Below are 57,671 nucleotides of genomic sequence, written 5' to 3'. Positions count from 1 at the left end.
CGGTAACGGACCCCGCCCGGCGCAGCCTTTCCCCCCGGGCCAATTGGATACGCGCTCGGTCGAAAGGCCATTCGCCCGTATCCGCACCGGCAAGGACCTGCTGGAAGAGCTGCTCAGCTGTTGCATCGTCCTCGGCCGCCACCGCTCGAGCGCCGGCGGCGAGCAGAGCCAGCCGCGGCGAGAGGTTCTCCACGTCGGACGCGAGGACAGCCCGCACGTGGGAGGCGGCCTCGGAGCGTCGGCCGGTGCTCATGGCCGCTTCCACCAGGTCGAAGAAGACCCACACGGCAGCCTGCGCGTACTGCGCCAGCCGGCCCGCCGGGCTGATCGATTCGGCGCACCGAAGTGCTTCTTCGAAGTCACCGGCCGCGATATGGGCCAGTGCACGGACATGGTCGGCGTACTGGACGATCGCATGGAGGCCGCGCGGCGAAGCCCAATCCGTCATCTGGTCGGCCAGCGCGTGGGCCGTGTCCACGTCACCCGAGGAAGCCGTGGCAAGGCCCTTGCTGTAATAGAAGTACCAGGAGAAAAAGCTGTAGCCGGAACTCTCGCACAACGCGAGTCCTTCGTCGGCCAGTTCGACCACCTCCTGCCACGTCCCCGAGTAGTAGGCGTCCAGTGCCAGATGAAAAAGCACCCCGAGGTGCCTGCGGGCCGGACCACCCTCTCTGCCCTGTCGTAGGACCCGCCGGGAGGCCTCCCTGAGCAGCGGCAGCCGATCTGTGTAGACGGCGCCGGTCCCGATCCGCACGATCTGGGCAGGGTCCGTCTCCCTGACCGCCGCATCGCAGATCTGTTCAAGCTGCCGCAGCGTCGGCTGTCCGGTGCGGGCCGGATCGCTGTACAACTGCCCGAGCACGGACAACAGGGCCGGCGGCTCCGGCCTCAGACGTGCTAGCAACTCGTGGAACGGGCTCCAGAAGTCCTCCCTCGCCCCGTAGATGCACAGCAGGAGAAGAAGATGCATCGCGTCCACGAGTTCGGCACTGTTCGCGTCGTAGCCGCGGCTGTCCTGCTCTATGGCGCCGACCAGAAGGCGGTGCGCGGTCGTGACGTCTCCGTCGCCGCTCAGTAGAAGGTGCACGGTGACCGCGGCCGCGTAGAGCGAGCCGGCCCGCTCCGGATCGGCCTGCCGAGCGTCTTCCAGCAGCTTCGACGCGCTGCGCAACGCTCCCGTCGCCTCGGCGCCGATATATGCGGCCTCGGCCAGTCGCCGAGCCCGGTCCGCGTCGTGAGGGCTCAGCTCGGCCGCACGGGTGAGCGCCGCGATGGCGGCGACCGCGTCCCCGCGATTGAGGATCCGGCGAGCTGCCTCCTCCAGAAGCTCCGACACGTGATCGTCGGGATCAAGCGTCGCCTGTCCCAAATGCCAAGCGCGCGATTCGAGTTGCCTGTCAAGCACCCGGGCGAGCGCATGGTGAGCCGAACGGCGTCTGCTGCTGGTGGTCGCCTCCACCACCGCCGACTGAATCAGTGGGTGACGGAACACCAGACGGTGACTGGCATGATCGACCCGGACCAGGTGGTCGCGCTCAGCCGGTATCAGATTCTCCAGATCTGCATGGCCCCCCATCTCACGCGCCGCGGCGCACAGCACCCCCACGTCTCCGCCGCCGTTCAGCGCGGCCAGCAGCAGCATGTCCTGAGTCTTCTCCGGCAGCTGCCGTACGCGCGAGACGAAGAGAGACTGCAGCCGTTGGCCGAGCGGAAGAACAGCCGGCAAGCCCTCAAGGGCTGCGGGAGAATGATCGCCCAAGGCGCGCGGAATCTCCAGAAGAGCCAACGGATTTCCCTGTGCAGTCGTCAGCACCCGCTGTTGGACATGGTGAGGAAGGAGCGGGAACCTGGTTTTCACCAGGTGCGTTGCCGATTCCGCATCCAATGGTGGAAGCTCATAAGACGGCAGACCGCCGCTTTCAAAGAAGCTGTCCGTCCCGGTCCGCAGAGCCGCGAGGAAACTTATCCCTGTCCCGGACAGCCGCCTTGAGATGAAGCCGAAGACCGCAGCACTCGCGCGGTCCACCCACGGCAGATCATCCACGATGACCAGCACCGGCTGCTGCTCCGCCGCTCTGCGCAGCACTTCCAAAGCCGCGTTGCAGACGACCAGACGTTCTGGAGGGGGGCCGGCGCCGAAGCCGAGGGCCGCGCTCAACGCCTGGCGGTGAAGTTCGTCCAGGGTCTGCACGGTGTCACGCAGGGGGAGGAACGCCTGGTTCAGAGCGGCGTAGCTGAGATCCGCCTCGAATTGCACGCCGGCGATCCGTAGCACCCGTACACCGTTGGCAGCTGCTGACCTCCCCACGGCCTGCAACAGGGCTGTCTTGCCCACGCCGGGATCACCGGACAGCAGCAAGGACCGGCCGGAACCACTGCGTGCGAAGAATCCCGATATCCGGGCGAGATCTGCATCTCGCCCCACAAGCTGCTCGATGATATCGCCCGCCAACGGTTCGGATGAACTCACGGGCTCTTCCTCGCATTTCTTGATGCAATCATGGATGGGCCGGGGAGTATGAAAGGATCCACAGTTCTTCCGGTCCAGCGGAAGTATAAGTGCCTTAACCTCGCATCCCGTTGGCCGTCCCATCTATCGGTACTCAACGTCACCCGCATCCGCCCGGAGGCCTCACCGGCTTCAGGCGCACGCACCCGTCGGAGCGCGAGGTGCTCCCGGATCCGCGCCGGGCGGGGGCGCGGCGCGGGCACGGGGAGGGCAATCCGTTGCGCGCGAGTTCTAGGCCAGTTGAGCTGTAGCGATCGTCTCGGAACCCGGCCGGACCTGCCCATCCGGGACGCGGTCTGGACGCAGGTTGGACACACGGATCGGAAAGGACTGACAAGGGCCGAGAAGGACTGAGGCGCCAAACCGCGTCTGACGTGGGAAAACGGCCAGGATGAGCACTGATCGACAAGGGCCGCCAAGATCCCCAAAGGACTCATAATCCGTCGGCCGTGGGTTCGAGTCCCACCCGCCCCGCCACTCGCTGTGCGAGGAGAAACCTTCTGACCTGCGGTTCTGCCGTCCCTGGTGTGTGGCTCCATCGGTCGTGTGGAGTCTTGTTGGAGTCCGACCGGCCTCAGGGGCCGAGCCAGGGGCCAACGATTGTCCATTGTGTAGCGTTTTGTGATGCGCGTGATGTCCGGCATGGGGTGTCCGGCACTGCAGACGGCACAGGGACTGAACGGCCACCCGTGCACGACGCCGACGCGTACGGGGAGCTCCGTACGCGTCGGCGTCCCTTGCGGTACCCGGCGATGCGTCAGCCGATCGCCAGCTTGTTCTTCCAGCCGATGCCGTCGCTGTTGCCTACGATTTCCGTACCCGAACCGCTTAGGGCCGTGCGGCTGCCGCTGTAGAAGCGCACGGTGCCGTCCACTCTGAGCGTCCAGATGTCGGGGATGCCGTCCCCGTTGGCGTCCGGTGTGCCGAAGAGCAGCCTGATGCTGGAACTGCCCCAGCCGGAGGCACCGTACTCGGTGTCCACCCCGCCCGAGGAGGCGGCGGCCGAGGCGAGCGAACCGACGTCGACCCCGCCGGTCGCGATGTCCTTGACGCCCTTGCGCAGCAACAGCCGTCCGCTGGCGTCCGAGCGGTAGGCGAAGTCGGTGACTCCGTCACCGAGACGGGGACTGTCCTAAAGATTGTGTATGCCCCGGTGTGACCCGTCTGGCATGAGGTGTCCCCTCTGCTGGGAGGGATCACTGATGGGCATCAAGGACGAGCGGCCCCGCGAGAGTTCGCACATCGTACGCATGGGGGCCGAGTTGGCGAGACTGACCGAGCTGGACCAGGAGTTGGCCGAGCAGTTGGTGAACCGGGCCCGCACCGAGGGGGTGAACCTGGTCGGGGAGAACGGCCTGCTGAAAGGACTGGTGAAGCTGGTCCTGGAGGGTGCGCTGGAGGCCGAGATGACCGAGCACCTCGGCCATGAGAAGGGCGATCGGGCCGGTGCCGGCTCGGGCAACTCACGCAACGGCACCTCCCGCAAGCGGGTGCTGACCGATGTCGGCCCGGTCGAGCTGGACGTTCCGCGCGATCGGGTGGGCAGTTTCAGCCCTCAGATCGTGCCCAAGCACGCGCGCCGTGTCGCGGGTTCGACGAGGCCATCCTGTCCCTCTACGCCAAGGGCCTGACCACCGGCGAGATCCAGGCACACCTGGCGGAGATCTACGACGTGGACGTCTCCCGCGACCTGATCTCGCGGGCCACCGACAAGGTCACCGAGGAGCTCGAAGCCTGGCGCCAGCGGCCGCTGGACCGTGTCTACGCCGTCTTCATGATCGACGAGATCGTCCTGAAGATCCGCGACGGTGCGGTCGCCAACCGGCCCGTCTACATCGCGGTGGGCATCAACCTCGAAGGCGAACGGGACGTGCTGGGCATGTGGGTGGGCTCCGGCGGCGAAGGCGCCAAGCAGTGGATGGCCTGGCTCGCGGAGCTGAAGAACCGTGGCGTCGAGGACGTGCTGATCGCCTGCTGCGACGGGCTCAAGGGCCTGCCCGACTCGATCAGCAGCATCTGGCCCCTGGCCGACATCCAGCTCTGCGTGGTCCACATGGTCCGCAACAGCCTCAAGTACGCCTCCACCAAGCACTGGTCACAGATCGCCAGGGAACTCCGCCAGGTCTACACGGCCGCCACCCCGGACGCCGCTGAGCAGCGGTTCGCCGAGTTCGAAGAGACGTGGGGCGGCCGATATCCGGCCCTGATCGCGGTCTGGCGCAGGAACTGGGAGCACTTCGTGATGTTCCTCCGCTTCCCGCCCGAGATCAGAAAGATCGTCTACACGACGAACATGATCGAGAGCCTCAACTCGCGCTTCCGCCAGGCCACCCGCAGGCGCGGGCATTTCCCGAACGACGAGGCGGCCCTCAAGGTGCTCCACCTCGTCATCCGCGACCGCAAGCCCAACCGGCGCAATCCCACCGGCCGGACCCACAACTGGAAGGAGGCCATCAACATCCTCGCCGGCTACTACGGCGACCGCGTCACCGACAACCAGTAGCACCGCCACACCACACAGAAGAAGCGTCAGCACCAGGGCTTACACAAACGCCACCGCGCAGGGCTTCGTCGCGGCCGGCCTCGGAGTCGGTCTGATGCCGCGGCTCGGGCTGCGCAACCAGCACCCCGGTGTCGTCGTACGCCCGGTCCGCAACCCGGAGCCGGTCCGGGTGATCTCGGCCGCCGTCCGGGAGACCGCCCTCGAACAGCCGGCCCTGCGCGGCCTGTTGGGCGCGCTGCGGGACGCGGCCGCCACCGCCGGCCCGGCCGACGAGCCTCGGTCGCCCTGACCGCGGCCGGTGCCCCGAGCACACCGGGCCGGAACCGGTTCCGTTCGGCTGCCCGCCGCGGGCGCCGCCGGGTCGGGTGAGGGAAACACGGCGATACGGGCGGACAGCCCGGTGCCGCGCCCGTCGCCGTTCAGTCCCCGGCCCGTATCAGCCCGCTCTCGTAGGCGAAGATCACTGCGTGGATGCGGTCGCGGAGGCCGAGTTTGGTCAGGACGCGGCCGAGGTGGGTCTTGACGGTCGTCTCCCCGACGAAGAGGCGCTCGGCGATCTCGCCGTTGGCCAGCCCCCGGGCGACCAGGGCGAGTACTTCCCGTTCCCGCTCGGTGAGCGCGGCCAGGCGGCCGCGCTGGGCGGACCCGGACGTGGGGGGTTGCCGGACGAAGCGTTCGACCAGGCGCCGGGTGAGGGAGGGTGCCACCATGACCTCGCCCCGCAGCACCGCCCGGACGGTCACCAGGATCTCCTCGGCGGGCGCGTCCTTGACGAGGAAGCCGTTCGCGCCGGCGCGCAGGGCGGTGTAGGCGTACTCGTCGAGGTCGAAGGTGGTGACGACGAGGATCCGGGGCCCGTGGGGCTGCGCGCAGAGGTGCTCGGTCGCGGCGAGCCCGTCCAGGCCGGGCATGCGTACGTCCATCAGGACGAGGTCCGGCTCCAGGGCGGCCACCCCCGCGATCGCCGCGCCGCCGTCGGCGGCCTCGCCCACCACGGTGAGGTCGGGCTGGCTGTCGACGACCATGCGCAGTCCCATCCGGATCAGTTCCTGGTCGTCGCAGATCAGCACCCGCGACGGCGACGGCGACGGGGCGGGAGCCGGGGGCGGGGTCGGGCCGGTCACGGGGTCGTCGCCGTGGTGGGCTCGGGTCCGGTGGGGCGCAGGAAGGCGGTGACCCGGTAGCCCCCGTCGGGTGTGGGTCCGGCGTCGACGCTCCCGCCGTACAGGGCGGTGCGTTCGCGCATGCCGGTGAGTCCGTGCCCGCGGGGGAGCGGCCGGGCGGGGTGCTCGGGGACGGCTTCCCCGCCGGCGCCGGCCGAGTTCTCCACCCGGACGCGGACCATCCGTCCGGGCCCCTGGGCACCGGTGTCGACCCGGACGCGGATCGTGGCGTCCGGCGGCGCGTGCTTGACGACGTTGGTGAGCGCCTCCTGCACGATGCGGTACGTCTGCACGGTGAGGTCCGCCGGCAGACCGCCGGGCTCGCCGCGCAGGTCCAGCCGGGCGCGCGTGCCCGTCGTGTTGAGGCGCCCGACCAGCCGTCGCAGATCGGCCACGAGGGACTCACCGTCGCCGGCCGAGTCGTCGCCGGGCCCGGGGGCGCCGGACGAGGCGTCCGCGTCGGGGGCGCGCAGCACCTCCAGCAGCCGGCGCAGTTCCTCCAGGGCGTCGCGGCCGGTCGCGCTGATGACGCCGAGGGTGCGGTCGACGACCGTGGGGTCGGTGTGCCGCATGAGCCTGCCGCCCTCGGCGTTCAGCACCATCACGCTCACGCTGTGGGCGAGGACGTCGTGGATCTCGCGGGCGATGCGGGCCCGCTCCTCGGCCACGGCGACCCGGGCCAGGGCCAGGCGTTCCGACTCGGCGAGCGCGGCCCGCCGTTCGAACTCGGCGACATAGGCGCGCCGGGCGCGGACGTACTCGCCGAACACCCAGGCCCCGGCCAGCAGGAGACCCACCGCGAGCGGGGTGAGCCAGGCACCGCGGGCGCCCGGGCCCCCGTAGTCCCGCTGCCAGGCGGGAATCCACAGCACCACGCAGCCGGCGGCACAGAGCACCGTCGCCGCGGCGGCCCGGCGCAGGCCGCGTACCGTGAGGGTGGCCAGGACCGCGGCCAGGGCGACGGCGCCGCGTCCCGGTTCCTGTCCCCACACCTGTCCGAGGTACTGCGCCCAGAACGCGGCCGTCACCAGGGCCGCGACGAGCACCGGCCGACGGCGCCGCCACAGCAGGGGCAGCACCAGGGCGGCGTACACGACCGCCTGTACCCGGACCGGCCGCCAGCCCGGCTGCGGGCGGATCACCGGGGGCACGGCGACCAGCACCACCAGCAGGACGTCCGTCAGCCACGGATGTGCGCTCCGCAGGCGGGGCAGGGTCTCGATGAGCCGGTGCACCGCCTCACGCTACGGCCGGGGTCCGCTGCCCGGCATCGTCCTGGCGGGCGTCATCGGGTCCTCCCGCAGTCGTACGGACACCGGCCGGGGATACGACGTGCGGCCACCCGGGGCGCTTCCAGCATGGCCGCCATGTCGATCACCACCGAGTTTCTCAGGCGGCCCCTCATGACCGGCGCCGTGGCACCCAGTTCACGACGGCTCGCGTACGCGATGACCCAGGGCATCGGTCTGGAACAGGCCCGGGTGGTCGCCGAACTCGGCCCGGGGACCGGGGTGTTCACGGACGCGATCCTCGCCCGGCTCGACTCCGGGGCGCGGCTGGTCGCCGTCGAGCTCAATCCGGTGCTCGCGGCCCGGCTGTCGGCCACCCGGCGCGACAGCCGGCTGACCGTGGTCCGGGGCACGGCCGCCGACCTGGCCGCCGTGGTCGGCGAGCCGGTCGACGCGGTGGTCTCCGGGCTGCCGTGGACGGTCATGCCCGAGGACCGGCGCGGGCACATCCTGGACGCCGTGACCGACGTCCTCGCGCCGGGTGGCCGGTTCACCACCTTCGCCTACCTGCACGCGGCCTGGACCCCGCCCGCCCGTCACTTCGCCGCCGAACTGGCCCGCCGTTTCCACCGGCTGGAACGCTCGGGGACCGTGTGGGCGAACCTGCCGCCCGCTTTCGTGCACCGGGCCGTCCGGCGGCCTTGACCGCGGCCGGACGCGCGAGAGCGAGGACCACGACCGGGCCGACCAGTGCGAGGGGGCGAGACCGTCCGCTCGGGACCCGTCTGACCGCGGCCCAGGCCGGCCGACGGTGTTCCTTCCGGTACTTGAGCGCCGGACGCATGCGATCGCCTCCCGCTACGACCAGCAGCATCAGCTCGGGTCGGCGCATCGCCGAGCGGCGGCTCGCATCGAGGGAACCGGCCGGAGGGGGCGCTCCGGGGCGGGGGCCGAGCGTTCGGTTCAGGTGTGGGGGGTGGTCTGCCGGGGTGAGATTCTCGCGGCCACGAGGTGTTGGATCAGGCGGAGTGCGCGTTCGGTGTCCCAGAGCCGGGGGGAGGCCAGCGGGCCGCTCTCGGCGCGCAGTTCGTCCGGTGGGAGATCCGCCGGGGCGGGCAGGATGCGCAGCACGTCGGTCAGGAACGTGCCGAAGTGCTCGCCGACCGGTTCGGCGGACGCCCGGCGCAGTTGGTCCAGCGCTGCCTCCACCGCGGTCAGCCGCGCGAGTACGGCGGCGTCGTCGACCAGTTCCCCGGCCGGGGGAGCGAAGTCCATGTACCGCATGATCCGTTCGGCGGCCACCGCGTCGGCCGGTGCGGGCCGCCACTCGTGGGCGTCCATGGCGGCGAAGGCGCGCTCCACGATCTCGGCGACGGCACGGGCGGTGGGCCGCGGGTGCAGGGCGAGCGGTCGGCCCGGCCAGTCGCCCGCGTACTCGGCGAACGAGGGGTCGCCCTCGATGTCGCTGTCCACCACGATGTAGTCGATGTCGATCCTCTCGCGAGCGCCGGAGTGCTCCCACAGCAGTTCCACGGGGTGGTGGGCGTGTTCGTCCAGGAACTTCCACCAGGCCGCTCGGGGGGCCGGGGCGTCGAGCAGCTCGAGCTGGATCCTGCACTGGTGACACACCACGTCGACGAATTCCGACATGTCTTCCTCCACCCTCTCCCGTCTCATCGCGTCGCCGGTGTCGTCGACGATGCGTACCGGGAGTCCGGCGGTCGGCCTCGCCCGCCCGCGGTGCGGCGTCCGGTCGTAGTGAACGAGCAGGAGCTGAGCCGCCGTCAGCGTCGATCTGGAAGGCTAGGAGCCTATGCCGTTCAGATAGTCGACCAGTAGACCGGTCGCCCATTCGGCGTCGTATAGCGCGCCGGGGACGATTCCCTCCGCCTCCCTCGGCATGCGCTCGGCGGACAGGTCGTCCAGCGGCGCGAGCAGGTCGGCCACCGTGTGCAGGAGTTCCGCGAGCACCCCGGTGCCGAGGGCATCGGCCGTATCGTGGATCTCGTCGCGGTCCTGCCGTACCTTCTCCAGCCTGGCGGTCACCTGCTCGGGACCGGTCGCCTCGCCGGGTGGCGCGGGAAACGTGAGCACTTCGCGCAGGCGCCGGATCGCGGCCGACTCGGAGGCGTCCGGGCTCCAGAGCCGCGGGGACAGACGGGCGGAGGCCTCCTCGACCGCACGGTGTACGGCCTCGGCGAGCGGGCGCGGAGCGCTCATCAGCGGCAGCGCAGGCCAGCCCGCGGCGTACTCCGCCAACGTGGGACACCAGACGTCGCGGCCACCGATCTCGACGAATTCGGGACCGACCTCGTCCCATTCGACGGCCGATTCACGAAGCACACGAGTTCAGCCGTGTCGGACAGTGGGGTACTCCAGACGTTCCCGTGCGCGATCGGGACTTCATTGTCGGGGCAGGCGGGCCGCCGCGGTGAGGCCGCCCAGGCCCGCGACGGCCAGGGCGGTCATCGCGGCGGCGTAGGCGCCCCTGTCGAGGCCGGCGACCAGGATGGTGCCGGCGATGGCCGTGCCGAACGACGAGCCGAGGTTCGACACGCTTCGGGACAGCCCCGAGATCTCTCCCTGCTGCTCCTCGGGGAAGCTCGACTGCACGACGTTGACCGACGGGGTCAGCATGACACCCAGGCCGAGCCCGATGAGGAGCAGGCCGGGCACGAACGCCCAGGCGGTGGCGAAGGTGCCGGCCAGGGCGATCAGGACGATCACCCCGGCGACGGAGACGGCGAAGCCCGCCATCACGAGCGTTCGCTGGGCATGGCGGCGGGCCAGGCGTTCGGCCGACAGGGACGTGGCCAGCAGGCCGAGGGTGGCCGCCGTGAAGACGACACCGGTCTGGATGGCGTCGTAACCGCGGACCACCTGCAGATAGGCCGCCACCGTGAACGACGTGCCCATGAGCAGCAGCCACTGGAGGTTCTGGGTGACCAGCCCGAGGTTCGAGGTGCGGTTCCTGAACAGCCGAGGGGACAGCAGGGGCTCTCGGCCCGACGCTTCCGCGGCGCGGGCGGAACGGAAGAACCACCACAGCACCAGGGCGCCGGACACCAGCAGGGCGACCATGAGCCAGACGTTGTTGTCCGCGGCCAGGATGCCCGTGACCACGAGGACCAGGCCGACGGCGGAGAGCACCGCCCCCTTGGTGTCGAAGGAACGGCCGGGATCCGGCGGCAGCGGATCCTCGATACGGCGGCCGAGCAGGACGATCACCGCGATCACCAGCGCCTGGAAGACGAACGCGGCGCGCCAGCTGACGAAGGTGGTGATGAGCCCGCCGATCAGCGGCCCCGCGGCCGCGCCGATCCCGCCCAGCGCCATGACCACCCCGAACGCCCGGGCCCGGGAGGTGACGTCGGGATACAGGAGGGTGGTGAGGATGTAGACGGGTGGGATGAGCAGCGCGGTGCCGACGCCCTCGAGGATCGAGTTGCCGAGGATCAGGACGCCGAGTCCGGGGGCGGCCGCGCTCAGCAGGGCACCTACCGCGTAGACGAGCAGGCCGGCCAGGAAGCAGGGTTTGCGGCCGTACCGGTCGGTGAGCTTGCCGCCGGGGATCATCAGGGCCGCCATCACCAGCAGGAAGACCGTGATCGCCACCTGGACGCCCTGGACGGTGGTGCCCAGGTCCCTGCTGATGTCGTTGATCATCACGTTCATGTTGGAGCCGGCGAAGCTGCAGATGAACTGGGCCAGGGCGAGCGCGGCCAGGACGCGTCCCGGACCCGCGGGCTGGCCCGTGCCGGCGGTCTCAGCCACGTGGGACGTTCCCACCGGGGTCCTCCTCGGGCGCTGTGAGGCCGTAGACCGCCGTCGGACGCCGACGGTCGCGGTGGCGCGGTCCGGTGCCCGCCTTCTGCAGTTCCTCGTCGAGCGCCATGGCCGCGGTGATCAGGGAGAGGTGGGTGAACGCCTGCGGGAAGTTGCCCAGTTGCTCGCCCGAGGGTCCGATCTCCTCGGCGAACAGGCCGACGTGGTTGGCGTAGGTGAGCATCTTGTCGAAGGCGTGGCGGGCCTGCTCCACCCGGCCGCTGCGGGCGAGTGCCTCGACGTAGAGGAAGCTGCACAGGTTGAACGTGCCCTCCGAGCCGCGCAGGCCGTCGGGGGACGCCTGCGGGTCGTAGCGGTAGACGAGGCTGTCGCTGACCAGTTCCTCGTCCATGGCGTCCAGGGTGCTCAGCCAGTCCGGGTCGCGCGGCGAGAGGAAGCCCACCCTCGGCATGAGCAGCAGGGAGGCGTCCAGCACGTCGCTGTCGTACTGCTGCACGAAGGCCTGCCGCTTGTCGTGCCAGCCGCGCTCGACGATCTGGCGGAAGACCGCGTCCCGGGCACCGGTCCAGCGGGCGAGGTCGGCGGGGCGGGAGAAGCCGGTGGCCGCGCGGACGCCGCGGTCGAACGCCACCCAGGTCATCAGCCTGCTGTACGTGAAGTCCTGGCGCCCGCCGCGGGTCTCCCAGATGCCCTCGTCGGGCTGGTCCCAGTGGTCGGCGAGCCAGTCCAGCACCCCGCTCAGCGCGCTCCAGCCACGCAGCGCGCCGATGTCGCCGCCCACGATCAGGGCGTCCGACGCCTCGCCGTAGATGTCGAGCTGGAGCTGGTCGGCCGCCGCGTTGCCCGCCCGCACCGGACGGGATCCCCGGTAGCCCTCCAGGTGGTCGAGGGTCTCCTCGGTCAGGTGGGGGTCTCCGTCGACCCGGTACATGATCTGCAACGGATCCGCCGAGGTGGCGTCCTTGGCCTCGATCCGGTCGCGCAGCCAGCGGCGGAAGGCGTGTGCCTCGTCGTGGAAGCCGAGGTCGATCAGTGCCCTGACGGACAGGGCCGCGTCCCGTATCCAGGTGTAGCGGTAGTCCCAGTTCCGCTCACCGCCGACCTGCTCGGGCAGCCCCATGGTGGCGGCGGCGACGGGCGCCCCGGTGGGGGCGTAGGTGAGCAGTTTCAGGGTGATCGCCGAGCGGTTCACGATGTCCTGCCAGCGGCCCCGGTAGGTGCAGGAGCGCAGCCACGACAGCCAGAAGCCGCGGCAGGTGTCCAGCGCGCCGGCGATCCCTTCCAGGGACGGGGGCGGCGGTGCGGGGGTCCCGGCGGGCGCGCTGGTGAGGACGACGGCGGCCGCCTGGCCGGCGGAGAGGGTGAAGCGGGCGCTGACGTCGTTGCCGTCCGGGTGGACGACCACGCCGGTGGTCGACTGGAGGTGCAGGTCGGTCCCCGCGCTGTGGAAGACCGCCGCGTGCCCGTCGGCCTGCGAGAGCGTGTGCGTGGCGCGGCCGTAGTCGAAGCGCGGCTGGCAGCTGAGGGCGAACGGGAGGGTGCCCCGTACGACGCGGGCGACCCGCACCAGCTGGTGGACGCCGGTCGGGGTGGCAGACTCGTCCGGCACCATGAAGTCGGCGACCTCACCGACCCCGCCGGGGGCCATGAAACGGGTGATCAGGATGGCCGTGTCGGAGAGGTACAGCTGCCGGGCGGTCATGCCGTCGCCGTCCGGGAACTCCGCGGCCAGCCGGCAGTGGCCGCCGCGTTCGGTGTCCAGGAGCGAGGCGAAGACGCTGGGCGAGTCGAAGCGGGGGGTGCACCACCAGTCGACTGTTCCGTCGGACGACACCAGGGCGGCGGTCTGGAGATCGCCGACCAGGCCGTGCTCGGCGATGGGCGGGTACCGATTCACAGTGTCTCCCTGCTCGGGGTCCGGCGTGCTGCGGCAGCTCGGGCAGGGCGTGGGCGCCCCGCCGACGCCAAGCGTCCACCGCCGCCGCACCGGCCGCCTCACCCACGGCGGGTGAAACCGTGAGCAGTGCTTGTGCTTGGCGGAATGGCACACACGTTCCTTTGCTGCCGTGTAGCTTCTACGCGTCAACGGAGGCCCGAGCGAGGATGGTTGCGTGGTTGCCTCTCCGCACGGCGAGAAGTTCGCCGCCCGCCTTCGGATGCTGAAGGAGCGCAGCGGCCGGGGCTACGACCGTCTCGGCAAGGAGGCCGGGGTCAGCGGTTCCAGTCTGCACCGGTACTGCTCCGGCCTCAGTGTTCCGACGGACTACCGGGTGGTCCACGCCTTCGCGAAGGTGTGCGGCGCCAGCGCGGCGGAACTCCGCGAACTCCACCGCCTGTGGGCGCTGGCGGACGCCGACCGGGAAGCGGCGACCGCGCCCCTCGCGGGCAGGCCCGCCCAGAACCCGAAACCGACGACAGCCCCTGAGACGCCCACGGGCCAGGAGCCGGGCGAAGGCGCGAAGTCGGACGCGGATCCGGAGCCGGGCGGGGGTCCGCGGGCGGGTGCGGATCCGGAGCCGGGTGTGGGCACGAAGTCGCGTCCCGGCCTCGTGTCTGCGTCGGGCAACGGTCTGTCCGTGGCACCCGGTCCCGCGCCGTGGTCGGCCTCGGCGGCGGGGGAGCCCGCCGTGGCCGTACCGGAGGAGGCCGCGGCGGACGACGTCACCCCGGTGGGCGGCGCCCGGGGCAGGCCGGGCGCGGGCAGGTCACGCCGGCTCCGGGTGCCGGAGAAGCCGTCCTCGCGTTCCGCGATCCTCGCCACCGTGGCGGCGGTGGCGCTGGTGGCCGGTCTCGTGTGGCTGTCCGGCCGGCACTCCGAGGGTGCCGCCCCCGCGACCGGCGACAAACTGCTGTACTCCCCGGCGTGCAAGACGGTCAGCATGGGCCAGCACGACGAGTGCGTACGGGAGGTCCAGACCCTGCTGGCGCGGGCCAAGGGCAAGCTCGCCGTCGACGGGGACTTCGGCCCCGAGACCCTGCGCCGGCTGACCGCGTTCCAGGTGCTGGCGGGTCTGCCGGCCACCAGCGTGGCCGACGACGCCACCAGGAAGGCCCTCTACGCCCAGCGGGTCTCGATGACGACCTGGTCGACGGCCAGGGTGGCGCGGCGGATCCGCGAGGTGTTCGTCGAGGACCCCGGCACCGCCGTGGCCATCGCCCGCTGCGCGTCGTTCCTCGACCCGCTGTACGTGCTGCCGAACACCAACGGCTCCCGCAACTGGGGCGTCTTCCAGATCTCCGACGCCCGTCTGCGGGACCTCGGCGGCACACCGCTGCGGGCGTTCGACCCGGACTGGAACATCCGGGCGGCGCACCGGCTGTGGAGCGTACGGCACGACTTCCACGACTGGCCCTCCTGCCAGGCGGCACTGAAAGCCACACCCGGGACGACACCCGGGTCCACGCCCGGACCCACGGGCACGGCGGCCCCGAAGAGCTGATACCGGGGCCCCGGATACTCCCCTGTGGTACCCGAGGACCCCGGAGCATCGGGGCAGCCGGTGTCAGCGGTTGGCCAGCCGGTCCAGGTCGGCCCGGGTGCCGTTGAAGAGGTCCGCGGTCGCCGGGGCCTGGATGCCCGGGAAGAGCGCGGCGTCGGTGTACTGCCACATGGCCCAGGTCGTCGAGCCGTCCGGCAACGGCGGCTCGGTGATCGACCGGCGGTAGTCCGCGAGTTGCAGCGGGTATCCGGCGAGGGCGGTGGTCGAGCCCAGGCAGTCGTCCAGGAAGGACTTCTGGGTGTAGACGATCGGGGTGCGGCCGAAGGCGGCCGTCACCCGGTCGAGCCAGGCCCTGACGTCGTCCACCGTGCCGTAGGCGGGGCAGCGGCCGGTGCCGTCGTCCGTGCGTTCGAGGTCGAACACCGGCGGCAGGTCGCCCGCGCGCTGCCCGGTGTAGCCGGTCGCCCGTACCGCGGCGATGAACCGGTCGGCCTGCGCGGCGCCCGTGTCCGGCGACGAGCCCGTGTAGAAGTGGTACGGCGCCACGGCCAGCCCCGCCGCCCTGGCCGCGGGCAGATCGGTGGCGAGGTACGGGTCGGTGACGTTCAGGCCCCGGGTGGCCTTGACCGTCGCGAACTCCACGCCCGAGGCCCGTACGGCGTCCCAGTCGATCGGCGCGCCGCCGGGGTGCTGGTACTCGGCCGTGTCGAGGCCGTCGATCGGATGGCCGGCGGGGCGTGGCGGCGCGCAGTACGTGTCACGACCGGCCCAGTCCACCAGTGCCGCCCAGGTGTCGGGGCCCACGACACCGTCGGTGACCAGGCCCGCGCAGCTCTGGAACTCGACGGCCCGCGCCTGGGTGCCGCCTCCGAAGTCGCCGTCGATCGCGAGCGGCGGATAGTGGAACGGCTCCATGGCCAGGTTCAGCCGGCACTGCACCTCCTTGACCTCGACGCCGTTCGCGCCCTTCCGCAGGGTCGGGCGGGTGTCGGTGTGTCCGCACCCGCCGGCCTGCGCCGTGCCCGGGGTGCCCGAGGTGCCCGGGGCGGCGCAGGTGTGCGGCCGGGCGGCCCAGGTGTTCAGCGCGGCCCAGGTCTGCGGCCCGAGCACGCCGTCCACGCCCAGCCCGGCGCACGCCTGGAACTCCTCGACCCGGGTCTCGGTCGCGGGCCCGAACGAGCCGTCCGCCGCGATGGGCGGGTACCGGCTGGGCTTCGTCGCCAGGTCGAGTTCGCACTGCGCCTCGGCCGTCGGGATCCCTGTTGATCCCAGCCGCAGGGCGGGCTGTTCGGCGGTGTGCCCGCAGACCGCGACCGCGCCCATGCCCGTGCCCGTGCCTGCGCCCGCGACCGCGCCCGCGGTGGCCGACGCCTGCGCCGCCTGCGCCGCGACGGGCCCGTACAGGGGCAGGACCGCTGCCACCGCGAGGGTCAGGCCCCGCACAAGCGTCCTCCGTCCCATCTGGTGCTTCCCTCCGGTTGGTCGGCCGGGAGCCCCCGGCGCGCACCAGGCTGACAGCGGCCGTCCCGAGGACCGCGGCTCCCGGCGCCGATCGGGACGTCGGGACGGTGACACGCCGGTGACCTGCGAGGACGGATCAGCGCTGGGATGCGCATGGGACACGCGCGGTTCGGGAGGCGGTTCAGCCGGGTGCGGCAAATGCTCCACAAAGGTTTGTTGGGCAAGGCTTGTCCGGTGTCCTGACGGGCCGCGGCGATGTGCCGCCTAGCATGTGCGTGCCACGTCTGTGTGGCACCTGTGCGTGGCACATCGGGGCAGGTGGGAGAGCGGATGGGAACGAGTCGGCGCATGGTGCTCGCGGCTCTGGCCGGGGGAGTCCTGGCCGGTTGCGGCGCACCGGCCAAGGACAGCGCGGCGGCCGAGGCGACCGCTGCGCACAAGGCGGGTACGGCGGCCTCCGGACCGCCCTCGCCCGAGGCCTCCGGCACCGGTCCCGCGGCCGCGTCGCCGCACCGGACGGTGCGCCCGCCCGCCGTCACCCGCGCCGAGATCGTCGCCGAGTACGGCCGCGCCGTACCCCGCAGCTGGGGTTTCGACGCGCCCGGCGTGGTGCACCGGCTGCCCGCCGGGCACCGCGGGATCGCGCTGACCTTCGACGCCTGCGGCGGCCCCGGCGGCAGCGGCTACGACCGGGACCTGATCGACTTCCTGCGCAAGCGGGAGGTCCCGGCCACCCTGTTCCTCAACTCCCGCTGGATCGACGCCAATCCGGCCCTCTTCCGCACCCTGGCCGCCGAACCCCTCTTCGAGATCGGCAACCACGGCACCCGCCACCTCCCGCTCTCCGTCACCGGCCGCTCCGCCTACGGCATCCCCGGCACCCGCAGCGCCGCCGAGGTCTACGACGAGGTGGCCGGCAACCGGGAGAAGCTCACCCGCCTGCTGGGCGAACCGCCGCGGTTCTTCCGCTCCGGCACCGCGTACTGCGACGACGTCGCGGCCAGGATCGTCACCCGGATGGGCGAGCGGTTCGCCGGCTTCTCGGTCAACGGCGACGCGGGCGCCACCTTCACCCCCGAGCAGGTCCGTACGACCGTCGGGGCCGCGCCCGCGGGGTCCGTCGTCATCTGCCACATGAACCACCCCGAGGGCGGCACCGCCGAGGGCGTCGCCGCGGCCGTACCCCGTCTGCTGGCCGCCGGCCACACCTTCGTACGGCTCTCGGACGCCGTGCGCTGAGGGCCCCGGCCGCACGTCCCCGACGGCACGGTGAACACGGTGCGAATCCGCGGGCAACCGTGTCCGTCCCCCGTGTGTCTAGGCAGCGTGACGCATCATCAGGTCCCGCTGTCCGCGGACGGTGAGGCCGCTCGGTCCCGAAGGGGGATTCCATGCGCATCCGTCCGGCCGTCACCGCCGCCGTGTCCCTGGCCACCGCCCTGTCCGTGTCCGTCCCGGCGGCCGCCCACGCGGCGGACCGGGCGGGGTCCGCCGGCACGACGTTCTCGCACGTCGTCGTCAACGGCGGCAAGGACCTCGTCCTGGGCCCGACCACGAAGAAGACCGTCACCATCGCCTGGACCGCGACCGACCCCGACGGCATCGCCGCCTCCTGGGCCTACCTGTGGCACGGTCCGAACACCGACGACGCCGACGGCCTCCTGCCGCACTACCCGCCGAACGGCACCTGCACGGTGTCGGCCACCGACCCCACCACCGCCACCTGCGCGGTGAGCTTCGGTGTGGACGCGGCGAAGGACCTCCACCGCAACGCCGTCGCCGGCACCTGGCAGGTGCTCGCCGGGGCGCAGGACGGCACGGACGACTGGACGGAGATCGACGCCGCCGGCACGGCCCACCTCAAGCGGCTGGCCAGAGCCACCGTGAACGCCTCGCCCGAGCCGGTGCGCAAGGGCGGAACCCTCACGGTCACCGGCAGGCTCACCCGCGCGAACTGGGAGAGCGGCGGCTACACCGGCTACCAGGGGCAGCGGGTCGAGCTGCAGTTCCGCAAGAAGGGCAGCAGCACCTACACCACGCTGAAGACCGTCACCACCGGCAGCGGCGGATCGCTGCGGACCACCACCAGGGCCCGCACCGACGGCTACTTCCGCTTCCGCTTCGCCGGCACCACGACCACCGGCCCGGCGACGGCCACCGGGGACTACGTCGACGTCAGGTGACGGGCCGGGTCGGGCCCGGATGCGGGAACGCCGCCGCGCGGACCGGGAGTCGTCCCGGTCCGCGCGGCGGTCGGTGGGGGGTGGTCGCTGGGGGCGGGGTCAGCCGAGGAGCTTGGACGCCAGGGTGGCGGCGTTGTACGAGCCCCAGCCGGTGGTGAAGTCCCAGCCGGAGGCCGCCGAGTAGGCGCCGTTGCTGCCACTGGTGATGTCGTGGAAGCCGGTGCCGCTCGCCGCGTACAGGGCGGGGTTGGCGAAGCCGAGGCCGGCCTTGCCCGCGGCCGCCGCCTGCTGGTTGTAGAGGGCCGCGAACGCCGCCCACTCGGGGGCCGCCGCGCTGGTGCCGCCGACCGAGGACCAGGAGCCCTGCGAGTAGATGGAGACGCCGGGGCTGGGGTTGGCGTGCGCCGAGACGTCCGGGACCTGACGGAAGCCGCCGCCCGCGCTCTTCTGGACGGCCGTCTGCCAGCTCGGGATCTTGAAGACGGAGGACTTGCCGCCACCGCCGCCGGACCAGGCCACCTCCTTGCTGAAGGCGTTGGACGAGGTGACGGTCAGCTTGGTGCCGCCGACGCCCGTGACGTACGGGTCGCTGGCCGGGTAGTCGACGGAGGTGCCGCCGTCGCCCGCGTCGTCGGAGCCGCTGTCGCCGGAGGCCGCGTAGAAGCCGAGGCCCTGCGCGGCACCCGCCTTGAAGACCGCGTCCACCGCGTTGATGTTGGAGGTGGTGCGGGCGGACTCGGCGGCGCCCCAGCTGATCGAGGTGGTCGCGATGCCGCTGTCGACGATGGCCTGGTACGTGTCGACCTCGCCGGCGTCGGAGTTCGGGCCCTCGAACACGGTGACGTTCGCCTTCGGGGCGATGGCGTGCAGCACCTCGATGTCCAGCTCGACCTCGACCTGGCCGTCACCGAGCGCGCCGGAGCCGCCGTCCACCTTGGACACCGTCGGAGCGGGGGAGCCCAGGCTGTAGTTGGTGTCGTACTTGGTGATGTTGGACTGCTGGAAGCCGTCGAACTCCAGCAGCGCGATCTTCTGGCCGCTGCCGGTGTACGTGCCCGAGACGTTGTAACCGCCCTTGAGCTGGGCCGGGGTGTAGCCGCCGCCGGGGCCGTTGTGCGGGGAGACGGTGCGGTCGGTCGCCTGGTGGTGCAGCTGGACCCGGTTGTTGAGGCCCGCCACGTCGCTGACGATGGCGGCCAGCGAGGACGGCAGCGTCGGCGCGGTGTCGTTGGCGTAGAAGGAGCGGCCCGACGTGTTGTCCTTCCACGTGGACAGCCGGGTGCCGAAGGCCTTCTGCAGCTGGGCGGCGGTTCCGCTGGCGTCGACCAGCAGGTTGCCGGAGTGCACCTTGCCGACGGTGACGCCCTGCGAACGCAGGTAGTCCTTCAGCTTCTTCACCTCGGCGTCGGTCCGGCCGAAGCGCGCCGCGAACTGGCCCTTCGTCAGGTAGTGGCCGTAGGAGGCGGAGTGCGGGTCGCTGACCTTCGCGATGAAGGTGTCCAGTGCGGTGCCGCCTCTGGGGGTCAGGCTGATCGCCACGGATATGCGCTTGCCCGCGGCGACCCTGCCGGTGCGGGCGGCGTCCTGCTTCAGGCCGGGCAGGACGTCTCCGGCGACGGCGGCACGCGCCGTGTGCGGGGCGTTCGCCGCGTAGGCGGCGGGGACGACCGCAGTGACCAGGGCGGGCGCGGCGACCAGGCCGAGCAGCTTCAGACGAGACTTCACCGAAGTCCTCCGGTGGGTGGGGGGTGGGGAGTGGGAGCGTCCCGGGAACGGAACGGCTTCACCGTAGGAACTCCGGCCCCGCCCCCATAAGCGGGGGAACCCTTGCGTTGCGTGTTAACCGCGGGTGTCGAGGGTGCGCGGGACGCGCGGGCGCGGCGGCTGACTGATCGTCATCGTGGTCGCCACGGTGCGGGGTTGGTCGTCGTCGGCGGTGTCGACCGGCGCCGCCCCGGACGCGAGGACCGCGACCGCCATCGCGTGGGCCAGCGCCGTGCGGGACCGCACCCCGAACTTGCGGTACACCCGCGACAGCGCCCCCTCCACCGTCTTGACGCTGATGAACAGCTCCGCGGCCACCTCCCTGTTGGTGGCGCCGCCGCCGACCAGCTCGGCGATCCTGGCCTCCGTGGGCGTCAGTTCGGGCCCGCCCGCCTCGCCGCCGCGCTCCCCGGCGTCCAGCCGGGCCAGCTCGTCCCCGGCCCGGACCGCGAGCGGGGCCGCACCGATCCGGCCGGCCGTCTCCAGGGCCTCCGCCAGCGCCGCGCGCGCCGCGTTCCGGCGACGCGCCCGGCGTTCGACCGCGCCGAGTGCGATCAGGGTCCGTACCAGCTCGACGGGCAGCGGGAGCCGGCGCAACCGGTCGACGGCGCCGTGCAGCCGTACCGCCCCCTCCTTCGCCCGGCCGAGGGCCGCCTCGCGCAGCCCCTCCGCCCGCTCCAGCGCCGCCAGTACGCTGCCGGGCGCGCCGCCGGACACCCGCGCCCGGGCGTCGCGGAGCACCTCCCCGGCCGCGTCGGTCTCACCCAGGACGACCAGCGCCTCGGCCAGGTCGGCGTACCAGTGCAGCAGCGGCGGGTCGGCGGCGGACATGGCCTCGCCGAGTTCCCTGACCCGCTGCAACGCCTCGACGGCGGCCGCGGCCCCGTGCGGATCCCCGCCGAGCAGCTCGGCCTGTCCGAGCACCGCGAGCGCGCGCAGCAGGAACAGCCGGTCGCCGTCGGCCTCCGAGGCCCGCACCGCCCGCGCGGCCAGTCGCCGGGCCTCCTCGGCGGTGCCGCCGGCGGTCGCGGCGAGCGCCGCCGCGTACAGCGCCGGAGCCGCCTCGGCCATGGCGCGCGCGCAGTGGGCCGCGGTCCGCACGGCCTCCCGGCAGTGCCCGGCACGGACCTGGATCCGGGTCAGCGCCACCCGGGTCGCCAGCAGCTCCTCCACCCCGGCCGACTCGCCGACCGCCGCCAGCAGCCGTACGACCTGGTCGCGGGCCTCGGTCACCCGGTCGGAGTCCAGGGCGAGGATCGCCCGCATCCGGACCAGCCGCCGGCTCTCCGGGCCGCCGTCGGCGCCGCCGGCCAGCGCGAGCGCCTCGCCCAGCGCGGCGTCGGCGGCGTCCGGCCGTCCGCCCAGGGACCGCACCCGGGCGAGGGTGGCCAGCGCCCCGACCGCGGTGTCCGTGTCGCCCGCCGCGGCCGCCTGCCGCGCGGCCCGCCGGGCGTGCCGGGCCGCCTGCGCCAACTCCCCGCACAGCAGACCCCGCACGGCGGCCCAGTGATGCAGGGCGGCCTCCGCGCCGGGATCCCCGGCCGCGTCCTTCAGCCCCTCCTCGATCAGGTCCCCGGCACCCTCCAGGGCCTGTCCGGCGCCGCGCAGCAGGACCAGGCGGGCCCGCACCCGCCGCGCCGCGGAGTCCGACCGGGCCAGGACCGCCCCGGCCGCCTCGGCCGCCTCCTGGGTCAGTCCGGCGTCGCAGGCGTACTCGGCGGCGGCCAGCAGCCGTTCGGCACGTTCCGCCGGGAGCCCGGCCGGGGTGCGGCGGACGGCGAGCGCGGCGAGGTCGTGGGCGGCGCCGGGGGCCCCGTCCCGGCGGGCGGACCCGGCCGCGGCGATCAGGGTGCGGGCGGTGGCCTCGTCCTCGTACGGGTGGGCGAGCGCGAGGTGCCGGGCCCGCTCCACGGGCGCGGTCACCGCCCGGGCCAGCAGCGCGTGCGCCTGCCTGCGGCCGTGCTCGGGGGCGTCCGCGTGCACGGCCGCCCGCAGCACGGGGTGGTGGAACCGTACGACCCCGTCGGCGTCGGCCGTCGCGATGCCGAGCCGTTCGGCCCGCGCGAGGTCCGCGGCGGGGTCGGGGAGCCCGGCGGCGCGCAGCAGGGTGAGGGTGGGGCGGGCGGCGACGCTCGCCACCAGCAGGGTGTGCAGCACCGGCTCGGGCAGCGAACGCGCCTTGGCCAGCAGGAGGTCGCGCAGTCTCGGCGGCACCGGCGGCACCGCGGGGTGGTCGGCGGGCATCCGGGCGTGCCGCGCGGCCCGCCCCAACTCCATTGCGTAGTACGGGTTTCCGGCGGCCGTTCGCTGGACCGCCCGCAGCAGCGCCGGGGGCAGGTCGGCGTCGAGGTCGGCGCGCACGAGCCGCGCCGTCTCACCGTCCGTCAGGGGCGGCACCGGGAGCTCGACGGTGCCGGCCGGGCAGCAGCGCAGCCGGCCGGGCTGGCCGCCGTCCGCCACCCGCTCGGTGGCGAGCATCCGTATGCCGGGGGCCGGTCCGGTGCCGGTGCCGAGGTGGCGCATCGCGAAGGCGAGGACCTCGGCGGTCGGCTCGTCGAGCCATTGCAGGCCGTCGACGACCAGCAGGAGGGGGCCCGTCGCGGCCAGGGCACGCAGCACGTCGAGGACGGCGAGGCGGACCGCGAGCAGACCCCGGCCGTCGGCCGGTTCCCGGCCGCGCAGCAGGGCCGCCCGCAGCGCCGCCCGCGGCTCGGGCGCCGGCGCGTCCAGGCGGCTGTCCGGGACGGCCGCGAACAGGTCGACGAGTCCGGCGAAGGGGAGGCCCGTGTCGGACGCGGCGGGGGTGCAGCGCAGGACGGCCGGGGTGGTCGTGGTCGCGAGCGGGTCGCCACGTGCGTCCCCGAGCGGGTCCAGGAGGGTGTTCACGAGGGCGTCCACGAGGGCGGACTTGCCGATGCCCGCGGGGCCGTGCAGGAGCACCCCGGGGCGCGTCGCCGCTTGGGCCCGGGCGGCGTCGAGCAGCGCGCGGCGCCCGGTCAGAAGCATGTGTTCATGACAAACCTTGATGATCGGCTTGTCAATGACGTCGGTCACCCGCCGGGTCCGGCCCGAGGGCGGACCCCTGGGTAAGACCCGGTGTGACCTGGGTAAGTCTCCAGGTGTGACATAAAGGAACAGGCAATGACTTTCTCCTGAATCCGTCGTTACGGAACGAGGAAGGCTCTCCAGCCCTCCTTCTGTGCGTAGGCAATGTGCACAGGCAGGGAAGTCAGGACTGACGACATGGGTTTGACCAGTCGAACGACCGTATACGCGATGGTGGCGCTGGCCGCTCTGTGCGTGGCGCTGCTGGTTTGGATCTGGCCACGGCTCGCCAAATCGGGGCTGTGGCAGGTGCTGGGCCGGCTGGCGGCGATCGGTGTCACACAGGTGACGATCGTCGCCGCGTTCGCGTGCGCGGTGAACTCGTCCTACCAGTTCTTCGGATCCTGGAACGAGCTGTTCGGGAACGTCGACACCGCACCCGTCGGCGTGACCCAGGCGGCCGGCGGGAACGGCAACGGCACGGTGAACGGCATCAGCACCGTCCACGGCGGGGCACTCGTCCAGCCCGCGGGCGACGAGCAGTTGCGCCGGGTCAGCGGGCTGCCGAACGGACCGGCCGCGGCCGTCGGGCGGGTGGAGTCGGTCAAGGTCATCGGCCGGCGCACCGGCGTGGTCGACCCGGCCTTCGTCTACCTGCCGCCGCAGTACTTCCAGAAGGCGTACCACCGGATGCGCTTCCCGGTGATCGTCGCGCTCAGCGGGTACCCCGGCAGCATCTTCAACCTCGCCCAGCACCTGCGGGTCTCGCAGACCGCGGGCGAACTGCAGAGCAAGGGCCAGATGCAGCCGACGATCATGGTGATGATCCGGCCCACCGTCGCGCCCCCGCGCGACACCGAGTGCGTGGACGTGCCGGGCGGACCGCAGACGGAGACCTTCCTGGCCAAGGACCTGCCCGAGGCGATCAAGTCCGCGTACCGGGCCGGCCACGACGCCAGTGCCTGGGGCGTCATGGGCTACTCCTCCGGCGGCAGCTGCGCGCTCCAGCTGACCATGCGCAACCCCGGCGTCTACACCACGGCCGCCGCCCTGTCGCCCGATTACCGGGTCAAGGACGACCCCACCACCGGCAACCTCTTCGGCAGCGGTCTCGGCCGCCAGGCCCGGGTCGACGGCCACGATCTGATGTGGCGCCTCAAGCACCTGCCCATCCCGCAGGTCTCCGTCCTGGTCGCCAACAGCAAGCACGGCGAGAAGGGCTACCCGGAGACCCAGGCCTTCATCAAGGCCGTCAAGCCGCCCATGAAGGTCGTGTCGATACTCCCCGAGAACGGCAGCCACAACTTCCCCACCTGGGTACGGGAAATGCCCGCCGCCCTGACGTGGATGAACGGCCAGCTGACCTTCCCGCAGGACGTCGTACCCCGCCACCTGCCCAAGAAGAAGGCCCCGGCCACGGGCGCCCCCAGCCCGACCCCCAGCCCGAAGCCCGACAAGGCCTCCCTCCGGGCAGAGGGCACCGAGCCCCGGCCCACGGCCACCACCCGCCGCTAGCCGGCGGGCCCTGCGCCGGGGGCGGTCCTCAGATCCAGGTGTCCAGCCACATCCGGGACTGCCAGCCGGTGTAGGGGATCGTCCGGCCGGTGTAGATCGGGAAGAAGTAGACGAAGTTCCAGGCGATCAGGACGACGAGGGCGCCCGCGGTCATCGCGCCGCGGATGCGCCGGTGGCGGGTCGCGTCCGGGGGGCCCGCCAGCGCGCCGATCATCATCGCCACGGCCAGGCACAGGTACGGGACGAAGACGACGGCGTAGAAGGAGAAGACCGTACGGTCCTGGTAGAGGAACCAGGGGAGGTATCCCGAGGCCACCGCGCACAGGATCGCACCGGCCCGCCAGTCGCGGCGCAGGGCCCAGCGGAACAGCAGGTAGCCCAGGGCCAGGCAGGCCGCCCACCACAGGGCCGGGGTGCCCAGGGCGAGGACGGTCCGGGTGCAGGCGGCCGCCGTGGTGCAGCCGTCCTGGCCGGGCTTCGGGGAGTCGTAGGCGAACAGCACCGGGCGGCCCATCACCAGCCAGCTCCACGGGTTCGACTGGTACTTGTGCGGCGTGTGCAGGCCCACGTTGAACTGGTAGACCAGGTACTCGTAGTGCCACAGGCTGCGCAGCGGGGCCGGTATCCACGACCAGGTGCCGCCGCGGCCGTCCGCCCAGTGGCGGCCCCAGCCGTCGTCGGACAGGAACCAGCCGGTCCAGCTCAGCAGATAGGTCCCCAGCGCGGTCGGTACCAGGGTGAGGACCGAGGGGCCGAGGTCCCGGCGCAGCACGGCACGGTACGGGCGTCGGGCGCCGGCGACCCGTCGGGCGCCGACGTCCCACAGCACGGTCAGCGCCGTGAAGAAGACCAGGACGTACAGCCCGTTCCACTTGGTGGAGGCCGCGAGGCCGAGGAGGACACCCGCCGCGAGCCGCCACGGCCGCAGGCCCAGGACGGTGCGGTCACCGGTGTCGGCGTCCGGGCGGACCCGGCCGTCCGCGTCGGCCGGCAGCGCCGCCGCCAGCCCGGCCCTGGTCCGGTCCCGGGCGAGCAGCAGACAGCCGAACGCGGCCAGCGCGAAGAACATCACCATCAGGTCCAGCAGGGCGGTACGGCTCATGACCAGGTGCAGACCGTCCATCGCCAGCAGCGCACCGGCCAGGCACCCCAGGAACGTGGAGCGGAACAGCCGCCGGCCGATCCGGCACAGCATCAGCACCGACAGGGTGCCGAGGAGCGCCGTCATGAAGCGCCAGCCGACGGGATCGAGACCGAACAGCCACTCGCCGACGGAGATCACCCACTTGCCCGTCGGCGGGTGCGCGACGAACGAACCGGTGTCGGAGAGCGGGATCACCTGGGGGTGCGCCAGGACCTGCGGGTCGGCGACCTTGCGGTCCGGCCAGGTGCCCTCGTAGCCGAGGTGCAGCAGCGCCCAGGCGTCCTTGGCGTAGTACGTCTCGTCGAAGACCAGGTCCCGCGGCTGCCCCAGGCGCCAAAAACGCAGGACGCCGGCCAGGAGGGCGACGAGCAGCGGGCCCAGCCATCCCGTGGCGCGCGCGAGCCGGGCCGCCGGGTCCGGGCCGAGGCCCAGGAGCCGCCACAGGTGGGTGGCGGGCGCGGGGAACGGCGGGACGAGGCGTTCCCGGACGCCGGCGACCGGTGGTGCGGTGCCCGGGGGAGCGGGGTGACCGGATCCCCGCAGCCGGTCAGGCCCGCTCCGCGGGGCCGCCGCCGGAGGTATGCCGTCGAGATCGTGGGAACGCGTCGCGCTGCTGCTCGTCACCCGCCGACCTTAATCCGTCAACGGGCCCGCACCGTACGACTGTACGAAGAGTGGGCGGTCGTACGGTGCGGGGGCGCGGCCGTGGTTCAGGTGTGACGCGGCCGTGGGGTCGCGGGGTGCCGTGGTCCGGTGGGCACCGTCACGGTGGCCGTGCCCCCGTCGTCGTCGGCGACCGTGACCACCGGGCGGTGGCCGCCCGGCCTGCGGTAGAGGTGCTCGGCCAGGCAGTCGGCGCCGCTGATCCGGCCCTTCGCCGGGCGGCTGCCGTCCTTCCAGTCGACGGTGCAGGTGTGGGTGTCGGAGCTGCCCGGGTCGGTGAAGCGGACGGCGAGGGTCACGTGCCGGTCGCCGTGGCCGCGGACGCCGGTGACGGCGGGCGGGGCGTTGGCGACGGTCACCGTGGTGGTGTCGGTGCTGCGGCCGCCGGTCAGGGTGAGGGTGAAGGCGCCGTTGTCGGTGCAGGTGACGGTGGTCGCGGCGGCTGCCGGGTCGGCGACCGCGCAGGGGGCACCCGCGGGCAGGGTCCACCTGGCGGGACCGGCTCCCGACACCGTGCCGGCGAGCGTGATCGCGGCGCCTTCCGTGCCGCCGGCGTCCGGGCCCGCGTGCACGACCGTCACCGGGTCGATGCTCGTGAGCGTCGGCACGACCGGCCTGATCAGCCCGTTCGCGTCGAACTCCAGCTTGTCGACGGTCGTTTCACGGTGCGTGCCGTCGCCGCCCGGGATGGCGAAGCGGTGGTAGGCGATGTACCAGTCGTCGGTGTTCGGGACGTGTACGACGCTGTGGTGGCCGGTGCCCTTGATGCCGAGGGAGAGGTCCTTGGAGAGGATCACGCCCCGCTTGGTCCAGGGGCCGGTGGGGGAGGGGCCGGTGGCGTAGGCGACGCGGTAGTTCTCGTCCCGCGTGTCGTTCTCGGACCACATGAAGTAGTAGACGCCGTTGCGCTTGATGACGAACGAGCCCTCGGTGTAGCCGCTCGGCGTGATGTCCCGGACCTTCGCGGGGTCGAGGGACGTCATGTCGGCGTTCAGCGGGACCACGTAGGCGTGGCCGTTGCCGAAGTAGAGGTACGACTGCCCGTCGTCGTCGGTGAAGACGGCCGGGTCGATCATCTGTCCGCTGAAGTCACCGGACTTGAGGAGCGGTTTGCCGAGGGCGTCCTTGAAGGGGCCGGTCGGTGAGTCGGCCACCGCCACCCCGATGTTCGCGTCCGCGCAGAAGTAGAAGTAGTACTTCCCGTCCTTCTCGGCGATCGTCGGCGCCCACGCCCTGCTGTCCGCCCAGCTGACGTCCGGGCCCAGGTCGAGGATGACCCCGCGGTCCGTCCAGTGGACGAGGTCGGTGGAGGAGTACGCCTTGAACCGCGTCCCGCTCCAGCCGTCGTAGCCGTCGGTGGTCGGGTAGAGGTAGAAGGTGTCGCCGAAGCGGACGATGTTCGGGTCGGCGTTCAGCCCCGGCAGCACCGGGCTCTTCATGACGAGCGCCGAGACCGTCCAGGTGCGCTTCCTGCCGTCGGAGCCCGTCACCTCGTAGGTCACCGGCTTGCTGAAGTCCCGGGCGCTCCCGGAGGCCGGGCTGATGGCGGCGCCGTGGGCGAGGGTGAACTCCGGCGCCAGCGAGGTGAGATCGGTGCCCTCGGTCATCGGCAGCGTGATCCTGCCGTCCGCGTCGTCCACGACGGCGTCGACCTTCAGGCCGGCCTGGGCCACCTTGGCGATCCCCGCGGTGTTGCCGCTGAGCTCCATCACTTCGGCCGCGGACAGCGCCCGGTCGTAGATGCGGAAGTCGTCGACCTCGCCGGCGAAGTAGGGATCGGCGGAGTACAGCGAGCGGCCGATGTAGCCGGAGTAGTCCTTGCTCGCGTCGTACAGCTCGGACGGCTTGACGGTGGTCGTGGTGCGGGCCGCCTGGACGCCGTCGACGTAGAGGACCATCGTGCCGGTGGCGCCGTCGAGGGTGACGGTGACGTGCTTCCACTGGCCGGGCGTGAGCTGCGAGCCGGCCGTCAGCTTCGACTCGGCCGACCAACTCGCCTTGGTGATGGCCGAGTAGAGGCTGGAGCCGCCGTTGGACGGAGTGGCGAAGAGGTACGTGTCGCTGTCGGGGCCCAGCCCGAACAGCCACTGGAAGCTGTTGCCGCCCTGCCACTTGGCGTAGGTCGACACGGTCACGCTGTCGGCGTCCTTCAGCACCCCGTTCGGGATCTTCACGTACGGCGAACTCGTGGCGTCCCCCGACATCTTGAAGGAGCCGCCCTTGACCCCCGTACCGAAGGCGGGCGTGCGGACGTACGTGCCGTGATGGCCGTGCCCGCTGGAGTCGACGGCGATGGTGCCGCCGGTCTCGTCGAAGTCGTAGTGCAGCAGCAGGTCGGCCGGGACGTCGGGGCTCTCGTCCGACACGGTGACCTCGGCCCGCACCGGGAGGGCGGTGCCGTCCGGGAGGCTGCCGGTGACGGTGAAGGTGCCGGGCCGCGCGTACGCGGACGCCGGGACGTCGTCCCAGGTGACGGCCGCGGGCCGGTCGACGCCGTCGGCGTAGGAGGCGATGACGGTGGCGGGCAGGACCGGGGCCTGCCCGGTCCTCGTCTTCACCTGCACGCCCTTCACGCTCTCCACCAACTGGTCGGGCTGATAGGCGCGGAGCAGTCGGTCGTACTCGGCCTGGGTGACCGGGAGCACGGTGCCGTGGCGGGGCCTGGCGGGCAGGTCGTAGTGCGCGACCGGGGTCCAGGCCCCGGAGTCGAGATCGGTGGTCTCGAACGGGATGTACCCGCGGCCCCCGAACTCGTCCAGGAACGCGTACCACCTGTCCTCGGTGTTCGACTTGAAGACCAACGGCCCCTCGGCCGCGTTCATCGCCCCCTTGCCGATGCCCTCGGCGACCGGCGTCCAGTCGGCCCCGAGGATCGAGTCGCTCTTCTCCTCGAAGACGAACTTGCTGTTGGGGGTCGAGGAGCTGTTGTTGCGCTCGTCCTTGGAGAGCCGGTAGTAGGTGCCGTCCTTCTGGATCATCGTGGAGTCGATGACCGACCAGCCGCGGTCGATCCACACCCTGGGCTCGCTGAAGGTGTAGAAATCCCGGGTGGTGGCGTACATCATCCGGTTGTACGTGTCGCCGGAGTGCGCGGCGTCGTCGTACAGCTTCGACGCCCAGAACACGACGTACTCGCCGAGCTTGGCGTCGTAGAAGGCCTCCGGGGCCCAGGTGTTGCCCGCGCTGTCGGGGGAGATCTTCACCAGCCGCTGGTCGGTCCAGTGGACGAGGTCGGTGGACTCCCAGACCATGATCGACTTGCTGCCGGTGCGCTGGGCGGCGTCCCAGTCGCCGTTGCCGTAGATCCTGAGGTCGGTGGCGATCTGGTAGAACTTGTCGCCCTCCGGGGAGCGGATGATGAACGGGTCGCGCAGGCCCTTCTCGCCGAGCGTGGAGGTGAGGACGGGCTTGCCGTCGTTCAGCTCCCGCCAGTTCAGCGGGTCGTTCCCCTTGCTGAGGGCGGCGTGGAGCTGTTCGCCGTCGGCGGTGCCCTCGCCGGTGAAGTAGCTGAACATGTAGCCCTTGAGGGCCTGCCGCGCGGGGAGTTCGGGGACGCGGGCGGTGAGGGCGCGGGTGGCGGTGGCCGTCCCCTTGGTGACCGTCGCGGTCAGGTCGACGGTGGTGGCTCCGGCACCGTGCGCGGGGCGGTGGACCGTGCCGTCGGCGGAGACCACGTCCGGGACGGCGGAGGACCAGGTGACCTTCGTGCCGTAGGCGCCGTCGGCGGGCAGGGTGAGGTTGCCGCGGACGTCGTCGAGGTTGTGGACGGTGAGCTCGTCGGCGGCCCGCCGGGCGGCGGTCGCGTCGTCGAAGTCGGCGAGGACGGTGATGTCGAAGGCCTTGGTTTCGGTGACCGGGCCCTTGGTGAGGGTCGCGGTGAGGGTGGCGTGGGCGTCGGGGGAGCCGGCGGCGGGCCGGGTCACCTTGCCGGAGGCCGAGACGACGCCGGGGTGGTCGCTGGACCAGGTGACGGCCGAGCCGCCCGCGGTACCGGTCTTCGGCAGGTCCAGGTCGGCGGTCACCGCACCGGTGTCCCCGAGGCTCAGCGCCGCCTTGTCGTCGGCGACGCCCCGGGTGTCCACAGGGAGGGCGAGCCGCTCCACCTCGGAGCCGTCCAGGGCGCGGTCGTAGACCCGGAAGTCCCGGATGCGGCCCTTGAAGAGCTTGTCGCCGGAGTAGAGGGACCTGCCGATGTAGTTGGCGACGGTGCTGCCGGACCCGATGGCGCCGGGCGTGAGGGTGACGGAGGTGTTGCGGCCGACCTCGGCGCCGTCCTCGTAGAGCACGCCGGTGGTGCCGGTCTGGGTGTACGCGATGTGCTTCCACACCGAGCGGGCCAGGTCGTGGGAGTCGGACGGCCTGGTCGTCTGCTCCGTCGACCAGTTGCCGGTGGCGAGGGAGGTGCGGAAGGAGTTGCCGGTGGTGAAGAGGTAGCCGTTGCCGCTGCTGCCGCTGGAGTTGCCGAAGCCGTACAGGAAGTACGGGGTGGACTGGGCGGAGTCGATGCGCACGTCCATGGACACCGTGATGGCGGCCATGCCCTTCATGACGTCGTCCGGGACCCTGACGTAGGTGTCGGAGCCGTTGAAGCCGAGGCCCTGGCCGGTGGCCGACCAGTCGGCGGTGCCGTTGACCGTGCCGTCGCGGCCGTTGCCCGAGGCGTCGGGGACGGTGCTGCCCGTGCTCCCGTCCAGGGGGTACCAGAGGGCGAGGCCGTCGGTGGGGGCGCCGGCTTCGGCGGGCCCGGCCCCGGCCGTCGCCGGGAGCGCCGGTCCGGCGAGGGCGAGGAGGGTGGCGGCGGCGACCAGGGCGGCGAGACGACCCGCCCGGCGTCTCGCGCGGCCACGGGGTCGTGCGGTGTGCGTCATGGGGGGCTCCCTGCAAGTCCCTTGCCGTTACATGGAGATGACATCGCGTTGCGAGAGTGTCAAACGATGTCCATGGGGGCGTCAAGGCTTTTCGAACGATGTCCGGCTGGTCGAACGTCTCTCATCGGGAAGGGCGGGCCGAGTCGGTGGTCAGGTGAACGGCAGGTGCTCGACAACCAAGCCGTAGCCATGACTTGGCAGCCCGTCGCCCCGGACGAGTCCAATCTTCAACTAAGCATTCCCCTGCCCTGGCAAAGGGGTCTACCCGCATAGAGCGGTCCGGTGCTGTCATGCTCACGTCCGCCCGGAAACCGTACCGGGCGCCTCCCCGGGAGACCCCACATGTCCCGAATACGCCGTCCCCTCGTGACCACCGTCTCCGCGTTCGCCCTCGCCGTCGCGGGCCTCACCCTCACCACCGGCACGGCGCACGCCCAGTCGTGCAGCCAGGCCTACCTCCCCCTGCCCGACCCCGGTTGCCAGCCCGGTGACCTCAACCCCGACGTCACCCAGAGCACCATCGACTCCACCATCTGCGTCTCCGGCTGGACCGCGACCGTACGGCCGTCCAGTTCCTACACCACCGCGCTGAAGAAGAAGCAGATCGTCGAGTACGGGTACACGGACACCAGCACCTCCGACTACGAGGAGGACCACTTCGTGCCGCTGGAACTCGGCGGCGCCCCCAAGAGCGAGCTCAACCTCTGGCCCGAGCCGGAGTACGGCACCAAGACCGCCGCCAACAAGGACACCGTCGAGAACAAGCTCAAGAAGGCCGTCTGCGCGGGCACCGTCAGCCTCTCCGACGCCCAGGACGCGATCATCACCGACTGGACGACCGCCCTGTCCAGCCTCGGCCTCTCCTGACCCCGCCAACTTTGCTGCCCCGCACGAGGCTTGGATCCGCCACGTGCGGGGCAGAGCCCTCCTACCGGACACCGGGTGCCGGTCACGGTTCGGCACGAGGAGGGCGTCATGGACGGTCGGATCCGAGTACGCGTCGTTCGTCGCCCCGCTCCCCGGGGGCAGGAGATCGACCGCAGGACGCCTTCCGGGCGCATCCTGCCCTACTAGCAGCCGTGCCTGATCCTGCGCGGCCTGCGGCCCGGGGGATCCGGCGTAGGCACCTGCGCGGCACGTCCCGTCCCTCATGCGAAGGACGGGACGTTCGTCACGGGCTCTGGCGCGTCGTCACGTTCGAGGTGCGTGACAAGGGCCGCCTCACCGACCCGCTGGCCGGCCGCCGCCCCGTCCCCAGGGACCAGCACGGCGGCCGCGGCCTCCTCCTGGTCAACCTGCTGGCCGACCTGGTGCGCGTCCACACGGAACCGTCGGCGACGACCATCCGCTGCTGGTTCACCCACTGACCGCCGCACCCCCTTCGACCCGGTACCGCGCCGAACTGTTCGGTGACGCGGTGGAGTTGGCGTCGGCGGCCGTTCCGGTCCGGTCGACCCGTACGTTCGTTTCGCCCGGGGGCCGGGTGGGAAATGGTGGGGCAACGTGGTCCCGGCCAGGGCCGCGGGAGGGGGACACGGCGGTGCCGGATCTGGTGCGCACGACGGGTGGGCGGCGGCTGCGGGTGGAGGTGTCGGGGGACCCCCGGGGACGGCCGGTGTTCCTGCTGCACGGCATGCCCGGCAGCAGGGTGGGGCCCCGGCCCCGGCCCATGTTCCTGTACCAGCACGGCACCCGGCTGATCAGCTTCGACCGGCCCGGCTACGGGGGTTCGGACCGGCGCCCCGGACGGCGGGTCGTGGACGTCGTCGAGGACGTGGCGGCCGTGGCGGACGCCCTCGGTCTGGACCGGTTCGCGGTGGCCGGCCGCTCCGGCGGCGGACCGCACGCCCTGGCCTGCGCGGCCCTGCTGCCGGGCCGGGTGACGCGGGCGGCGGCCCTGGTGGCACTCGCGCCGCGGGACGCCGAGGGGCTCGACTGGTTCGCCGGGATGACACCCTTCAACGTCCGGGAGTTCCACACGGCCGTCACCGACCCGGAGGGCTACGCGGCCGGGATCATCCCCCGCTCGGCCGACATCCGCAGCAACCCGGCACGGCTGCTGGAGGACCTGCGCTCGGACCTGACCGACGAGGACCGGCTGATCGTCTCCGACAGCAGCATCCGCTCGATGCTGCTGCGCACCTACCACGAGGCGTTGCGCACCTCGCCGTACGGCTGGATCGACGACGCGTTCGCGCTGACCCGTCCGTGGGGCTTCGACCCGGCGCACATCGGGGTGCCGGTGCTGCTGTGGCACGGCGCGAAGGACGTGTTCTCGCCCGCCTCCCACTTCTCCTGGCTGGCCGCCCGCATCCCGCGCGCCCAGGCCGTCCTGGAACCCACGGCGGCCCACTTCGGGTCCCTGCGCGCCCTGCCCGGCGTACTGGACTGGCTGCTGGCGGGGACACCGGACTGACGGCCTCCCCGCCCGCCCGGCGGATTCCGGGGCCCGCTCACACCGCCAGCGGCTCCAGGTCCCGGTACACCCGCCGTTCCTCCACCGCGTAGCGGGTGATGCCGTTGTTCTCGCCGAGCTGCTGGCGCAGCCCCTTCAGCCTCCTGACGACGTCCTCGCGCAGGGCGCGGGCCTCCTCCGTGCGACCGAGGGCGCCCAGGGTGACGGCGCTGTTGCTGACCACGGCCAGCGCCTCGGGGTGCTGGGCGCCGAGGTCGGCGCGGAGCGCGTCGGCGCTGTGCCTCTCCCGCTCCCAGGCCTCCTCCAGACGCCCGGTCTCGGCGAGCACGATGGCGTAGTTGGCGGAGCAGAACTGGGTGTGCGGGTGGTGGGCGCCGAGCACCTCGGTCATCCGCTCCAGCACCTTGCGGAACACCTCTTCGGCCTGGTCCCGGTCACCGCAGCCCCAGTGGAAGACGCCGAGGTTGTTCATCGCGGTCTGGGTGTAGGGGTGGGCCTCGCCGGGCTTCTTCACGTACTCGGTGAGCACCTTCTGCGCGACGTCCCGCGCGGCCTCCGGGTCCTCGGCGGCGAACAGGTCGGCGGCCAGGTTCAGTTCGCAGGCGAGCGAGTCCGGGGTGGGCGCGGTGTACTGCGCCCGGTACTGCTCCAGGGTCGCCGCCGTCAGCCGCCGCGCGTCCTCCAGCTCGCCCGCCCGGCGCAGCGACACCGCGAGCGACTTCGCGCACCGCAGGGTGCCGGGGAACTCCTTGCCGAGGACCCGCTTGTGCTGGTCGTACGCCCGCGACAGCACCGCCACCGACGCCGTGTACTCGCCGACCTCGCGCAGGTCGCGGCCGAGGTTCTCGGCGGACGACAGGGTGTAGATGTGGTCGGCGCCGTGCACCTGGGTGCGGCGGGCGAGCGTGACCTCGTCGATCCCCCGGGCGTCCCGGTACCTGCCGACCATGCGCAGCGCCAGGGCGAGGTTGTTGGCGGCGTTCAGGGTGCGCGGGTGGGCCTCGTAGAAGAGGTCGCTGAAGCCGTCGTGCGCCTCCTTCGCCAGCTCCACCGCCTTCGTGTACTCGCCCAGCGCCGCGAGGTCGCTGGAGAGGCCGGAGGTGGTGATGAACCTGTGCGGGTGCCGGTCGCCGAGCAGCCGGCGCTGCCGGTCGAGCACGTCGTCGTCCATCTCCCGCGCCTCGACGTACAGGCCCTGGGAGCGCAGCACGTTGGCGAGCTGGCAGCGCAGGTACAGATACTGCTCGTCGTTCTCGCCGAGGGGTTCCTTCCAGTGGGCGAGGAGTTCCTCGGCGAGCCGCTGCGCGCGGGGGAACTCACCGCGCTTCCACAGGTAGCGGACGCGGTCGATGAGCAGCCTGCGGGGCTCCGCCTCCGTGCAGTTGCGGATGTCGGAGGCGGTGAGGTGCGGCCAGATGATGTCGAACTGCGGCCAGTTCTCGCGGTTGTCGGTGGGTTCGTCGCCCTTGGGGCGGGCTCCCCGGAGGATCTCGTGCACCGTGTGCCGGGCCCGGCGCCGGTCGTCCTCCGTCATCTGGGAGCGGATCACCGCCTGCACCAGGCGGTGCACCTGGATGGAACGGGAGATCTGGTCGACCTTGGCCAGGGCGAGCTGGCCGATCTCCCGCACCAGCTGGCCGATGAGCAGGCTCTCCGTCAGGGTGGCGTCGAAGGGGCGCAGGGCGCCGAGCATCTCGTCGCTGTCGTAGAGCAGCTTGGAGGAGATCGGCTCGGCGGCGAGGAACGCGCACAGCTGCAGCAGCCGTACCGACGCGGGCGAGCGCTCCTTGAGCCGCTCGATGGAGATGTTCCAGGTGGCGGCCACCGTCTCGGGGTAGTCCGAGGGCTGGTTGAGCCCCATCACCGCGGCGGTCTCCTCGGTGAGGCGGCGCAGGTACTCGGCCGTCGGCATGGCCGTCTCGGCCAGCCAGGCGCCCGCCTGTTCCACCGCGAGCGGCAGGTCGCCCACGGCCTCCGCGACCTGGTCGGCCTCCGCCGGGGAGAGGCCGGGGGCGCGCCGGGACAGGTGCTCGACGCTCTCCTGCCGCTGGAAGACGTCGACCGGCAGGGTCTCGCCCCTGTCCGACCAGGCCTGGTTGCGGGAGGTGACCAGGATGTGGCCGCCGCCGGTGGTGGGCAGGTAGCCGGTGAGGTCGTCGGGGTCGTCGGCGTTGTCGAAGACGAGGATCCACCGCTTGGTCGGGTTGCCGCGCGACAGCATGCGGACGGTTTCCTTGCTGGCCAGCGCCATGTCCTCGCCGCCGGGGGCGCCGATGCGGGCGCCGAGTTCGGCGAGCGAGGCCACCACGTTGTCGACGTTCTCGGCCGGCACCCACCACACCAGGTCGTAGTCGGCGCTGAACCGGTGCACGTACTCCAGCGCGATCTGGGTCTTGCCGACCCCGCCCATCCCGAACAGCGCCTGGTGCTGGGGCAGTACCGCGGTCATGCCGCTGCGCAGCTGCTCCCGCACCTTCTCCAGGATGTAACCCCGGCCGGTGAAGGTGCTGTTGCGCTGCGGCACGTTCCAGTGGTCGGGGACGTGGCCGGGGAACCGGGGCGCGGCGGGTCCGCCCTTGGGCAGCTGCGCGGGCAGTTCGAGCGCGCCGAGCAGCACGCTCTCGCAGCCCGCTTCGTCGCGGCCGTGCAGGTCGACGACGTCGGCCTGGTGCCGGTACGACTCCGGTGGCGGGACGTCGTCGACCTGGACCGGGATCAGGGTGCCCGCCGGGCTGTCGGCGCCCACCGCCGGGCCCGGCAGCAGCGCGGTGTGCCGGGAGCCGTACAGCGCCTTGGACCACAGCACGAGCACGCGGGTGCCGGGGGCGGCACGGTCCAGCGGTCCGGCGGTCAGGTCGTGCAGCGCGACGGTGCAGCCGGCCCGTTTCAGCAGCGACTCGGCCCAGTCGGCCCACATCCGGTTCTCCGCCGCGTACACGATGGCCACCTGCATCGCGGTGGTCTGCGGCCGCCGCCGGATGAACGCGTCCCGGCAGCGCAGCCGTACCGCGTCCGGGATCTGCGGCAGCGCGGTGACCTCGTTGTCGGTGATGAACGCGGTGAGCCGTTCGAAGGCGGCCAGCAGCGACTTCGGGTCGCCCTTCTTGTCCCCGACGACGGCGAGCGTCTCCTCGTACGCGTAGTACGGCTTGTACGGGATCTCGACGCTGCCCCAGTAGGCGGTGATCTCGTCGGCGCTGAGGCGCTCCCCGCCCGGCCCCTTCGGCAGTCCGGCGAACTTCGCCCGGGCCAGCGCGCGGCCCGCCTCCACCTTGTCCTTCTCGCCGTCGTCCACGCGCATCGGCACCGGCAGCACCCGGATCCGCCGGTTGCGGTGCTCGTCGCCGACGCTGTACGCCACGTCCGCGGCGCCGTCGAGGGCCTGGTCGCTGAAGGTGAAGCAGTCCACGAGGACGTCGGGCATCTGAAGGGTGCAGATGTCCGCGGTGTCGGAGCGCCCGGTGCGCGAGTCGATCAGCACGTAGTCGTACGACCGTTTCATGCTGTCGCGCAGTGCCTCCAGGAACATGCCGCCGCGCAGCCGGTCGTAGAAGTTGTCCCACTCCAGGGAGGACGCCGTGCCCGAGTAGGCGCGGAACTGCTTCCCCGCGGAGAGGAAGTCGAGCGCGCCGCCGTTCTCGAAGCCGAGTCCCTGCCGCTCGGGGGAGAGCGACACGGCGTGCTGCTCCACGTCCGCGTATTCCAGGTGCCAGGGTCCCGAGCGGGTGATGCCGTCCGTGGCCGCCCAGGCGTAGTCCTGGAGGATGTTCAGGACGCCCCCGGTGGCGGCGAGCACGTTGGGGTCCAGGAACGGGTGGAAGAAGCGGTCCAGGCCGGGTGCCTCCAGGTCCCAGTCCACGGCGAGGACGCGTTTGCCGTTGGCGGCGAGGATCCATGCCGTGTTGGCGAGCGCCATCGTCCGTCCGGTACCGCCCTTGTACGAGTAGAAGGTGATGATGCGTCCGTCCGGTGCGGCCGTCATGCGTCTCCTCCGGGTTCGTCGCCCGCGTCGGGGTCGGACGGCTGGTAGGGGTCCGCCAGGCGGGGCCTGGGGATGTCCGGGCCCGGCGGCAGTCGGACCTCCGCGTTCTTCAGGTACTGCCTGGTCGTGTACGCCACCACCTCGGGCAGCACCCTGGTGAAGGCCTTGAGCGTGGGGACGCCGTTGACGGCGAGCCGGGCGTCGCCGCGCCGCGCCCGTTCCAGGATGGTCGGCATCACCCGCTCCAGCTCCTCGGCGAGCCGGCGCCCCTGCTCGCCGTGGTTCTGCAGGTCGGCGCGGCAGCGCGGCACGATCGCGCTCACCCACGGGCGGGCGTACGCGTCGAACGTCTTCAGCCTGCTGCGGCGTTCCTCGTCGGTCAACGCCCACTGGTCCACGAGCAGGATCCCGGGCTGCCGGTCCCCGGCCGCCTGCGTCTCCTCGCCGGGGCTCTCGTCGTCGAAGGCGACGACGCTCACCCGGTAGTCCAGGGAGCGGATCAGCTCCTCGGCGTGCGTGGACAGCGACCGGGTCGACTCGGTCTGGTACGGGTTCCAGTCCAGCGCGTCGTCCCCGTAGGGCCCGGGGTCACGGGTGTGCGGGACGCTGTCCTCGGTGGGCGCGGCCACGGTCAGCCGGATGTGCCGGGGCCCGGTGCCGGGCGGTTTGAAGGCGCTCGGCGTGCTCTCGTAGTCCCGCGGGCGGCCGGGCGGCAACCGGGACTCGCGGGCCGCCTGGACGATCCGTTCGGCCAGGCCGTACACGGTCTCGTCGTACTCGTCGCGCAGCCGGCTGAGCTTGATCAGCCCGTAGATGCCGCTGCTCAGGTACCGTCCGCCGGACGAGGTGTCCTCGACGTGGATGCGCCGTACCGAGTCCGGGAGTTCGCCCATGTCGACCCGGGTCCACAGGGCGGGCACGATGGCCGACGCGGTCGCCGTCCCGTTGGTGCGGGCGTTCAGCATCCGCTCGTGGAACGCGTACCACTCGCGGCCGCACATCTCGCTGGAGAAGTAGCGCGGCGAGAACAGCGGCACGAACACCCGGCAGGTGGCGAGGTTCTCGCTCAGCTTCTCGGGCCAGCCCTCCCCGGAGCGCATGTCCCGGTCCATGAAGCCGGCCTGGGATCCGGCGGGCAGGTCGGTGAGCGCCATGATGTGGCTGCACAGGTCGTTGAACAGCACCCGCACCCAGTGGTCCGGGTCCCCGCTGTCCGGGCTCCACTGCGGGGTGTGGGCGTACGACAGGAAGAAGTAGGGCCGGTTGTCCGGAGCCCGATTCTGCACCCGTTCCCCCATGTCCGCACGTCTCCCTGGCCCTCGGCAAGCCGCTGGACCGCCCCCGTCGTCAACGCCTGAGCCGGACTCAACAATGTGCCCGAAGGACCCCGCTTCCGGTTCACTGTTTTCAGGCCAAAGCCCGTCGATATCCAGACATCTGACCCTTGGCGTGTCTCACCACGTCCCGCATGGAGCACAGCACGACCGGCTTCGCCGCCCACTCGGCCGCGGTCAGCAGCCCGCCCGGCAGCCGGGCGCCGATCTCACCGAAGTCGCTGTCGTCCAGGGAGAGATCACGGTACGGGACCCAGTTCCCCTTGTCCCCCACCACGCACCGGTACACGCGCCGGGGCGGCCTCGGCCGCATCAGGTACTCGGCGTAGTGGAACGCGCTGCACACCTCGAACCCGACCCGCAGCAGCAGGATCTGCGCGTCGGCACGGTACAGCCGCGCCATCGGGGAGAGCCTGCCGAGGTGGCTGCGCAGCGGATGCCTCCTGAGCAACTTCGGTGCCTGCGGGCCGAGTCCGGCGAGCGAGGTCTGCGGATGCGCGCTGCGCACGGCACCGGGCGTCGACCGTACGCACTCGGCGAGCGCGCCCATCGTCGGGCACTCGGTGGCGTCCGGGTCGAACGGCGCCATCGCGGCGCGGTACTCGGCCGCCTCCCGCTCGCTCATGCCCGCGACGGCCTCCAGGTGGGCCCGGGAGGTGTCGGAGTTCTCCGGGGTGAACGCGGGCACGACCAGGGTGCCCGCGGGGCCGAGCGCGGCCCGCAGCGCGTCCCGGACCAGCTCCGGGGCGGTCCCGGTGCCGCTCAGCGAGGCGTGCACCATCAGCACCCCGCTCCGTCGCACACCCAACGAGCCGAACAGCTCTGCCAGTTCGGCTTTTCGCGCCGTGTCGCCGGCGGTGGCGCACGGCTGTTCAGTCACGACGGGCCGCCCACTGCGACCACATCCGGGCCACCAGTACGGCTCCGGTCGCGGTCAGTTCGGACTCCGGCAGCAGGGTGAGCGCGGTGAGGGCGCGGGCCGCCGCCGGGTACGCCGCCCGGCCCAGCTCGTCGTCCGCGCGGTCCAGCAGGTCGCTCGCGGGGCTGCCCGGCCGGTGCAGGTCGGCCGTCTCGCGCAGGGCGGTGAGCCTGGCCCGGCGGCCGATGCGCGGGAGTTCCCGGGCGAACTCCTCCGGGGTCACGTCCACCGCGACGCCCAGCGCCCCGAACCCGTGCGCACCGAGCAGCAGTCCGCTGCCCGCCTCCAGCGGGGTGAGCACGGTGGGCCGGAACGCGTCCGGGTCGGCGCGCGGGCCGGACGCGTCCTTGCCGAGCAGTTCGTAGGCCCGGCCGAGCCGCTCCACGAAGTCACCGCTCGTGAGCGGCGGGGCGACGCCGGCCGGATAGCAGTCGCGGTAGGGGTCGGCGTCGTCGACGAGCGGGCCGTCCTGGGCCAGCAGGCGGCCGAGCGGGCGCCAGCGGCTGGCGGCGGGGGCCCCGTCCAGCCGGACCCAGCCGTCCTGGACAGACCCGCTGAGCGCACCGTCCCCGGTGTACGCGCGGTCCCTGGTGTGCGCGTGGTCCCTGCCAACCGAGCCGTCCTCGCGGTCCCCGGCGTCCTCGCGGTGTTCGGTGTCCGCACGGTGTCCGGTGCTCGCGCGGTCCCCAGTGTCCGCGTGGTCCGTGCGGACCCAGCCGTCCTCACGGTCCCTGGTGTACGCGTCGTCCTCGCCGTCCTGTGCGGTCGGTTCGCCGGCGCCGCGCACCCGGAAGGCGTCCGGCGCCACGGTCACCTCGACGCGGCCGGGGGCGGCCAGCCGGTAGGTGCCCCAGGTGGGCAGGTGCAGCCGGGTGCCGGGCTGGTCCCAGGACAGCGTGGCGGACCATCCCGCGCGCAGGGCCGCCGCGGCGGTCAGCGACATGAACCGGGCCGTGTCGGCGGGGCCGCGCAGGGAGCGCCTAAGGCCGGTGCGCACATACGGGTGGGCGAGCACCTCGTCGAGCCGTGGGGAGGTCTCGGGGTCGGCGTCCAGGGCCAGCAGCAGCCGCCAGGCCTCCGCCGCGTCGGGCTCGGCCACCAGCTGCTGCCGGGTCCGCCGCAGCAGCAGGCGGTCCAGCTCCAGCTGTGCCCAGCCGAGCCGGTCCTGGCTCAGCACGGCCGGGGCGAAGGAACGGTCGGTCACGCGGTCGGCGATGCCCTCCACCAGCGAGCGCAGGTCGCCACAGAAGACGCTGGGGTTGTCGAAGCCGTTCTCCGCGCGGTACCGGTGCCCGTACAGCCCGCCGCCGCAGGACCGCACCACCGGGCAGCGGCGGCAGGTCTCGCTGATCCCCTCGACCCCCTGCTGCCGTGCCCGCACCCCGGGATGCGCGGCGAACTCCGCGAAGCCGTGCCGGAAGACGTCGTATCCGGTCTCCGGCGCCCCGGCGAACGCGATCTTCAGCCAGTCGGCCTGTTCGAAGGTGCCGTCCGTCTCGATCACGGCGAGGTCGCTGGGCGCCAGCCCCATCGCCTCGGTCAGGGGCGGCCCGCCGCGCAGGGTGCTGAGCACCGAGTCGAAGGTCCGCACCGGCATCGGGCGGCCCTGTTCCTCCCAGCGGTCGAACACCGCGAGCAGCCAGTCGGCGTACGGGGTGGCGGTCCCGTCCGGGGTGGCGGTCTTGTCCGGGTGGGGCGGCGGGCTGTCCCAGGTGGAGTGCGGAAGCAGGTAGTCGATCCGCGGCGGGGCGAGTTCGGTGAGGGCGTCGTGCACGGCGACGGGGTCGTTCGCCACGTCCACGGTGCACAGGATCCCGCTGAACAGGTGACGGTACTCCGGTTCCTGGAGCAGCCGGATGCCGCGGACCACCCGGTCGAAGCTGCTGCGGCCCCTGCGGTCGAGGCGGTGCCGGTCGTTGGCCGCGCGGTCGCCGTCGAGCGAGACGCTCACCTGGACCCCGAACTCCCGGCAGACGTCCAGGTGCCGCCGGTTCAGGGTGACCGCGTTGGTGTGCATGCGCAGGTCGAGGGCGGTCAGCGGGGCGAGGGCCCGGGTGAGCTCGGCGCAGATGTCCCGTAACCGGGCGGGCCCGACCAGCAGCGGCTCCCCGCCGTGCAGGATCACCGAGACGGACTCCAGCGCCCGTGCCCGGGTGTACTCGGCCAGCCGCCCGGCGACGGCACGGACGGTTCCCGGGCGGATGAAGGTGGGGCGGGACCGCCAGCTCTGGTCGGCGTGCTGGTACACGTAACAGTGGTCGCAGAGCAGATCGCACCTGCTGTGGATCTTGAGGACCAGCTGTCTCAGGGGTGGGCTGTCGGGCGACTGGATCGTCACCGGAGGCAGTCTGTCAGACCTCCCGCCCCCGGCGGGCCCCAAACAACATGACGACGACGAACATTGACGCTCTGTCAGCGCACTGACGTGGGTACGGGCGGCGCGCGCCGGGGCCGACGCACCCACGTCCGGGTGACGTTGCCGTGGCGTGCTGCCCGGTCAGGCCGCCGAGTTGAACGTGACCGACCGGCTCGACCGGTGGTCGGGGGCGTCGGTCACGCGGCCCGTGTCGCGCGCCGTGGAGGCCGCGTACGGGTCGATGTCCGCCAGGGGGGTGTGCCGGGCGGCCGGCGCCGGGTTGCGCAACTGCGTCGAGGTGGTCGTCATGATTGTTTCGTCGCTCCGGTTCGGGCTCGCGGAACCGAGACTGGTCCCGATGGTGCGGACCCTATACCAGGAATGCCGTGCGAACCTCTTGTGCACGGGCCGGGTTTCCGTACTCATTGATGTCTCAGACCTGTTTTTCGGGGGCGCGCGAAAGCCTTCGGGGGCGCGCAGGGCATTCGGGGGGCGTCATGGGGGCCGCTACCACTCCGGTACCGAGCACCACGCTGGGCGAACGGGATCTGCCACCGCTGTTCCAGGTGAGTGACCAGTGGGCGTTGCACCACCAGAGTGACTCGTTCCGGGCCGTGCGGACGCATCTGCTCGTGCTGCTGCTCGCCACCACGGCCGCCGTCCTGACCGAGCAGGCGTCCGGCCACGTCATGGCGGTGCTCGCCGCGCTGCTGTACGCGCTGACGATCGTCCTCGGCCTGAACACCTCGCGGCGGCGGTCCCGCGCCCACTGGCAGGCGCACCGGGCCGCCGCCGAGCTGCTGAAGTCGCTGGCCTGGCAGTACATGGCGCACGGGGGCCCCTTCCACTCCGCCGTCGCCGACCCGGACGCGGTGTTCGCGGAGCGTCTGGAGGAGCGGCTGCGCGAACTGCGCGCCTGCGGCTGGGAGGACTCCCGCGACGGGGCCGGGGAACGGGGGCGGGGCCAGATCACGCCGCGGATGCGCGCCGAGCGCGCCAAGTCGTTCGCGGCGCGCCGGGACCTCTATCTGCGCGACCGGCTGCTGGAGCAGACGGTCTGGTACAAGAACCGGGCCTCCCGGGCGCACCGCGCCGCCGCCCGCTGGTCGGCCGTCACCGCCGCGCTGACCCTGCTCGCCCTGGCCGCCGCCCTGCTCAGGACCGTCGGCCTGCTCGGCGGCGCGGACCTCGCGGGCCTGCTCAGCGCGGCCGCCGCGGCGGGCGTCGCCTGGCAGGAGGTACGGCGGCACGGCCCGCTGACGTACGCGCACTCGCTCATCGAACAGGACCTGGAGACCGCCCGGATCGCCATGTCGACCACGGTCACGGAGGCGGGCTGGGCCGAGGCGGTCGGGGAGGCGGAGCGCCTGATGTCGCCGGCCCACACGGAGTGGCTGGTGCGGTTCGGCACCTGAGGCCGGACCTTCGCGCGCGGTCAGTCCCGCAGCGCCCCCTCCGGCCACAGCACCGTCACCGGCACGCCGAGGCGCCGCGCGTGGGCCACCACGTCACCGGTGCCGCCGAGCCCGCGCGCCGGACGGCCGTCCCACACGGCGAGCAGTTCGTCGGAGTGCTCCACGATCCACCGGCCCGCCGCGAAGTACGCCTCCTCGTGCGTGGGCTGGACGGGCAGGTCGACGCGGTGCGCACAGGACCGCAGGATCCTGCGGTACGACGCCTGCGCCGCGTCGTCACCCAGGTGGGCCTCGTAGTCCATGCCCGGGATCACGGCCGTCACCGGGACGCCATGGGCGAGGGCAAGGTCCGCGAACAACTGGTCCGCACCGGCCGCGAGACAGCTGAGCGCCTCCAACGCCACGCCGGTCCGGCTGAGTTGGAGCCGCAGGGCGGTGCGCACGAAGGGCAGTACGGACGACGGGATCGCACGGTGCCCGGTCACACCGAGCCGGGTGACGATGCGTCGGGGGACCCCTGCCGCCTCGGCCGGGCGGGCGGCGCTGTCGGCTGTCACGGAGGCTGTCACGGAACGTCTCCTCCCGTCACCTTGGGTAAGTACAGCCTAACCGAGGGATGACCGGGCGTGCAGGGGGCGCATCGGCGCAATGGCCCTCCACGGCGGCGCGGGTCTGCCGAATTGGGCCCCCGTAACCGAGCCGCGGGGGCAGCACCCCACTCCGTGGAACTGATGCGGGTGATGCAGCTGAGGCCGACTGAACGTTGTCCCTGTCGCAGCAGGCGTGATCGTGGCGACCGTGACCGGCAAGCTCGGATTGTAGGCCCAGAACAGCAGGCGCGGTGGAGAACAAGGAACGCGCCATGCCTGATCTCTTGCTGTCCGGAGCTGGGCAGCACCCCGCTGAGTGACACCGCTGACACGCAGTACGACCCACGGGTCATCTGGCACATCACATGGATCAGGAGGCAACCACGGCACAGCTCGCCGACCTCGTCTCCTTCGACAAGCTTCTCCCGTACTTCACCGGCATCGGCGAGGAATCTGCGCCGCACCTGCACGGGGATCCCTTCAGTGGCGGAACCGCCCAGTTCTATCCGGCGAACAGCCCGGCCCAGTTCGACCTCGCGGACAGCACCCGTACCAACCGCACCGCTGTGGTCACGGGCGTCCTGATTCCGTTCGCCACCCCCACCTACTGCTGCATGTTCCGTCTCACCTAGGAGCGCCTGCCGCCGCGGTTCGGGGGCTGCGGGGCTACGCATGGCCGCCCAAGTACCAGACCTTGGCGCTCAGGTATGGCCGAAGGCCCTCGCCTCGCGGCGAGGGCCTTCGGCCTCCCGGAAACCCCCCTGCATCAGCGGGGTGGTTTGGTCAGGTGTAGTAGCCGCTGCAGTCGACGATGAAGTCGACGGGGCCGGAGCTGTTGTTGTAGATGCTGATCCGTCCGCTGGCGTCTGTGGGTGTGAGGGTGAGGTTGGCGATGGTGTCGCCGGTCCCCCAGTTGAGGTTGCTGGTGGCGGGTTTGCCGGTGCTGGTGGGGTAGGCGACGCCGTAGCCGCTGCCTACCGTGTTGGTGGCGGTAAGTATGGCGGCGAGGGTGGGGGTGGTGGCTGTGGTGATCTGTTGGGTGGTGGCGGTGCTGAGGGTGTAGGTGCTGTTGGCGGCTACGGGGGTGCTGGTTCCGCCTATGCCGCTGCGGGTGTCGACGAGCCGGGTCGGGTTGACGGCGTGGAATTTCTGGCCGCCCGTGCCGGTCGTGTAGTAACCCGAGATGTCGGCGAGGACGGCGGTGGCGTTGCTGTGGACGGAGACGGTGATGGTTCCGGAGGTGCCGATGGGGACGTCTCCGGAGAGGGAGGCGATGGCATTGCCGGTGTTGAAGCTGAGGCTGGTGGCGGCGGTGGGGGCGTATCCGGTGGCGTATGCCTGGAGGTAGCCGCTGCCGGCGGCGTTGGCGGCGGCGAGGTTGACGGCGACGGCGGTGGCGTTGCTGGGGACACCGTTCAGGCTGGTGATCTGCAGGGTGAAGTTGGTGCCCGCGGCCACGGTGCCGGTGCTGGTCAGGCTGGTGTGCGCGACGCTGGAGCGGGTGTCCAGGGCGCGGACCGCGCTGCCCAGGGGCGTGTAGGTCTGGTCGCCGGTCAGAGTGGGGTCGCTGGTGAAGTAGCCGGTGACGTCGACGAGGAGGGCGGCGGTGCCGGTACTGCTGTCGATGTGGGTGTAGAGGTCGATCTTGCCGTCGTTGCCGACGGGGACGATCTGGTAGCCGGTCGCGGTTGTGGAGGCGGCGAAGTTGGTGGATGAGGTCTTGGGGCGCTGGGTGCCGTCGGCGTAGGCGGTGACGTAGCCGCTGTCGGTCTGCGCGGTGGCGGTGACGTCCACGGCGACCGCGGTCACGGTGCTGGGGATGGTGGTGGGGGCGCCGCTGACGGGGGTGGTGACGGTGTCGCCCGCGATCTTGAGGTGGGTGACGGAGTCGGGGGTGACGGTGCTGGCGCCGGCGGTGATGCCGCTGGTGTAGGTCAGGCCGCTACTGCTGCGGGTGTCGAGGATGCGGGTGGGGGTGACGGCCTGGTGGTAGCCGGCCGGGGTGTAGGGCTGGACCGGGGGTACGGCGGCGCCTGTCCAGGTCTGGGCGCGGGCGAGTTCGCCGCTGAAGTAGTCTGCGCGGGCGCTGCTGTGCCAGTCGTCGCCGAGCTGGAAGTTGCCGCTGGCGCCGGTGCTGGGCGCGGTGTGGTTTCCGGTGGCCACGAAGACGTCGTCGACGTAGAGGTTCATGACGCCGGTGGTCTCGTTGTAGGTGGCGGTGAGGTGGGCCCAGGTGCCGAGGTGGACGGTGCCGCCGGTGACGGTGTCGAAGGCCCAGGCGGTGCCGACGCCGGTGTTGAGGCTGAACTGCCAGCCGTCGCTGGTGGGCAACAGCAAGATGCCGGAGTCGGCGCTGCCGCTTTGGGAGAGGACGGCGCCACCGTAGGCGGTGGGGCTGGCCCAGATGGAGACGGTGAAGGATTTGGTCAGATCCAGGGCTTGGGCGCTCTGGAGGTAGTCGTGGTCGCTCGCGGCGAGCTGGACGTCGGGGTCGAACAGGCCGCCTTCGGGGGCGGTGACGCCGCTGGTGCCGGTGAGTCTGACTGCGCTGGTGCCTCCGTCCTTCGCGGTGAGCGGGGCGTGTGGGTCGCTGTTGTAGTCGTTGAGGGGCCAGTCGTGGGTGTCGGTCGTCAAGGCCTGGCCGGTGAGAGTGGAGAAGACCGCGGTGGTACCGGAGAGGGTCATCTCATGGGCGGTAGCGGTGCCGGTGTTGCTCACGGTCCACAGGTCGGGTGTGCCGTCGTTGTTGATGTCAGCGGCCTGGAGTGTGGGCTGACTGACGGCATCCCAGCCGGTGGAGGCTGCCTCGACGGAGGTCAGGGATGTGGCGCCGTAGGCCAGGGCTTGGAGGTTGTCGGGGCTGAGGTACCAGAGCTGACCGTGGGAGGGGTCGCTGGTGTCGGTGCTGGTGTCGCGGGCGAACAGCTGCGGCATGCCGTTGGCGTCAAGGGTGCTGGTGATGGTCCAGCCACTCCAGTCGGTCGTGCAGCTGGTGGTGGTGCTGGCGTTCTGGGCGAGGCAGTACGGGTTGTAGTCGGACAGATCGAGGGAGCCCTGCTCGGTGCCGGCTCCGATGTACATGCCCTGCCCTGTGGACGGTTCGTCGTAGAGGGAGCCCTTGACCAGCAGGAGGAGGTCTGGGTAGCCAGTGGGGGCGTCACCATTGAGGGTGTTGAACAGGCTGCCACCGCTGGCGATGGAGGTGGTCGGTGTGACGGTGTTGGTGGTCGTCCCGTCGTCGTTGGTGGTGGTGTCGGTCAGGGCGAAGACACCTGCGGAATTGGTGATCGGGATGGAGTCGATGGGCTGCAGGTCGGTGCCGTCGCCCTGCCCGCGCAGGATTTCACCGCTGATGGCGCCGGTGGCGGTGTTGTAGGAGTAGTCGAGGACGTCGTTGAAGCCGGCTCCGGTGAAGAAGTGGCCGGTGATGGCCTGCGTGCTGGTGAAGGAGCCAGGGGTCTGGGCGGTGGAGATGCCGTTACCGTCAATGCCGATGTTCCGGGCAACTGCGTCGATCTTGCCGTTTCCGGCTCCGGTGGCCTGCCAGAGCCCCGAAGGTAGGGAGTTGGTGCCGCCGACAGCGATCAGGTCGGCGTTGCCGTCGCCGTTGAGATCGTCGTAGGCGGCAGTTGCGGGAGCGTGGGCGACGAATCGGTAGTCGTAGGTGTCACCGATATTGCCGCTTGTGCCGACGGCGGTGACGGTCAGGACGTTGGTCTGGGTGGTCGGCTTCAGGGAGATGCTGGCGGTGTAGGGGCTGGAGCTCCCGGCGGTGACACTGACCGGGTTGCCGCCGTTGAGCTGATAGCGGTAACTGCCAGGAGTCGTGGTGGTGTTGGTGTCCGCGATGGTGAAGTTTGCGGCTGTGCCTACTGTGCAATGGAGAAGGTCGCCCGAGGGGCTGTCAGTGAGTTCGGGGCAATGGCTTGTAGTGGTGGATGTGTCGGGGCTGATGCTGGGGGCCCCGGGGGCGGTGGGGTCGTAGTAGAAGTGGCAGATCTTCGACTGGCTGCTCGTCAGGTCGTGGTCGGTGACGGTGAGGTACCAAGCGAACTCGGTCTTCGCGGTGAGTGCCTGAAAGGGCCCGGACGTGCTGGTGTGGGAGTAGAGAGTGCTTGCGGTAGTGCCGCTGGCGGAGTCGACCGCCCGGGTGTAGGTCGTGCCGCTTGCCATGTTCTTCAGGGTGAAGTTGGCGGCGAGCGGACTGGTGGTGCCGTCCGGGTCGGACACCCCGGCACGCAGAGTGACGTCCCCCAGGCCCAGCGAGGTAGGAGTTGCGGCGGTGCAGCTGGTGCTCGGGCTGGTGGTCAGTGAGGTGGGGACGTTGGGGGTGTGGTCGTAGGTGGTGGTGATGGTGGCCTGCTTGCTGAACTGCTTCCAGGCCAGGTCGTTGGATTCGTCGGCAGCCTTCAACTCGAAGGTGGCCTTCGACCACTTGTTGGCAGCGGCTTGCTCCATGAGCGTGCGGATGTCGAAGGTGACGTCTGCAGGGCCGCAGTCGGTGGACCAGCCGTGGGCGACAGTCTGGCTGCCGAGTTCACCGAGCTTGAGGTGTGTGGGCTGGTTGTTCCACGTCGTGCTGGAAGAGATCGCGTTGGTCCCGTAGAGGTCGATTTCCTCCTTGGTGCAGGAGGCCGACCAGTTCTCGTAGAAGGAGATCTCGGAGGAGATGATGTCGTCCGCGCCCCAGACGCTGCTGTGGATGCTGGTCTGGAAATAAGCCCGGTTGGTGGACACATCGGAGGTCCAGTCGGTGTAGCCGACATGCAGGGGGCCGGGAGTGGACGCCGCGGGCTTGTAGAACGAGGTGTCAGGCCACTCGCTGTCGACGAACGCCCACGCCTGGACGGTGTCGGTCTGACCCGAGGGAATGAAGGTGGGGTCGATGTAGACCGGGTAGACGGTGCCCTTGCCTCTCAGCAGGCTGCGCGCGGGAGAAAGGCTGATGTGTCCCCGGTGGTAGGCGGCCTTCAGGCTCGCCTTGCGAGCGGCGTCGCCCGGCGAAACCGGGCTGGAAGCAAGGGGGACGCCACTACGACGGTCTACGGTCTGCCCGGTGCGCGGGTCAATCGTCTTCGGAGTGTTCGCGGCAGGCCGGCTGGAGTCCCACATGGTGGGGGCGCTGGCCGAGAACAGGGTCTGCCCCTTGCGGTTCTTGGCGGCGATGTCACCGGCCGCGTCACTGGCCAGGGTCACGCCCGTGGCCTTGGCGGAGAGGTTCAGGCTGGTCAGTGCGGGGTTCGCTGCGGCGGTGGCGTTCTTGACGACCAAGACCTCGCTGAACCCGCCGGTGTCCTGTGCGGTGACCGCGAGATCCACGCCGGGCAGGACGTTGTGGTACGTCGCCATGGGTCCCGACAGGGCAGGCGTGTGCAGGGTGAAGGCCGGCGGGAGGGAGACGGCCAGGGAGCCGCTCCCGGCCCGCATGGTCGCCAGAGGGCCGTCCGTATTGCCATCGGAGAGTGCCAGGGCGCTGGTCGACACTCTGGGGGAGACGGTGCCGTCCGCGTGACGCACGAGCGTGGGATCGAGCTTCTTCCATCTGCCGTGGACCCGTTTGCGCACCGGGGCGAGCGTCTGTCTGAGCGTCAGTGTGCCGTTCGGGTTCGCGGTGAGGGTAGAGGAGTCTGTGGTATCGGCCGTCGCCTGGACCGGCTTGCCGGTTGCCCGGGCCTTGGACAGGGCTTCAGCCTCCCCCAACCCGGAGGAAGCACCGGCTGGCGTCCGGGTGGTCGTGCTGGCGTGAGGTGTAGTGGCCGCATGGGCGAGGCTGGGAAGGCCCACGGTGCCACAGATCGCCACAGCGATCGCGCTGACGAATGTGAGGCTCGCCCACGATCGAGGCAGAGAAGCCCGTGAATTCTTTTGCACTTTCTTTCCCCCAGGTATTTTCCTGATGAAAATCCGGTCTAACTGCCCTCAGTCGACGTCGATCAATCCTGAACGTGTGTCAATTTTTCGCAAAGGCGCCTTGCTTTCTCTAGGATTGCATCGCGACGGGCGATCAGTTGTGTGCGGCGTCCAGGACTTGGCGATGGCGGCGGCTGGGCTGCGACAACGTAAGGGGGCGCGGCCCTTGGAGTGGAAGTTTGTGACCCAGATCACCACATTCACATGCCGCAGATGTCCGCTTGTGATGAAGATTGTCAATCTTCTTGGCGCGGTTTTTTTCCGACTCCTTATTCATCTGCATTGAACCTTCATGTATTTCTTGCCATCGGGCGAACGATCACTGAGGCGGCTATTGGGCCAGCGGTGAGTGTTCGATATTTCGGCATGTCGTCATGACGAGGGGGAGCCGTGTCCGGCAGACGTGTGCGCGGAAGCAGCAGGGCAGTACAGGCGCGTTACCGGCGCACGGTCGGCAGGCTTCTGGTGGGATGTGCTGCGGTACTGGCCTGGTGCCTGTGCCTGACTCTGGCCTTCGGGTCGACGGCGACCGCGCTGACCCTCTCCAGCACGACGGCTGCCACAAAGGCGGCGAAACCGAAGGCGGACCTTGGCCGTTCGGTCACCGGGCTGAAGCCTGTACCGCACAAGAATGTGCATCTCTCCAGCGTCACTCGCCACACCGTTGTGCCGACCCGGACGGCTTGGCCGGCTGCCAAGGCAGGGCATTTGCGGCTTGCCGCGCCCAAGCATGCGGCGGCCACCGGCTCCAAGGCCACCGCGTCAGGGACACCCGTATGGGCGCAAGCCGTGGCTCCACGCAAGGGCGCCTACGCGGGTCCAACGACGCTTGCGGTCTCGGTGCGCTCGCGGTCGCTGTCCAAGCGGCTGGGTATCTCTGGCCTCCTCTGGTCTCTGGCCGCAACACAGAGCACAAAAAGTACGACGGCCAGTTCCAGCCGGGTGAAGGTAGGGCTGGACTACAGCGCCTTCCGTGAAGCAGTGGGCGGCAACTACGCATCCCGGCTGAGGCTGGTGGAACTGCCCGCGTGCGCGCTGACCACTCCGCAACTGGCCAAGTGCCGCAAGCAGACACCACTGGCATCCCACAACGACCCTAAAAAAACCGCCGTCTCCGCAGAGGTAACCCTCGTCGGCACCGCCTCGGTGAAGAGCGCTACCAGCGCCGTCCACACCGCGTCCGGGGCGGCGAAGTCGGCTGTCTACACCGGTGAGGTCTCCGAATCTGCCACAGCCCAGGCGGCTTCGACGTCCGGTGCCGCAACGGTGATTGCGGCCACCGATTCGACCGGACAGGAAGGCGGGGCCGGAGGCAATTACGCCTCTACTCTGTCGTCTGCGGGTTCCTGGGGACAGTCCGGCTCCTCAGGTGACTTCACCTATACCTACAAGGTGGATTCTCCGGCAGCGTCCACGTCACTGGCACCGGACGCGTCGCTGTCCTACGACTCCGGCAGCGTCGACGGGAAGACGGCCAACACCCAGGCACAGTCATCCTGGGTGGGCGACGGCTGGACCACCCAGGATTCGTTTGTTGCCCAGGAGTTCACACCTTGCTCTGACTCCCCTGAGGGCAGCGCCGGCTCGGTGACCACCTCGGACGAGTGCTACGACGGGCCCGTCCTGACCATGTCTCTGAACGGGTCGTCGACGTCGATCGTCTACGACAAGAACTCCTCCACCTTCAAGCTGGCCGACGACAACGGCGAGACGGTCACGAAGGTGACCGGCTCGGCGAACGGCTCCGGCACGTACGACACGTCGTACTGGGTGATCACCGAGCGGGACGGCACCAAGTACTACTTCGGCCGTAACGAACTGCCCGGCTGGGTGTCCGGCAAGGACACGACGAACTCGGTGGATTCCGAGCGCGTGTACGCCGCCCACTCCACGGATCCCTGCTACAACTCCACGGCCACCAGCAGCTACTGCACCATGGCCTACAAGTGGCACCTGGACTACGTCACCACGGCTACCGGCGACGCGATGGCGTACTACTACACGCAGGACACCAACTACTACGGCGCCCACAACGGCGACTCCGAAGTCAAGTACGTCCGCGACTCCTACCTCGCGCACATTGACTACGGCTTCACCACCGCCACCGGCCCCTACGGCACCGTCCCCGACAAGATCGTGTACGGCACATCGGTGCGCTGCACCTCCACCAGCACCAACTGCGGCAGCGCGGAGACCTCTTCCAACGCCTCCTACTACCCTGACGTCCCGTTCGACCTCATCTGCGCCTCCGGGGCCACTTGCAGTGCCTACGCACCGTCGTTCTTCTCCACTGCCCGCCTGACCTCCATCACAGCCCAACAGTATTCGGTCTCCTCCAGCGCGTACGTCACGGTCGACTCCTACACGCTGACGCAAACGGAGCCCTCCACCGGGGATGCGACCAGCGCGACGCTGTGGCTGTCCTCAGTGCAGCGCACCGGTTCGGACACCACCGCGGGTGGCTCGACTTCGCAGATCACTATGCCTGCGGTGAAGTTCACCGGCTCGGCTCTGGAGAACCGGGTGAGTACCTCCACCTATCCGGGCCTGTTCCGCTACCGCATCACCGCGATCACCAACGAACTGGGCGGCGTGACTGGCGTCTCCTACGCGCTGCCGACCGCCTGCTCGACCTCGGCCACCCCTTCCTCGAACACCGCCTCGTGCTTCCCGGAGTACTGGACGCCCAGCGGCTACATCAGCCCGATGCTGGACTGGTTCAACAAGTACGCGGTCCAGGAGGTCCTGGAGACCGACACCACCGGCGGCTCGGCGACCAAGGAGACCGACTACTCCTACAGCGGTGCGGCCTGGCACTACGACGACGACGAGACCACCAAGGCCAAGTACCGCACCTACGGGCAGTGGCGCGGCTACCAGCAGGTGACCACCACCACCGGCAACGGCTCCGGCGACGCCCAGACAAAGCAGGTCGACTCCTACTACCAGGGCATGGACGGCGACTGGCTCTCGTCCACGAAGACCCGCAGTGTGCCGCTGACCGACTCCCAGGGCGGCAGTCACACCGACTCCCCCCAACTCGCGGGCAGCATCCTGGAGTCCACCTCCTACCTCGGCAACGGTGGCGGCGTCGACCACTCCACGATCACCTCGTACTGGATCTCCGCGGCCACCGCGACCCGCACCCGGTCCGGGCTGCCGGATCTGACCGCCAACGCGACCGGCACCGCCGAGGTGTGGACCCGGCAGCGGCTGACCGACAAGGGCAGCACCAGCTGGCGCTACAACGAGACCGACACAACCTACGACGCCACCCGCAGCGACGACGACTTCGGCCTGCCGACCTACACCTACACGCATACCGTGCCGGCCAACACCGACTACGACCGGTGCACCGCCACCACCTACGCTCCGGCCAACACCAGCGCCAACCTCGTCGGCCTGGTCTCCGGCACCGAAGCAGACTCCGTCGCCTGCTCCGGCTTCACCGAAGGGTCCGTCACTTCTGTCCCCAGCGGACTGAACACTCTTGGCGCACCGTCCAGCGTCAACCGGCCGGACCAGGTCGTCTCCGCCACCCGGACCTTCTACGACGACCCCACCTTCTCCACCGCATTCCCACAGGCCGCCGCCCCGACCATGGGCCTGGTCACCATGACCCGCAACGCCACTGACTACGGCTCGGGCGCCTTCACCTGGCGGACCAGCGCGAAGAACACCTACGACAGCACCTACCACCGCCTGGCCAGCACCACCAACGGCAACGGCAACACCACCACGACCGGCTACACGGTCAACTCCGCCTACCTGACCACCGGACAGAGCGTCACAGCACCCACGGTGAGCGGGATCGCCCACACCACCAGTTCCACGCTGGACACGGAGCGCGGGCTCACGCTCACGAGCACGGACGCCAATCATGTGGTGACCACCGCCCAGTACGACGCGCTGGGCCGGACCACATCGGTGTGGAAGAACTCCCGCGCCACCACCGCGCTAGCCAACCTCACCTACACGTACACGCTGTCCAACGGCTCCCTGTCAGGCGTGGTCACCAACACCCTCAATGACAACAGCGGCTACCTCACCTCGGTGGGCATCGCGGACTCCCTCGGCCGCATGCGCCAGACCCAGACCTACACCCCCCAGGGCGGCCGTCTCATCGACGACACCCTCTACGACTCCCGCGGCTGGACCGCGAAAAAGAACACCGGCTACTGGGACTCCACCACCACCCCCACGCTGTCCCTGAAGTCGGTGGCCGACAACCAAGTCCCTGTCCAGGACGTCTTCACCTACGACGGTCTCGGCCGGCAGATCTACGACATCTCCGAGAAGAACGGGTCGGTCGTCACGACCACGACGACCGTCTACAACGGCGACGCAACCACCGTCGTCCCGCCCGACGGCGGGGTCACCAGGACCACCCGCACCGACCCGCTCGGGCGTACCAGCGAACTCGACGAGTACACCACCGCACCCACGCTGACCACCCCGCTGAACGCTGCCACCGGCATCTTCTACCTGACCGGTGGCGCCACCACGGCCACCACCTACGGCTACGACGGCCATGGCCGGCAGTCCACCACCACGGATGCCAAGAACCAGGTCTGGACCAGCACCTACGACCTGGCCGGAGAAGTCGTCTCCAAGACCGACCCCACGGCCGGCAAGACCTCCGACATGACGTACGACGGCGACGGCAACCTGCTCCAGGCGCAGGATTCCCGCGGCCTGTACGTCTCCTACACCTACGACGCCCTCGACCGTAGGACCGGCCAGTACGCCGCCGCCACCGCCGACCAGGCCGCCTACGCCTCCACCAGTTCCCCTGGCAACCAGACTGCAGCCTGGGTCTACGACAACGCCAACACCGCCATCACCGGCATGACCTACCCGGTCGGGCACGTGACGACGGCGACCTCCTACAGCGGTGGCTACGCCTACACGCGGCAGGCTGTCAACTTCAACGTCTTCGGCGAGTCCCTGGGCGAAGAGACCATCATCCCCTCAGCCGCCCAGGGCAGCGTCCTGGGCAAGACGTGGAAGATCACCCACTCCTACACCAGCGTCAACGGCCTGCTGTGGACCGACACCTATGCCCTCGGTGGCGGACTGCCCGCCGAGACCATCACCCACGGCTACAACAACGACGACGAACCAAACGCACTGGCCACCACCGCCTACAGCTACGTTCAGAGCACCGCCTACAGCGCCTACAACCAAGTGGCCCAGGTCCAGCTCGGTTCCTCCAGTTCGTACGCCACCGTCACCGACGGCTATGACGCCCACACGGGGGAGCTGGCCGACCAGCTCGCGACCCGCTCCACGACCACACCCGCCAGCGTCGATGAGACTGCGTACAAGTACGACCTGTCAGGCAACATCACCCGCCAGAGCGAAACCCGCTCCGGCTCCAGCACCACGGCCGAGACCCAGTGCTATAACTACGACCCCCTCGACCGCCTCACCGCTGCATGGACTACCGCCTCGACAGCAACCGACACCTGCACTGTCACGCCCACCAGCAGTGACCACAGCACTGTCGGCGACGGCATCACCGGCGGCACGTACTGGACCAGCTGGTCCTACGACGAAATCGGCAACCGGCTCACCCAGACCCAGCACACCGTATCCGGCACCGGCAGCGACACCCTCACCACCGGTGTCTGGTCCAGCAGCCAGCCCAACACCATGACCGGCACCACCAACACCGGCGGCTCGACCAGCTCGACCAGCTACACCTACGACAGCGCTGGCAACACCAAAACCCGCAACACCAACACAGGCAACCAGACCCTCATCTGGAACAACGCCGAACAGCTGACCAGCGTCTCCAACAGCACCACCGGCACCGCCACCAACTACATCTACGACGCCGACGGCGACCTCCTCCTTCAGGTCGACCCCAGCACCACCACCCTGTATCTCGGCAGCGAACAGATCACCCTCAACGACGCCGCCGGCACCGCCACCGGCGTCCGCTACTACACAGCCCCCGGCGGCGCCACGATCGTCCGCACCGGCACCGGCACCAACTACGGCTTCGAACTCGCCGCCGACCAGCACGGCACCAACAGCCTCTACCTCGACTACACCGCGCAGACCCCCACCTGGCGCCAATTCGACCCCTACGGCAATCCCCGCGGCACCACCACCACCTGGGCCGACAACCGCACCTTCCTCAACAAAACCACCGACACCACCACCGCCCTCACCCACATAGGCGCCCGCGAATACGACCCCACCCTCGGCCGCTTCATCAGCCTCGACTCCCTCTTCGAGGCAGCCAGCTCCCAGGAACTCAACGGCTACACCTATGGCGCCGACAACCCCATCTCCAACAGCGATCCCACCGGGGAGAGAAGCGAGGAGTGCGGCACCCTTTACAACTGCCACGGCGGGGTTATCACCCGGCACACCACCGAATACACCTCTCCGCAGGCCCAAACCCGGTACTACGAGAACACACCCACATACGGCTCCATGGGCACGGCTACGCGTTACGGGGCCATCGAGAAGCAGATCAACAGGAACGAGCGCTACAAGCCTGTGCGGGCCGTCTCAGTGACGGATGCCCTCGCGGGCGCCATCAACTCCCTTGTCAGCGCCGCCGACGCCCTTAGCCCCACCTGCACCTTCGGTATCTCCTGCGGCGCAGCCACCGGAGCCTACCAATCCGCCGTCTCACACCTGGGCGTGAACACATCCTCCCATTCGTACGACGCCGGCGGTTTCATGGCCAGTGGCGCACTCGCCATCTTTGGTGGCGGCGAGGCCGAGGAAGGAGAACTGAGCGCCGCTGACCGCTGCAGCTTCAGCCCCGACACGCCCGTCCTCCTGGAGAAGGGCAAGACCAAGCCCATCGGGAAGATCAAGGCCGGAGACAAGGTCGAAGCCGCAGACCCCAAGACAGGCAAACACCGAGGCGTCCGCACGGTCCAGCACGTATGGATCAACCACGACCACGACCTGCTCGATGTCACCATCCGCGCCAAGGACGGCCACACTTCCACCCTTCACACCACCGCCAACCACCCCTTCTGGGACGACAGCACCCATACATGGGTCCCTGCTGGCCAACTCCAGCCTGGCGACGCTCTCAACACAGACACAAACGGCCACGTCTACGTCGTCGCGACCAGAGCCACACCTGGCATAGCGGACCGCTGGAACCTCACTGTTCAGCAACTCCACACGTACTATGTACTCGCCGGTACGACGCCGATCTTGGTTCATAACTGCAATATCGACGTTGATGCAGCATCGCAGTCTGGCGCCAAGATTGATCCTTCTGACAAGCGGGGTGAGTACACGCTTGCCGGTCGTGCGCTGGCAAAGCATGCGGGAAGGAATGGAAATCCGAATGGCTGGCCTCTTCCTGCCGGGAAGCAGAATCCGGCGGGCTGGAACGCGGCGGGTCAGGACATGCTCGATGAGATCCTGACGAACCCGGACTCGGTCTCGTCTCCAGGATACGGCCGTATTGGTGGCCAATGGCAGGACACGGTGGAT

The 57,671-nt window shown here is 70.8% G+C and carries 30 protein-coding genes and 3 pseudogenes (2 of these 33 only partly in view); 13 read left to right on the top strand and 20 right to left on the bottom strand.

The features are described 5' to 3' along the window. Together AB0958_RS13155 and AB0958_RS13150 are read right to left on the bottom strand one after the other, a co-directional pair. Nucleotides 1-2,470 carry the 5' portion of an AAA family ATPase gene (locus AB0958_RS13155; protein WP_366890473.1) on the bottom strand. Its footprint begins 371 nt before the window's first position, so only the first 2,470 of its 2,841 coding nucleotides appear in the window; it begins with the start codon at nucleotides 2,468-2,470; the stop codon falls past the left edge of the window. Nucleotides 2,471-3,266: 796 nt separating this feature from the next. Next, a complete protein-coding gene (locus tag AB0958_RS13150) occupies nucleotides 3,267-3,575 on the bottom strand; it encodes a hypothetical protein (protein ID WP_366890472.1) in 309 nt (102 codons plus the stop codon). 79 nt (nucleotides 3,576-3,654) lie between these two features. Here AB0958_RS13150 and AB0958_RS13145 point away from each other — a divergent pair. Further along, nucleotides 3,655-5,012 (top strand): annotated as a pseudogene (locus AB0958_RS13145) (IS256 family transposase). Between the two features lie 22 nt (nucleotides 5,013-5,034). Continuing rightward, nucleotides 5,035-5,301 (top strand): annotated as a pseudogene (locus tag AB0958_RS13140) (LysR substrate-binding domain-containing protein); the annotation flags it as partial. 130 nt (nucleotides 5,302-5,431) lie between these two features. Here AB0958_RS13140 and AB0958_RS13135 read toward each other — a convergent pair. Then, nucleotides 5,432-6,136 (bottom strand): response regulator transcription factor, encoded by a 705-nt coding sequence (locus tag AB0958_RS13135; RefSeq protein ID WP_366890471.1) that lies wholly within the window; start codon nucleotides 6,134-6,136, stop codon nucleotides 5,432-5,434. Beyond that, nucleotides 6,133-7,410 (bottom strand): histidine kinase, encoded by a 1,278-nt coding sequence (locus AB0958_RS13130; protein WP_366890470.1) that lies wholly within the window; start codon nucleotides 7,408-7,410, stop codon nucleotides 6,133-6,135. Before AB0958_RS13130 ends, AB0958_RS13135 begins: the two co-directional genes overlap by 4 nt. A 132-nt stretch (nucleotides 7,411-7,542) precedes the next feature. Here AB0958_RS13130 and AB0958_RS13125 point away from each other — a divergent pair, with 132 nt between their 5' ends. After that, nucleotides 7,543-8,109 (top strand): methyltransferase domain-containing protein, encoded by a 567-nt coding sequence (locus AB0958_RS13125; RefSeq protein ID WP_366890468.1) that lies wholly within the window; start codon nucleotides 7,543-7,545, stop codon nucleotides 8,107-8,109. A gap of 258 nt (nucleotides 8,110-8,367) precedes the next feature. On the opposite strand, the gene AB0958_RS13120 is transcribed toward AB0958_RS13125, so the two are convergent. The 4 genes from AB0958_RS13120 to AB0958_RS13105 all read right to left on the bottom strand — a co-directional run bounded on the left by AB0958_RS13120 (nucleotide 8,368) and on the right by AB0958_RS13105 (nucleotide 13,087). Continuing rightward, entirely contained in the window at nucleotides 8,368-9,054 is a 687-nt protein-coding gene (locus tag AB0958_RS13120) for a hypothetical protein (RefSeq protein ID WP_366890467.1), read from the bottom strand. A 153-nt stretch (nucleotides 9,055-9,207) separates the two neighbouring features. Beyond that, the gene (locus AB0958_RS13115; RefSeq protein ID WP_366890466.1) at nucleotides 9,208-9,624 is read right to left on the bottom strand and encodes a hypothetical protein; all 417 of its coding nucleotides are present in this window, start codon (nucleotides 9,622-9,624) and stop codon (nucleotides 9,208-9,210) included. Nucleotides 9,625-9,807: 183 nt separating this feature from the next. Next, nucleotides 9,808-11,178 (bottom strand): MFS transporter, encoded by a 1,371-nt coding sequence (locus AB0958_RS13110; RefSeq protein ID WP_366890465.1) that lies wholly within the window; start codon nucleotides 11,176-11,178, stop codon nucleotides 9,808-9,810. Further along, complete coding sequence (locus AB0958_RS13105) at nucleotides 11,171-13,087, bottom strand: glycoside hydrolase family 15 protein (protein WP_366890464.1); 1,917 nt, start codon at nucleotides 13,085-13,087, stop codon at nucleotides 11,171-11,173. Before AB0958_RS13105 ends, AB0958_RS13110 begins: the two co-directional genes overlap by 8 nt. 214 nt (nucleotides 13,088-13,301) lie before the next feature. Here AB0958_RS13105 and AB0958_RS13100 point away from each other — a divergent pair, with 214 nt between their 5' ends. Continuing rightward, a complete protein-coding gene (locus AB0958_RS13100) occupies nucleotides 13,302-14,630 on the top strand; it encodes a helix-turn-helix domain-containing protein (protein ID WP_366890463.1) in 1,329 nt (442 codons plus the stop codon). Between the two features lie 63 nt (nucleotides 14,631-14,693). Here AB0958_RS13100 and AB0958_RS13095 read toward each other — a convergent pair whose 3' ends face one another. Further along, the gene (locus AB0958_RS13095) at nucleotides 14,694-16,091 is read right to left on the bottom strand and encodes a GH25 family lysozyme (RefSeq protein WP_366890462.1); all 1,398 of its coding nucleotides are present in this window, start codon (nucleotides 16,089-16,091) and stop codon (nucleotides 14,694-14,696) included. 330 nt (nucleotides 16,092-16,421) lie between these two features. On the opposite strand from AB0958_RS13095, the gene AB0958_RS13090 reads away from it, so the two are divergent. Both AB0958_RS13090 and AB0958_RS13085 read left to right on the top strand, forming a co-directional pair. Next, nucleotides 16,422-17,330: a polysaccharide deacetylase family protein gene (locus AB0958_RS13090; protein ID WP_366890461.1), complete on the top strand. Its 909-nt coding sequence runs from the start codon at nucleotides 16,422-16,424 to the stop codon at nucleotides 17,328-17,330. A 152-nt stretch (nucleotides 17,331-17,482) separates the two neighbouring features. Next, nucleotides 17,483-18,274 (top strand): hypothetical protein, encoded by a 792-nt coding sequence (locus tag AB0958_RS13085; protein ID WP_366890460.1) that lies wholly within the window; start codon nucleotides 17,483-17,485, stop codon nucleotides 18,272-18,274. A gap of 99 nt (nucleotides 18,275-18,373) precedes the next feature. Here AB0958_RS13085 and AB0958_RS13080 read toward each other — a convergent pair whose 3' ends face one another. Together AB0958_RS13080 and AB0958_RS13075 are read right to left on the bottom strand one after the other, a co-directional pair. Then, nucleotides 18,374-19,999 carry a S53 family peptidase gene (locus AB0958_RS13080; RefSeq protein ID WP_366890459.1) on the bottom strand — a complete coding sequence of 542 codons (1,626 nt, stop codon included), beginning with the start codon at nucleotides 19,997-19,999 and terminating at the stop codon, nucleotides 18,374-18,376. Between the two features lie 114 nt (nucleotides 20,000-20,113). Further along, nucleotides 20,114-23,044, bottom strand: a complete 2,931-nt coding sequence (locus AB0958_RS13075; RefSeq protein ID WP_366890458.1) for an AAA family ATPase — start codon at nucleotides 23,042-23,044, stop codon at nucleotides 20,114-20,116. A 237-nt stretch (nucleotides 23,045-23,281) separates the two neighbouring features. Here AB0958_RS13075 and AB0958_RS13070 point away from each other — a divergent pair, with 237 nt between their 5' ends. After that, complete coding sequence (locus AB0958_RS13070; protein ID WP_366890456.1) at nucleotides 23,282-24,598, top strand: alpha/beta hydrolase-fold protein; 1,317 nt, start codon at nucleotides 23,282-23,284, stop codon at nucleotides 24,596-24,598. Nucleotides 24,599-24,626: 28 nt separating this feature from the next. Here the strand turns inward: AB0958_RS13070 and AB0958_RS13065 are convergent, their stop codons facing one another. Together AB0958_RS13065 and AB0958_RS13060 are read right to left on the bottom strand one after the other, a co-directional pair. Then, on the bottom strand, nucleotides 24,627-26,366 hold the full coding sequence (locus tag AB0958_RS13065; RefSeq protein WP_366890455.1) for a phospholipid carrier-dependent glycosyltransferase: 1,740 nt from the start codon (nucleotides 26,364-26,366) through the stop codon (nucleotides 24,627-24,629). 86 nt (nucleotides 26,367-26,452) lie between these two features. Further along, entirely contained in the window at nucleotides 26,453-31,273 is a 4,821-nt protein-coding gene (locus tag AB0958_RS13060) for a family 43 glycosylhydrolase (protein WP_366890454.1), read from the bottom strand. Nucleotides 31,274-31,615: 342 nt separating this feature from the next. Between AB0958_RS13060 and AB0958_RS13055 the strand changes: the two genes are divergently transcribed. The 3 genes and pseudogenes from AB0958_RS13055 (at nucleotide 31,616) to AB0958_RS13045 (ending at nucleotide 33,689) form a co-directional block, all read left to right on the top strand. Beyond that, nucleotides 31,616-32,140 carry a hypothetical protein gene (locus AB0958_RS13055; protein ID WP_366890453.1) on the top strand — a complete coding sequence of 175 codons (525 nt, stop codon included), beginning with the start codon at nucleotides 31,616-31,618 and terminating at the stop codon, nucleotides 32,138-32,140. A 332-nt stretch (nucleotides 32,141-32,472) separates the two neighbouring features. Further along, nucleotides 32,473-32,640 (top strand): annotated as a pseudogene (locus AB0958_RS13050) (ATP-binding protein); the annotation flags it as partial. 173 nt (nucleotides 32,641-32,813) lie between these two features. Continuing rightward, complete coding sequence (locus AB0958_RS13045) at nucleotides 32,814-33,689, top strand: alpha/beta hydrolase (RefSeq protein WP_366890452.1); 876 nt, start codon at nucleotides 32,814-32,816, stop codon at nucleotides 33,687-33,689. Between the two features lie 37 nt (nucleotides 33,690-33,726). Here the strand turns inward: AB0958_RS13045 and fxsT are convergent, their stop codons facing one another. The 5 genes from fxsT to AB0958_RS13020 all read right to left on the bottom strand — a co-directional run bounded on the left by fxsT (nucleotide 33,727) and on the right by AB0958_RS13020 (nucleotide 42,589). Continuing rightward, nucleotides 33,727-37,671 (bottom strand): FxSxx-COOH system tetratricopeptide repeat protein, encoded by a 3,945-nt coding sequence (fxsT, locus tag AB0958_RS13040; protein ID WP_366890451.1) that lies wholly within the window; start codon nucleotides 37,669-37,671, stop codon nucleotides 33,727-33,729. After that, on the bottom strand, nucleotides 37,668-38,969 hold the full coding sequence (locus AB0958_RS13035; RefSeq protein WP_366890450.1) for a TIR-like protein FxsC: 1,302 nt from the start codon (nucleotides 38,967-38,969) through the stop codon (nucleotides 37,668-37,670). Before AB0958_RS13035 ends, fxsT begins: the two co-directional genes overlap by 4 nt. A 109-nt stretch (nucleotides 38,970-39,078) precedes the next feature. Next, the gene (locus AB0958_RS13030; protein WP_366890485.1) at nucleotides 39,079-39,786 is read right to left on the bottom strand and encodes an AAC(3) family N-acetyltransferase; all 708 of its coding nucleotides are present in this window, start codon (nucleotides 39,784-39,786) and stop codon (nucleotides 39,079-39,081) included. Between the two features lie 91 nt (nucleotides 39,787-39,877). Next, on the bottom strand, nucleotides 39,878-42,256 hold the full coding sequence (locus AB0958_RS13025; protein ID WP_366890484.1) for an FxsB family cyclophane-forming radical SAM/SPASM peptide maturase: 2,379 nt from the start codon (nucleotides 42,254-42,256) through the stop codon (nucleotides 39,878-39,880). Nucleotides 42,257-42,421: 165 nt separating this feature from the next. Beyond that, nucleotides 42,422-42,589: a hypothetical protein gene (locus AB0958_RS13020; protein ID WP_360513494.1), complete on the bottom strand. Its 168-nt coding sequence runs from the start codon at nucleotides 42,587-42,589 to the stop codon at nucleotides 42,422-42,424. Between the two features lie 188 nt (nucleotides 42,590-42,777). Between AB0958_RS13020 and AB0958_RS13015 the strand changes: the two genes are divergently transcribed. After that, complete coding sequence (locus AB0958_RS13015) at nucleotides 42,778-43,695, top strand: DUF4231 domain-containing protein (RefSeq protein WP_366890449.1); 918 nt, start codon at nucleotides 42,778-42,780, stop codon at nucleotides 43,693-43,695. Nucleotides 43,696-43,715: 20 nt separating this feature from the next. Here the strand turns inward: AB0958_RS13015 and AB0958_RS13010 are convergent, their stop codons facing one another. Next, on the bottom strand, nucleotides 43,716-44,198 hold the full coding sequence (locus tag AB0958_RS13010) for a hypothetical protein (protein WP_366890483.1): 483 nt from the start codon (nucleotides 44,196-44,198) through the stop codon (nucleotides 43,716-43,718). 452 nt (nucleotides 44,199-44,650) lie between these two features. On the opposite strand from AB0958_RS13010, the gene AB0958_RS13005 reads away from it, so the two are divergent. Then, the gene (locus tag AB0958_RS13005) at nucleotides 44,651-44,917 is read left to right on the top strand and encodes a hypothetical protein (RefSeq protein WP_366890448.1); all 267 of its coding nucleotides are present in this window, start codon (nucleotides 44,651-44,653) and stop codon (nucleotides 44,915-44,917) included. A 151-nt stretch (nucleotides 44,918-45,068) separates the two neighbouring features. On the opposite strand, the gene AB0958_RS13000 is transcribed toward AB0958_RS13005, so the two are convergent. Further along, entirely contained in the window at nucleotides 45,069-49,850 is a 4,782-nt protein-coding gene (locus tag AB0958_RS13000; protein WP_366890446.1) for a LamG-like jellyroll fold domain-containing protein, read from the bottom strand. A 1,287-nt stretch (nucleotides 49,851-51,137) separates the two neighbouring features. Between AB0958_RS13000 and AB0958_RS12995 the strand changes: the two genes are divergently transcribed. Next, nucleotides 51,138-57,671 carry the 5' portion of a polymorphic toxin-type HINT domain-containing protein gene (locus tag AB0958_RS12995; protein WP_366890445.1) on the top strand. The gene runs 69 nt beyond the window's last position, so the window shows 6,534 of its 6,603 coding nt (coding positions 1-6,534); its start codon is at nucleotides 51,138-51,140; its stop codon lies off the right edge, out of view.

The sequence above is a fragment of the Streptomyces sp. NPDC006655 genome (assembly GCF_040703965.1).
Classification (GTDB): Bacteria; Actinomycetota; Actinomycetes; order Streptomycetales; family Streptomycetaceae; genus Streptomyces.
This window is presented reverse-complemented; position numbering and strand designations above follow the sequence as displayed.

Coding starts and splice junctions, on each gene's coding strand:
- AB0958_RS13055 (WP_366890453.1), top strand. CDS start 31,616: ATGTCCCGAATACGCCGTCCCCTCGTGACCACCGTCTCCGCGTTCGCC.
- AB0958_RS13085 (WP_366890460.1), top strand. CDS start 17,483: ATGCGCATCCGTCCGGCCGTCACCGCCGCCGTGTCCCTGGCCACCGCC.
- AB0958_RS13020 (WP_360513494.1), bottom strand. CDS start 42,589: ATGACGACCACCTCGACGCAGTTGCGCAACCCGGCGCCGGCCGCCCGG.
- AB0958_RS13070 (WP_366890456.1), top strand. CDS start 23,282: ATGGGTTTGACCAGTCGAACGACCGTATACGCGATGGTGGCGCTGGCC.
- AB0958_RS13005 (WP_366890448.1), top strand. CDS start 44,651: ATGGATCAGGAGGCAACCACGGCACAGCTCGCCGACCTCGTCTCCTTC.
- AB0958_RS13075 (WP_366890458.1), bottom strand. CDS start 23,044: ATGCTTCTGACCGGGCGCCGCGCGCTGCTCGACGCCGCCCGGGCCCAA.
- AB0958_RS13115 (WP_366890466.1), bottom strand. CDS start 9,624: ATGAGCGCTCCGCGCCCGCTCGCCGAGGCCGTACACCGTGCGGTCGAG.
- AB0958_RS13030 (WP_366890485.1), bottom strand. CDS start 39,786: ATGGTGCACGCCTCGCTGAGCGGCACCGGGACCGCCCCGGAGCTGGTC.
- fxsT (WP_366890451.1), bottom strand. CDS start 37,671: ATGACGGCCGCACCGGACGGACGCATCATCACCTTCTACTCGTACAAG.
- AB0958_RS13125 (WP_366890468.1), top strand. CDS start 7,543: ATGTCGATCACCACCGAGTTTCTCAGGCGGCCCCTCATGACCGGCGCC.
- AB0958_RS13090 (WP_366890461.1), top strand. CDS start 16,422: ATGGGAACGAGTCGGCGCATGGTGCTCGCGGCTCTGGCCGGGGGAGTC.
- AB0958_RS13095 (WP_366890462.1), bottom strand. CDS start 16,091: ATGGGACGGAGGACGCTTGTGCGGGGCCTGACCCTCGCGGTGGCAGCG.
- AB0958_RS13035 (WP_366890450.1), bottom strand. CDS start 38,969: ATGGGGGAACGGGTGCAGAATCGGGCTCCGGACAACCGGCCCTACTTC.
- AB0958_RS13120 (WP_366890467.1), bottom strand. CDS start 9,054: ATGTCGGAATTCGTCGACGTGGTGTGTCACCAGTGCAGGATCCAGCTC.
- AB0958_RS13015 (WP_366890449.1), top strand. CDS start 42,778: ATGGGGGCCGCTACCACTCCGGTACCGAGCACCACGCTGGGCGAACGG.
- AB0958_RS13060 (WP_366890454.1), bottom strand. CDS start 31,273: ATGACGCACACCGCACGACCCCGTGGCCGCGCGAGACGCCGGGCGGGT.